Raw genomic sequence first — 53,336 nt, 5'->3', positions numbered from 1 at the left:
CAGCTGCGGCGCACGAAGGCCACCCCGAGGCCGGGTTCGTGGAGATAGGTGCCGGTCCCGCCGAGCGGGCCGCCCTCGGCCAGCAGGCCGGCGGCGAGCGAAGCGGCCGCCTCCCCCGGCACCCGGTCCGTGAGCACCCGGACGGCGCCGACCAGCCCGGAGGCGGCGTTGCCGCGCAGCACCCGCGGCGAGACTCCGAACCGCTCGCGCAGCGCGGTGTCGAGCACCGCGAGGTGGCCGAGCACGGTGTCCGCGAGGGCCCGCGCCGGGGTTTCCCCGGGGAATTCGGCGGGCTCGGGCAGCCACAGCTCCAGCGAGCCGGCGTCGGGCAGCCGCCACCACAGGCGGCCGGGTCCGAGGTCCGGGACCCGGCCGCAGAGCACGGCGCAGCCGAGCCCGAGCGACCAGAGCCGCGAGACGATCCCGAACTGCGCGGTCGAAGCCGCCACCCGCCCGGGTCCGCTCCCGATGCGCCGGCCGACCTCTTCGACGTAGGGCCCGAGCAGTTCCCCGTACAGCTCGCCGAGCGGCCGGAAGCCGGGGCCGGGCGGCTCTTTCCCGTACGCCACGGTGAAGAAGGGGCCGACGGAGCCCAACTGCCGCAGTACGCCGTCCATCCCGGGCTCCGTGTCCATCTGCCGATGATCTCACCGCGCCGGACCGCGCCGGACCGGCGGGGCTCCCGCGACCGGCCTACGCCTGGGTGAAGGCCGCGACCTCGAAGTCGGACATGTCGAGGCCGCCCTGCTTGGTGTCGTCGTTGGCGAAGACGAAGGACTCGATCGGGACGTCCCGCTCGGCGCTGAGCTGGGCCACCAGCTCCTGCAGGACCACCGTCTCCAGGACCACCCGGACCGCGTCCGCGACCTCGGGCAGGCGGACGACCGACAGGCTGTCCGCCGGCTCCACCTCGGCCGTGGTCATCAGCAGCGTGAGGTGGCCGGCACCCGCCAGCGAGCGGGCGAGCTCGATCTCGCGGCCGTCGCCGTAGACGAGGTGCAGGGTGTTGCCCGCCGATTCCATCTCGCCGTGCAGGTAGTTGCGGGTGGCCGAGTGGGCCGCGGTCATCCGCACCACCTCGCGCAGCAGCAGCGCGCCTTCCTCGGCGGAGGCCCTGGAGGCCCCGGCGGCCACGCCGTCGGAGGCGATGCAGCGGGCGCCGCGCTCGCGCAGCCCCGCCACGACGGCGGTGGCCTGCGAGTGGATCGCGGTGGTCTGCTCGGCGATCTCGCCCCAGGGGTCGCCCGCGCGGCCCGCGACGGCCCCGGCGATCAGATCGAGGGCGACGATGGTGCCGGTGTAGCCGATGGTCGAGGCGTACGAGTCGGGCTCGTTGCCGAGGTCCACGGTGAGGTCGGCGAGGTCCCCGAGCGGCGAGGGGACCACGTTGAGCAGCGCGGTCTTCGTGATGCCGGGGGCGGCGCACTCGAAGGCGGCGATGGTCTCGGAGCTGCGGCCGCCCTGGGAGACGGCGATCAGGCAGTCGGTGTCGAAGCCGGCGGTGCCGGTCTCGATCTCGCTGGACAGCACGCGCTGGGTGACGATCCCGGCCTCGCGGAGCTGCTGTACGGGGACGGCGAGGGCGGCGTACGAGGCTCCGATGCCGGTGAACAGGGGGCGCTCGGCGGCGCGCAGCCGGGCGAGCTCCGGGGAGGCGAGCCGGGTACGGACACGGTCGGCGATCCGGGCGAGGGCTGCGCCCTGGTCGGCCTGGCCTTCGAGGAACGTGATGCGGGATCCGGACATGGTGGGGGGTCCTTAGCGAAGTCTGGGGGTGGCCCGCCCCCGCCGGTTCGGGCGGGCGGTGCGGGCGGGCAGGTCGGTGGTACGGGGCGGTCGTGCGGAGCCGGGCCGGTCGGGGGAAGCGCTGGCAGCTCGGGCTCAGGAGGCGTCGGCCTTGGTGAGCGGCTTGCCTTCCTCGTCGCGTTCGCGGCCCGGGGTGGGGAGGTCGAACTTCACGATCGCCCAGCGGAAGAGCACGTAGTAGATGGCGGCGAAGGCCAGGCCGATCGGGATGAGCATCCAGGGCTTGGTGGCGATGCCGTAGTTCACGATGTAGTCGATGGCGCCGGAGGAGAAGCCGAAGCCGTCGCGGATGCCGAGGGCGTAGCAGACGGCCATCGAGACGCCGAAGAGGAAGGCGTGGATCGCGTAGAGGAGGGGAGCCACGAACATGAAGGCGAATTCGATGGGCTCGGTCACGCCGGTGACGAAGGAGGTCAGGGCGACGGAGATCATCATGCCCTTGACCATGGTCCGGTTCTCGGGGCGTGCGGTGTGCGCGATGGCCATGGCGGCGGCCGGGAGCGCGAACATGTAGATCGGGAAGCCGCCGGTCATGAACTGGCCGGCCGTCGGGTCGCCGGCGAGGAAGCGGGCGATGTCCCCGTGCACCTCGGTGCCGGTGGCCGGGTTGACGAAGGAGCCGGCCTCGAACCAGGGGAAGACCGAGAAGAAGTGGTGCATCCCGATCGGGATGAGGGCCCGGACGACGAGACCGAAGAGGCCCGCGCCCCAGGCGCCGGTGCCGACCAGCCACTCGCCGAAGTGGAAGAACCAGCCGCCGACGGTGGGCCAGACCACTCCGAATACCACTCCCATGCCGACGCCCGCGAAGGCGCTCAGGATGGGGACGAGCCGGCGGCCGCCGAAGAAGCCGAGCCACTCGGGCAGCTTGGCGCGGCTGAAGCGCTGGTAGAGGAGGGCCGCGACGAGGCCCATCACGATGCCACCGAGGACCTTGGCGTCGAGCGGCTCGCCGTCCACGCCCTTGGGGAAGGCGGGGCTGGCCAGTACGGCCTTGAAGACCAGGTAGCCGACCACGGCCGCCAGTGCGGTGGAGCCGTCCGACTTCTTGGCGAAGCCGATGGCCACGCCGACCGCGAAGAGCAGCGGGAGGTTGGCGAAGACGGTGTCACCGGCCGCCGCCAGGACCATCGCGAGCTTCTGGATGATCAGCGGGAAGTTCTCGCGGCCCAGCAGGTCGGCTCCACCGAGGCGGGTCAGCAGGGCAGCCGCGGGCAGCGTGGCCACGGGCAGCATCAGGCTGCGGCCGATGCGCTGCAGGACCGGCATGACCCGGCCCGGCTTCTTTCCGGCGGCCGGCGCGCTGGCCGGAACGGTGGCCGTACTCATCTGGTGCTCCTCGTCGAGCGGGGTGGTGGGGACGACTCGAAGGTAGCCAGTGGTTTTGGATTGGTCAACAGTGGTCTCTTGTGGTCTTTAAGGAAATATCAGGATGGGGCCATAGGTCCCGTCTCAGCCGGGACTGAAGCCGAAGTGAAGTGGTAGCAAGTGGTATGGTTCGACCTATGACCGACGACGCTGCCATCGCCGCCGCCTCCTCCCCGATCACGGCGCATGCCCGCGCCGCGGACCCCCTGTGGGCCCAGGCCGCGGACCGCATCCGCGAGGAGATCGCCCGCCGCGGCCTGTCCGAGGGCAGCAAGCTGCCGCCCGAGCGCGAGCTGTGCACCCGGCTGGACGTCTCCCGCGTCACCCTGCGCCGCGCGCTCGCCCGCCTCGTCGAACAGGGCCTGGTCACCGCGTCCCACGGGCGCGGCTGGTTCGTCGCGGTGCCGGTGGCGCCCGCGCCCGCCCGCGAATGGCCCAAGGACCTGGAGTCCTTCACCGCCACCGCGCGGCGCAAGCACATGCGCGCCAGCTCGGTGGTCCTGCGCCACGACACCGTCACCGCGTCCCTGGACGACGCCGACCGCCTCGACGTGCCCGCCGGCACCCCGCTCCTGCGGCTGGAGCGGGTCCGGCTGCTCAACGACGTGCGGATCGCCGTCGACCGGACCCTGGTCGTCGCCGAGCTCGCGCCCGACCTCGCCCGTACCGACTTCCGCGAGACCTCCCTCTTCGAGGAACTGCGCCGCTGGGGCGTCCAGCCCGACCGCGCCGAGGCGACCATCGAGGCGCGCAACGCCGACGGAGAGCTCGCCGGGCACCTGGGCATCGCCGAGGGCGCGCCGGTCCTCGTACTCGACCAGACGGTGTACACCAAGGACCAGCGGCCGCTGCTGCTGTCCACGGTGGAGTACAGCGGGGACCGCTACCGGCTGCGCACCACCCTGCAGACAGACTGACACCGGCCGTTCGGCGGGCGGTAGCCCCGTTCGGCACCCTCCGGACAGCCGAAAGCCCCGGCCCGGGCGGTCGTCCGCCCGTCCGCGGCCCGGCGGGACCGGTCAGATTCCGGCGAGGAACTCCAGCAGCGCCCGGTTGAAGGCCCCGGGCTGTTCCACGCCCGGCAGGTGCCCGGCCCGCTCCACCACGGCGAGCACCGAGTGCGGGACCAGCGCGTGCAGGGACTCGGCCTCGGAGACCGGGGTGTAGACGTCGTCGCGGCCGACCACGATCAGACAGGGCACCTCGGCCGGCAGCGCCGCGAGCACCGGGGCGTAGTCGGGCCGTTCGGCGCGCCCGCGCAGGGCGGCGGCGGCGCCCTCGGGGGCGGTGGCGCACATCATCCCGGCGACCCCGGCCGCCGCCTCCGGCATCCCGGTCACGTTGTACGGCGCGAGCATCTTGTCGATGACCTCGTCGGCATAGAGCTTCATTCCTTCCGCGAGGAGCCGCTCCGCGAGGTTTTGGCGGAAGGTTTTGCCGTCCTCCGTTTCGGGCGCGGAGGAGGTGTCGGAGAGAACGAGGGCCCGCACCCGGCCCGGGTGGCCGAGCCGCATCTCCATGGCGATCTGGCCGCCCATGGACACACCGCCGACGACCGCCTGTTCGACGCCCAGACGGTCGAGCAGAGCGGCCAGATCGTCGGCGAAGTCCGCGAGCAGCGTTTTGCCCGGCAGCACCGGGCTGCGCCCGTATCCCCGCAGGTCAGGGGTGATCACCCGGTAACCGGCCGTGGTCAGTGCCGCCGTCTGGGGGGCCCACATCGAGTGGTTGAACGGATGTCCGTGGATCAGGATTACGGGGGCTCCCTCGCGGGGACCCAAGTCCTCGAAAAAGAGTGTCACGCCATTGCCAATTTGGGGGTTCATGAGAGGACCCTAAGGGGCTACATTGAGCCACTCGCGTTCACCTGACAGCCCGTTGCCTTTCACCCGTGTTTTGCACTGGGGGCGACGTCAGGGACGCAGACTGTGCAACCACCCCACCGCCTAGAAGGACCGAAGGCTCCGTGCCCGTACCCGTACTCCTCGCCGGCCGCTCCGTGCGGCTTGAGCCCCTCGCCCCCCACCACACCGAGGCCTTGGCCCTGGCCGGGGCCGAGGATCGTACGACTTACGCCTTCACTCCCGTACCCCACGGGTTGCAGGCGTCACACGAGTACATCGACCGCGCCCTCGCTGATCAGGCAGCGGGTCGATCGCTCCCGTTCGCGGTGGTCAGAGCCACCGACGGTCGGGTGGTCGGTTCGACCCGGTTCCTGGAACTCGACTACTGGCAGGGGCCCCTGGTGTGGCCCGCCGTGCCGGGGGTCCCGTTCGGCGATCCGGCGACGGCGATCCCCGATGCCGCCGAGATCGGCAATACCTGGCTGTCCCCGGCGGCCCAGGGCACCGGCATCAACACCGAGGCGAAGCTGCTCATGCTCCGCCATGCCTTCGAGACCTGGGGGGTCCGGCGGATCTCGCTGCGCGCGGACGCCCGCAACGGTCGCTCGCGCGCCGCGATGGAGCGGCTCGGGTTCACCAGCGAGGGGGTCCGCCGGGCCCATTCGCGGGGCCTGGACGGCGCCGTGCGCAGTACGGCCTTCTACTCGATCCTCGACGAGGAGTGGCCGACCGTGCGGTCGGTCATCGAGCTGCGGCTGTCGGCCGCGGCGCAGCGCAAGCGGCGCCGCAAGACGCTCATCCCGGCGTAACGGTCCTTCTCCGAAGATCCGTACGCCCGGCTCCCGATCCCTCTCCGGCCTCTCCCCCGCCTCTGCCTCTGCCCTGCCCCTGCCCCGCCTCCGTCTTCCCGGTGTCAGCCGAGGAAGGCGGGGGCGAGGGCCGAGGTCATCAGCCGGGCCGGGGCCCCGCCGCCGTCGGCGGGCAGGGAGTACAGGTCGGCGCCGAAGTCCCCCGGCAGCGAGTAGACGACGGTCCTGTCGTCGGTCCACACCACCTGGTCGTCCACGCTGCGCTCCTCGGCCAGCGGGGCCTCGGCCATCGTGGCGAGGTCCAGGACGTGGAGGCGCCACGGCGCGTCCGGTGACAGGCCCGCCACCCGCTTCTTGAACACCAGCCGGGTCCCGTCGGGCGAGAGGGACGGGCATTCCAGGTTCTCGCGCAGTGTGGTCACCGTGCGTGCCGCCAGGTCGCCGCGGACCAGGTGGGTCCGGCCGCCGGTGGCGAGCGTCGCGTAGAAGGTGCGCTCGTCGGCGGCGAAGGTGACCCCCCAGAAATTGACGTCCGCGTTGCGGTACGTCTTGCCGTCCTTGTGGATGGTGAACTCCTCCAACGAGGCGTCGTACGTCCCGCTGCGCAGGTCCAGCAGCGAGGTCCGGGTCGAGAAATTCGTACCGGCGTACGAGTCGCCGCCCACGAAGACCGTCCAGGCGACGAGGTGGCCGCCGGGCGATACCCGGGCCCGGGTCGGGATGCCGGCCAGCGGGCGGGAGTCGACTTCCTTCAGCCTGGCGTCGAGGACCACCGCCTCGTAGCCGTCCTGCACCCCGCGCTTGTCGGCCTGGAGGCAGACCCCGGTGCCGGCGGCGGCGTGGAAGCGCAGGCAGCTGACCCCGGAGGCGGTACGCGGACCTTCGGGCGCTCCGGCCGCCGCGGTGGCGAGCTCGTCGCGGTGGGGGCCCCAGGCCATGTTCCGGAACACGATCCGCCGGCCGCCGTCACCGGCCGCGAGGGACACCGGGCCGGGGGTGATCGACGGCCCGCCGGCCTGGACCCGGTTCTTCTCCTCGGCGTGCGAGGAGGCCCGCAGGACGGCGAGCGCACCGATGACGGCGAGCAGGACCACGCCGGAGACGAGGATCAGGATCCGGCGCTGGAGGGGCATTCCGGACACGGGCGTTACCTCCGGGCAGGGGACTGGGGCGGCGCGGAGGTACCGTACCGACCGGCCTGTGCGGAGGCCAGGGATAGTCGGCGAACAGACCGGAACTCGGCACACCCTTCTCGCGCCGGGCAACGCGCTCCCCTCCGGAACCCCAAGAGACGTAAAAATCGGGAACCCGTGGGCACGTACGCTCATCTTTCGATCGAAAGCAGTCCCACTCCGCCCCGACGGGGCAGCACCAGCCGGAGAGCAACCGCACATGTCGCACGCACCCGACGGACAGCAGCAGCCGTACCGCTCGGAAGGGCCCTACCAGCAGCAGCCCTACGGCGAGCCGTACGGACAGCCGTACGACCAGCAGTACGGACAACCGTACGGACAGCCGCTTCCGCCGTCCCCCGGGGAGCCGCGCCGGCCGTCCCGGGTCCGGCGGTGGGTGATCGCGGGTGCCTCCGTCCTCGCCCTCGCGGCCGTCGCCTCGCTCGTGATGAACCACTACGAGATACCGCCCTTCACCGACAAGGGCGAGTCCGTCTCCTTCGGACAGCTGCCGCCGTCCGGCTCCGCCGGGGGCGACACCGGTGGAGCGGCGGTCGCCACGCCGCCGCCGAACTCGAAGATGTCGATGCCCACCGGCCCGGCGGCCGACTTCAAGAACTCGATGACCCTGTCCGACGGCACGCACGTCGCCGTCACCACACTGACCGGCAAGAAGTCCGGATTCAAGGGCAAGGTCTGGGTGTGGGCGCCCAAGGAGTACAACGACCCGAAGTTCGCCAAGAGCGGCTTCCCGGTCATGATCGCGCTGCCCGGCGGCGCCGGTTACCCGAACAACTACTGGATGGGCACCGACCTGGGCCTCCAGAGCAGCATCAGCAAGTGGTACTCCCAGGGGAAGAGCAAGCCCTTCATCCTGGCCATGCCGGTGCTGAACCCGGGCCCGGACGACAAGGGCGTCTACTGGGACGGCTCCGACATCCCCGGCCAGCCCAAGATGGGCACCTGGCTGACCGACGACGTCCCGGACCTGATGCGGGCGAACTTCCGCACGATCAAGTCCCGTGACGGCTGGGCCTACATGGGCTCCTCCACGGGCGGCTTCGCCAGCCTGAAGGCCGTGCTGAAGCACCCGGAGAAGTTCAAGGCCGCGATCTGCTCCGGCCCCGACATCGTCCCCGACTCCTCCCTGTGGAAGGGCCACGACAAGGAGAAGGCGGAGAACAACCCCGAGCTGCTCGCCAAGGCGCTGATCGGCAAGAAGGGCAGCCCGGACGTCTACCTGGCCTTCCAGGTCGGCACCAACGAGAGCAACAAGAACACCCTGCCGAACGTGCAGAAGTTCATCGCCGACTACGGCAAGGGGCCGATCCACACCAACCTGAGGATCATCCAGGGCGGCCGGCACAACGCCAAGACCTACGTGCCCAACATGGGCGAGGGACCGATCCAGTTCATCAGCAAGGTCATGGAAGGACCCGTCGAGTAGTCGCCGCGCCGACCCGCACCGGCTCCGCCCCCGCCGGCTCCTCGCGCCCCGGCCCGCCGAACGTCCTCGGCGGGCCGTCGCCGTTCCAGGGCGCCCAGCCCGGGTCCCCGTCGACGGCGAAGCGCACCCAGGCCCCGTGCATCTCCCCGGCCAGTTCCTGCGGAGCGTCCGGCCCGGCAAGCCAGGACGCCTCGGGTACGTCCAGGGTGTCGAAGACGAAGCCCAGTTCCAGGGCGTGGCAGGACCCGAGGCCGGCGACCCCGGACGGCCACGCGAACTCGTACACGAAGCTCGGCGCGCTCCGCCCGGCCGCACCCGCCAGCACGCGCAGCGGATCGCGCAGCAGCCGGTCGGTGAGCAGGTGGCCGAGGAGGTCGGCCGGTCCCGCGCCGGGCCGCTCCGCGCGCAGCGCCCGTACGGCGGCCCGGTCCTTGCCGGACCGGATCCGGCCCAGGGCCACGGACAGCGGCCCCAGGCGGTCGAGCAGCCGCATCGCGCCGGTCGGGGCCAGCCACAGCCGGTACTCCTCGGCGGTCCAGCCCAGCAGCAGCGCTACGTCGCCCCGCGCGGCCGCCGCTTCGAGCGGATCGAGCGGCAGCGTCTCCGGGTCGGCGACCAGGCCGAAGGCGGGGCCGCCCAGCAGCGGTGAGGAGCGGCGCAGTACGGCCGCCTGGGCGGCGAGCAGATCGGGCAGGGCGGCCCGGGTGAAGGCCTCTGCGGTCGCCGGCACCTTGAGCAGTGCGGCCATCCGCCGGACCATGGTGCGCACCTTGTCCCGCGGCAGCGCCTCGGGGGCGCCGCTCTGCAGGACGGCCTGGTGGAAGAGGCCGGCGGCGCGGGGTGCGGCGAGCAGGGCGCCGACGCTGATGGCTCCGGCGGACTCCCCGAAGACGGTGACACGGGCGGGGTCGCCGCCGAAGGCCGCGATGTTCTCCCGTACCCAGGCCAGGGCGGCGATCTGGTCGAGCAGCCCGCGGTTGGCGGGGGCGTCGGGGAAGAGGCCGTAGCCGAGGACGCCCAGGCGGTAGTTGACGGAGACGAGCACCACCCCGTCGCGGGCGAAGGCGGAGCCCTCGTAGACGGGCACGGCCGAGGAGCCCCGGGTGAGGGCGCCTCCGTGGATCCACACCATGACCGGCAGCCGGGCCCCGGACATCTCCTCGCCGAGGGGGGCGGGGGTCCACACGTTGAGGTTCAGGCAGTCCTCCCCGGGGACCTCGGGGTCCGGCAGCAGCGCGGCGAAGGCCTCGGGGTAGGGCACCTTGGGCGCGGTGGGGCCGTACGCACCCGCGTCGCGTACGCCGTCCCAGGCCTCGGGGGGCTCGGGCGCGGCGAACCGGAGGGCTCCGACGGGCGGGGCGGCGTAGGGGATGCCCCGGAAGACGGCGATGCCGCCCGGCCCGGTCCTTCCCTCGACCTCGCCGTGGGTGGTCCGGACCCGGGGACGGGGGCGGTCCGGGGTCTCGCTCGCCGCTGCGGCCATCACGTCCTCCAAGTGTCGGGGCTCCTGGGTGTCGGGGCTCCGCGCCGGTCGCACGGTCGCACAGGCATGCGCGGGGTGACAAGGCGTGACCCCGCCGGGGGCGCGCCGGGTTGGGCGGGCATGCGATCCCTGTCTCTCCCCCACACCATTCGGAGCCTCGTCCGGGCCGGATCGGTCCCCGTCCTGCTGCTGGCGGCCACGGCCACCGCCGGAGCGGCGGCCGGCGGCAGCGCGTACGCCGCCGACGGCCCGTCCGCCGCCCTCGGGACCCCGACGGCCATCGGGCCCGCCTTCCAGTACCTGGGCACGGACGACCGCCCGCACGGCATCGACTCCCCCCGGGGCTGCGTGGAAGCCCTGGGCGGCGGCGGGCGGGCGGTGACGAACAAGACCGGGCGCTCGGTGGCCCTGTACCGGGAGCCGGGCTGCGTGGGCACCCCGGTGGAGGTGCTGGCGCCGGGAGCGGTCAAGCCGGTGTCCCGGTACTTCTCCTCCGCCCGCTTCTCGGCCGGCTCGTAGGCCGGAACCCTCGTGGTTCGAAATCGGCAGGTGGTCGGGGACCACGGAGCGGTCAGAGATCACCGGCGGCTCAGCGACCGTGACCCTTGGGCGCTCTCCGCGTTGTATGCCATGTCAAACGCCGCAACTTCTGTTTCCTGCGGCACCCACGTTCCTCTCTAGGAGATCTTGATGTCGCGTATCGCGAAGGCATTCGTCATCACCGCTGCCGCCGGTAGCGCCCTGGCCGCCGGTGCGGGTCTGGCGGCTGCCGATGCCGGAGCGCACGGTGCGGCGGTCGGCTCCCCCGGTGTCCTCTCGGGCAACCTGCTCCAGGTTCCGGTGCACGTCCCGGTCAACGTCTGCGGCAACACCGTCAACGTGATCGGCCTGCTGAACCCGGCGTTCGGCAACACCTGCATCAACGCCTCGGGCGGCGGCGACCACCACACCGAGGGCAACTACGGCGGCTGAATCGCCTGGTGACCCGAAGGGCCCCCGCCGTACGGCGGGGGCCCTTCCTCGTGTCGTCGGGCCGGCCCCGCCCGCCGGGGCTCACTCGTAGCGGTAGAGGCCCTGGTGTCCGAGCATCTCGCGCGGGGTGACGTCCCACGGCGGCATCGGCTCGTCGAGGGCGATCACCCGGCCGCGCTGGAGGTCGCCGAGCGCGAGCGGGGCGGCGGGCAGGTAGCCGGAGGCCGGGTGCCGTTGCTGCCAGCGGTCCCAGAGCAGGTCCACGAAGGCGTGGTGCAGCCAGAACGCGGGGTCGTTGGGGGCCGTGCCGCCGGTCATGTGGCCGCCGATCCACTGGTGCACCTTGTTGTGGTTGCGCCACTTCTCGCTCTTCGGGGCGGCCCAGCCCTCCAGTTTGTTGCGGAAGCCGCCGCGCCCGGCCGTCGAGTCCCAGGGGGAGCTGTCGTACAGCGGGTCGTCGATCGCCCACTTGAGCTCGGCCGGGGTCGGCAGGCTGATCGGGTTCTGCGGCCGGCCCAGGTTGCGGGTGAGGAAGGCGGCCTCCGTGATGCCGACCGTGACCGTCCAGTTGCCCTTGCCGTAGGCGAACGGGCCGGTCATCACCTGGCGGTCGCGCTCCCGGCCGGTCCCGCCGAGGAAGTCCTCCGCCCACAGGGAGGAGGCCGGGCTGGTATCGGTGGTCCAGTCCCAGTACGGGATGGTGACGCCCGCGTCGACGCTCTGGAGCTGGCGTTCGAACTCCAGCAGGTAGCGCCGGTGCCAGGGGAAGAAGGACGGCGACATGTGCCCGACGCGCAGTTTGCGGTCGCGGTCGGGGACGAAGTACTTGTCGTGGGTGCGGACGAACGCGTCGTAGGTCCCGTTGCGCTTGAGCTCGATCACGGCCGCCGTGAAGCGCTTCTTCTGCGCGCTGGTCAGGTTCTTCTGGTTCTGTCGGGTGTACACGCCCTGCTACTCCTGTCCCCCATGGTGCGCGGCGGCGAACGCCAGCTGGGTGGTGCCCAGTTCGTCGACGGCCGCGCGGGCGAGCTCCAGCGGGGTCGCGTAGGACTGGAAGTGGTTGATCCCGCTCAGGTACGTGCCGTCGGAGCGGCGCATGACGTGCAGGGCACGGCCGTCGATGCGGACACTGGTCCCCGCCGGGTCGACGGCGATGTGCCGGCCGCGGTACGTCTCCTCGCCCGCCGGGATCAGCGGGGCCGGTGTGAGGGTCTGCCGCGGACGGCGGGCGCGCAGTACGGGGGCCAGCGCCGCGGCCGTGCCGGCGAACACGGCCGCGGTGAAGGCGGTACGGAGGACCGCGCGGCGGGTGAGTGGTGCGCCTGGTGCTGCGTACATACGGTCTCCCTCGCTCGGTGGCCGGTGGCTACGGGTCTAACGCGGCGCGGCGGGCGAGGTCACCGGGGACACCTACTCCTGTTCGGTGTGTTTGTAGTAGAGGGTGGTCGCCACCAGGCGGCCGGCCGGGTCGGCGGCGTAGTCGGGGATGGAGCCGGCCTCGGTCCAGCCGGCGGCCCGGTACACCCGCTCGGCCGCGCTGCCGCTCTCGGTGTCGAGGAACAGCAGCACCACCCCGGCGCGGGCCGCGGCGGCCTCTGCCTCGGCGAGGAGTGCGCGGCCGGTGCCGCGGCCGCGGGCTTCGGGGTGGACCATCAGCTTGCGGACCTCGGCGCGGTGACGGCCGTTGGGCTTCGTCTCCCGGCTCCAGCTGACGGTGCCGTCGATCCGGCCGTCCGGCCCCCGGGACACCCACAGGGCGAGGGAGCCCTCCTCGACGGCGGGGCGCAGGGAGTCCCACCAGGCGGCGGCCTCCCGGTGGTCGAGGTCGGCGAGGAAGCCGATGGAGGAGCCCCCGCGCACGACGGCGAGGAGCAGCGCGGCGAGCTCCTCGCGGTGTGCGGCCAGGGCGGCGGCATCGTCGATCCGGGTGAGGGAGGGGTTCATCCGACCGAGGATAGGGATCAGGCGGTGGTGCGCCGGAGCCGGGGCAGGTGCAGATCGCGGAAGATCGCGGTCATGCGCAGGGCGAAGACGAGGCCGGCCGACACGACGATGTCGGCGGTGTCCGGGACACCGGCCCAGTGCAGGCCGAGGTAGGACAGCGCCCCGGCGAGGGCGGCGGTCGCGTACACCTCTTCGCGCAGGAGCAGCGGCGGGAACTCTCCGCAGAGCACGTCGCGGACGACCTCGCCGGTGACGCCCGTCAGGACGGCCAGGATGAGTACGGCGACGGGGGTGACGTGCGCGTCGATCGCGGCGCGGGCGCCGATCACGGTGACGACGGCGAGGCCGACGGCGTCCACGACCATGAGCGCGCGCTGCGGGAGCTCCCAGCGGCGCAGGTAGAGCATGGTGGCGACGGCGACGGACCCGATGAGGACGAGCAGCAGCCAGTCGTGCGTCCAGTAGAGCGGGTGCCGGTCGAGGATGAGGTCACGCAGGGTCCCGCCGGAGATGCTGGCCGCGAAGGCGAGGACGAGCCCGCCGAAGGGGTCCATGTCGGCGCGGTGCGCGGCGAGGACGCCGGAGGCGGCGAAGGCGGCGATGCCGAGGAGGTAGAGGGCGTGCAGCATGGCGCCTCCTTCGAGGGGGCGGAGCGGGGGGACCCGTAGAGGCTGCCGGATCCGCCCGGGCGCCCGCATCGGCCGTTCGGCCAGGACGGCGGTGCGGTCAGGACGGCCTTGTGGCCAGGGCGGCCTTGTGGATGTGGCTCCGGGCCCCGCCCGGGCTCGCGCCCCCGGCCCGGCCCGTCAGGCGCCGTCTCCGAGCCGGTCGCGCTGGATCCGGTGTGCGAGGGTGCGGCGCACGGAGGCCGGGGTGTCCGTGGTGGCGGCCCCCGAGGGGACGTCGAGGCCTCGGCTGATCGCGTCGTAGGCCTCCCGGTAGGCGGCGGGCAGCTCCTCGCGGTGCAGCCTCAGATCCTCCTCGACGAGGCGTCGCAGCTCGTCCACGTCCCGGGGTGTGAACCGCTTCTTCCCCCGGGCGACCGCATCGACGTGGCGGGCGCAGCGCGCGGTGTCCGGGTACGCCTCGGCGATCTCCTCGGCCAGGCCCCACAGGCGCCCTTCGAGCCACGGCGCGTCGCCCTGGTCGAGGGAGAGTCCGACCGGCGGGAGCGGCTCCTGCTGCTTGTACTTCGCCACCTGCTTGGACACGGCCGGCTGGCTCATCGCGGTGAGCCGGGCGATCTTGTCCTGCGTCCAGCCGAAGCCCGTGAACACCTTGATCATCTCGGTGCGCAGCTTGCGCATCTCCTCACCCGCGCGGATGACCTCGTTCATCTCCGCGAGCATCCGCCCGGCCTGCTCCTCCGTCAGCGACTCCGGGATCCGGCGTACACCCTCTTCACCTGTCATAGCTCGGTTATACACCGGAACCGCGCTACGGCGGCAGGTAACCATAACCGGGTTGTACAACCCGGTTATGGATGGCAGGCTGCACCCATGCCCACCTTTTGCGCACCCGATGGCACCCGGCTCGCCTACCGCACGATCGGCGACGGCGGCGGCGAACCGCTCGTCTGCATCCCCGGAGGCCCTGCGGATTCCCGGTACCTCGGCGACCTCGGCGGCCTGTCCCTGCGACGCCGGCTGATCCTCCTCGACCTGCGCGGCACCGGCCGGTCGGCGGTTCCCGAGGACACCGCCTCCTACCGCTGCGACCGGCTCGTCGAGGACGTGGAGGCGCTGCGCGAACACCTCGGGCTCGCCCGGACGGACCTGCTCGGCCACTCCGCCGGGGCGAACATCGCGATGGGGTACGCGGCCCGGTACCCCCGCAGCGTCGGCAAGCTCGCCCTGATCGGCCCCGGCACCCGGGCCGTCGGGATCGAGGTCACCGGCGACACGCGGCTCGCACTCGCACGGCTCCGCGAGGACGAGCCCTGGTTCCCGGCGGCGTTCGCCGCCCTGGAGGCCGTCTGCGCGGGCACGGGCGGCGACTGGGAGGCCCTCGCCCCCTTCTTCTGCGGCCGGTGGGACGACGCGGCACGCGAGCACCACGCCGCCGGCCTGCCGGTCAACCGGGAGGCCGTCGCCCGGTTCGGCGCCGACGGGGCCTTCACCCCGGAGACCACCCGGGCGGCGCTCGCCTCCTTCGCGGCGCCCGTCCTGCTGCTCACCGGGGAGTTCGACCTGAACAGCCCCCCGCGCTCGACGGCCGAGCTCGCGGGACTGTTCCCCCAGGCCACCGTCTCGGTGCAGCCCGGAGCGGGCCATTACCCCTGGGTCGACGATGCCGGACGGTTCGCCGCGGCCGTCGACGCGTTCCTGGGGTAACGACCCGCTCGGCGCCCGGGTCGTCTCCTTCGGATCTTGTCGGTCAGGTCCGCGAGATCCGAAAGAGACGGCCTAAGGTGCCGGAAGCTCCGCGAAGTCCGCGACCAGGCCCCGGTGGTGGCCGGCCGTGCCCAGGGCCAGGGAGTCGGCCTTGGCCCGCTTGAGGTGGAGGTGTGCGGGGTGCTCCCAGGTCATGCCGATGCCTCCGTGGAGCTGCACGCACTCCTCGGCGGCCCTGACCGCCACGCCCGAACAGTAGGCCTGGGCCACCGCCACCGTGAGCGGCGCGTCGGCGGCGCCGGTCGCGAGGGCGTCGGCCGCGGCGCGGGCCGCCGCGCGGGCGGAGGCCACGTCGAGCCACAGCCGGGCGAGGCGGTGCTTGAGGGCCTGGAAGGAGCCGAGGGGGCGGTTGAACTGGTGGCGGGTGCGCAGGTACGCGACCGTCTCCGTCAGGCACCACTCGGCGGTACCGAGCTGCTCCGAGGCCAGCAGTCCGGCTCCCGAGAGCAGTGCTCCGGCGATGGCGGCGCGGACGGTGGCCGGGTCGGCGAGCCGGATTCCGGTGGCTCCGTCGAAGGTGACGCCGGCCAGGGGCCGGGTCAGGTCCAGTGCCACGAGCGGGGTCCGCGAGACCCCCGCCGCGTCGGCCGGGACGGCGTACAGCCCGGTGTCGGCGAGGACCAGCAGCACGTCGGCGCAGACGGCGTCGGCGACCGATGTCACGCTCCCGCTCAGCGACCCCGCGCCGGAGTCCCGGACCGGCGCCGGCAAGGGTGCGCCGGGGGCCAGGGTCAGGGGCAGCGCGGGCACGCAGATGCGGCGGCCCGCGGCGAGCTCCCGTAGGAGGTCCGCGGACTCCGCGCTCTCACAGCCGAGCAGGATCTCCGTCGAGAGGACCGCGCTCGTGAGGTACGGGACCGGCGCCGCGGCCCGCCCGAGCTCCTCCAGGACCACGGCCGCCTCCCGGTGGCCCGCCCCCTGTCCGCCCAGCTTCTCCGGTACCAGGAGCCCCGCCGTGCCGATGTCGGCGGCGAGCACCCGCCACAGACCGGGGTCGTGGGGGCTGCCGCCCTCGATCCGGCCGAGGACGGCCGCGGGGGCGCAGCGGGCGGCGAGCAAGGACCGTACCGCCGTACGGAGTTCCTCCTCCGCCTCGGAGTACAGCAGGTCCAGCGGGGCTGCGGCGGGAGAGCTCATCGGGCCAGGTCCTTCCACGCGAGGTCCTTGTCGTCGCGCGGCTCGGCGGGCAGGCCGAGGACGCGTTCGGCGACGATGTTGAGGAGGATTTCGCTGGTGCCGCCCTCGATGCTGTTGCCCTTGGCGCGCAGGTAGCGGTAGCCGGCGTCGCGGCCGGTGAAATCGACGATCTCGGGGCGGCGCAGGGTCCAGTCCTCGTACAGCAGGCCTTCCTCGCCGAGGAGTTCCACCTCCAGCCCGCTGATCTCCTGGTTGAGGCGGGCGAAGGTCAGCTTCATGCCCGAGCCCTCGGGGCCGGGCTGGCCCTGGGCGAGCTGCTGGCGCAGCCGCTCCCCTGTCAGCCGGGCCACCTCGGCCTCGACCCACAGTTCCAGCAGCCGCCCGTGCAGGTCGTGCGTGCGCAGCTCGGGGCGCTCGCGCCAGGCGGCGGCGACCGGGGCGATCATGCCGCCCTCGCGCGGGATCCGCATGCCGCCGATGGAGACGCGTTCGTTCATCAGGGTGGTGCGGGCCACCGCCCAGCCCTGACCCACCTCGCCGAGGCGGTGGGCGTCGGGGATCCGGACGCCGGTGAGGAAGACCTCGTTGAACTCGGCCTCCCCGGTGATCTGGCGCAGCGGACGCACCTCGACCCCGGGGGCGGTCATATCGCACAGGAAGTAGGTGATGCCCTGGTGCTTGGGCAGCGCCGGGTCGGTGCGGGCGATCAGGATGGCCCAGCGGGCGGTGTGGGCGCTGGAGGTCCACACCTTCTGGCCGTCCACCACCCAGTCTCCGCCGTCCCCGTCCCCGTCCCCGTCCGCGCGAACCGCGCGGGTGCCGAGAGCGGCCAGGTCGGAGCCGGCGCCGGGCTCGCTGAAGAGCTGGCACCACACTTCCTCGCCGAGCCACAGCGGGCGCAGGAAGCGCCGCTTCTGCTCCTCGGTGCCGTACGCGAGGATCGTGGGCGCGGCCATGCCGAGGCCGATGCCGATCCGGCGCGGGTCGTTGTCGGGGGCTCCGGCGGCCTCCAGCTCGGCGTCCACGACGGCCTGCAGGGAACGGGGCGCACCGAGTCCGCCGAGGCCTTCGGGATAGTGCACCCAGGCGAGTCCGGCGTCGAACCGGGCCCGCAGGAACGCTCCGCGTGCGGTGGCGCCCGGCGGGTGTGCGGCGAGCAGTTCCCGTACGCGGGCGAGCAGTTGGTCGGCGGTGAGCGCGGCGGCCGTCATCGGGAGCCCCCTGCGGGGGAGCCGGGCAGCGTGGCGTCCAGGCCCGGTACGACGACCAGCCGGCCAGTGGTGGTCCCGTCGGCGAGGCGCTGCACGGCGTCAGCGGCTCCGGCGAGCGGTACCCGTTCGCTGACCAGCGGTTTGATGGAGCCCCCGGCGGCGAGCCGGGTGAGCTCGGCGTGGCAGGCGGCGATCGCGGCCGGGTCCTTGGCGGCGTACAGGCCCCAGTGGAGGCCGAGGATCGCGTAGTTCTTGACGAGGGCGTGGTTCAGCGCGGGCGCGGGGATGGTGCCGCTCGCGAAGCCGACCACGATGATCCGGGCCTCGAAGGCCACGCACTTGGCCGAGGCGGTGTAGGCCTCGCCGCCGACCGGGTCGTAGACGACGTCGGCCCCGCGTCCACCGGTGAACTCTTTGACGCGGGCCACCAGTTCCTCGCTGGTGCGGTCGATGACGAGATCGCAGCCGAGCTCCTCGGCGACGCGCGCCTTGGCCTTGCCGCCGACGACCCCGATGACGGTGGCTCCGGCGGCCTTGCCGAGCTGGACGGCCGCGCTGCCGACCCCGCCGGCGGCGGCGTGCACGAGGAGGGTCTCGCCGGCCTGGAGCCGGGCCCGGCGGTGCAGGCCGAACCAGCCCGTCTGGTAACCGATGTGCAGGGCGGCCGCCTCGGCGTCGTCGAGGGTGTCCGGGGCGGGGAGCAGGGCGCGCGCGGGGGCGGTGACGTACTCGGCGAAACCGCCGTGCGGCAGGCTCGGGTTGGCGATGACGCGGCGGCCGTCCTCGGTCTCGCCGCAGATCTCGACGCCGGGGGTGAAGGGGAGCGGCGGGCGGATCTGGTACTGGCCGCGCACGAGCAGCGCGTCGGGGAAGTTGACGTTGGCGGCGAGCACCTTGAGCCTCACCTCGCCCTCGCCGGGGACCGGTTCGGGAACCTCTTCGAGGCGCATGGCCTCGCGGGGCTCGCCGGGGGTGTGTACTCGCCATGCCTGCATCCGGGGCCTCCAGCCGCCGACGGGAACCGCGCCTCGCGGGCATACTAAGCGGTCGCTTGCACCCATGGGAACCAGCGGGAGTCCATGGGAACGAGTCGGTCCGCAACGACACGCGCCGACCCGGTCACATCCCGCCCCCTTTCGGGCAACATATGACACGCGCACGTCACGAACAGACATGACTGACGGGCACGGGGACCCCGCCGTCCGGGCGGGGCGTTTCGCACATCCTGGGGGAAGCACCACATGAGCAGAAGCATGTCCGCGGCCGGAGCCGCCGTCGTCCTGGCGGGCCTCATCACGGCTGCCGCTCCGGCCTCGGCCGCGCCGGCCGCGCACTCGACCACCGCCCCGGCGGCCGCCTCCGCCGCCGCCACGTGCGTGCCGGACGTCGTCCGACTGCCGGCCCTGCCCTCCGGCCCCTGGACCTCCGGGGTCGTGAACGGCCTCGGAGCGGACGGCCTCGCCGTCGGCGAGAGCCTCGGCCTCCCGGCGTACTGGACCGCGGACCACGCGGTCCACGCCGTCCCACTGCCGGCCGGCTTCCAGAACGGCAGGGTCACGGCCGTCAACGCCAAGGGCCTGATGGTCGGCACCGTGGAGCGCTCCTCGGACCGCGCCCGCGCCGCCTTCACCTACCGTCCGGGGGACACGGCGGTACGGTTGCTGACCGGCGCCGCGACCGGCACCGACGCGGCGGACGTCAACGACGCGGGCCGGGTCGTCGGCATGGACGCCGGCACCCCGAAGGAATGGGCGAACGGCACCGTGGTCCGCGAACTGCCGGTGCCCGAGGACGCTCACCCCAGCACCCGGATCGTGGCGGTGGACGGCATCAACAAGCGCGGGGACGTGCTCGGAACCGCCCACACGGAGTACGAGGACCTGGAGAACGACCGGATCGTCAGCAAGACCTTCCCGGTGGTCTGGCCGGCCGGTGGCGGCTACCCGCCCTACAGCCTGCCCGTCTGGAACGAGACGGACTGGACGACGGGCACCCAGGCGAGCGGCATCGACGACAAGGGCCGGGTCGTCGGATTCGAGGCGGAGAGCTACCGGGACCTGCGGCGCCGGACCCCGGCCCTCTGGAAGAAGCCGTACGACGCGCCGCCCGCCGCCCCCGGACTGGTCACCGGCTACGAGACCCTGACCTTCGAAGCCATCAGCCCGACCACGAACGTGACGGTCGGCACCGCCGCCACCTTCGTCGAGGGCTACGCCCGCTACGTGCAGGCGGCCTACTGGCCGGGCACGGGCACCCCGCTCGTCCTCCCGAACCCGGCGGGCGCGGGCGCCGACGTCAACACCGAGGCCCATGCCGTCTCGGACGACGACCGGGTGGGCGGCTCCTTCCGCGATCTGACCATCTTGGCGGACAGCCCGATGATCTGGACCTGCGCGAGCAAGCAGGCGTACGCCCCCAAGAAGTAGCGGGAAGCAACTGCCCCCGGCACGGCCATGGTGATCTCGGCGCCCCCACGCTATCGATGGGCGCATGGAGACCCCCACGCGCGGCCTGCCCGCGCCGCCCCCGCTCGGTTCCGCCGCCCTGCCGCCCGGCACGTTCACCGGCCGGGCGGTGCTCGTGACCGGCGGCGGGACCGGGCTGGGCAAGGCCATCGCCACCGAGTTCGTGCGGCTCGGCGCGGATCTGGTGATCGCCGGCCGGCGGATCGAGCAGTTGAAGGCGGCCCAGGAGGAACTGGCGGCCGTGCCCGGAGCGGGCCGGGTGACGGCCGCCGTCTGCGACATCCGCGACCCCGAGCGGATCGCCGAGGTCTTCGACGCGGCCGGGGCGGCCTTCGGCGGGGTCCCGGACGTGCTCGTCAACAACGCGGCCGCCAACTTCCCCTGCCCGGCGGAGGACTTGTCGCCCAACGCCTGGCGGGCGGTGGTCGACATCACCCTGACCGGCACCTGGTTCGTGACCCGGGAGTTCGGCCGCCGCCACCTCGCCGCGGGCAGCGCCGGGTCCATCGTGAACATCGGCGCCTCGTACGCCTGGACCGGCGGGCCGGGATACGCGCACAGCGCCGCCGCCAAGGCGGGGGTGAAGAACCTCGTCGAGACCCTCGCCGTCGAGTGGGGCCCGTACGGCATCCAGATCAACGGCCTGGTCCCGGGGCTCTTCCCGCACGCGGACATGACCGAGGACGTCCGGGGCGGCCTGGAGCGGGCCGCCCCGGACGACAAGGACTCCCGGCAGCCCGCCCTGCGGGTCGGCGCGCCGCGCGAACTGGGCTGGGCCGCCACCTTCCTGGCCTCCCCATACGCCCGCTTCATCACCGGCCACACCCTGGTGGTGGACGGGGCGAACTGGCAGCGGCGCTCGCTCGTCAACCCCGAAGTGGTACCGGTGCGCGACCAGTTGGGGCGCGGACCGTTCACTCCGTGACGCGCCCGCGCCGACCTCCCGGACGCGGATGGCACGATACGCCTTCATGGCAGGGCACGACACAGTGCGACCGTGTGGCACATTGGCCCCGGCTACCCCTGGAGGTGTTGCGGTGAGCACGGCGAGTACGCGCCGCCCGTCGTTGACGGAGCGGCGCAGGGAGACCACGCGGTACGAGATCGCGGAGGCCGCGGCCGCACTGTTCTCGGAGCGGGGGTACGAGGCCACGACGGTCGACGACATCGCGCGGGCGGCCGGCATCTCGCTGCGCACCTTCTACCGGTACTGCCCGACCAAGGAGGACGCGCTGACCCCGGTCCTCACAGCCGGGGTCGCCACCCTGGTCGAGGAGCTCGCCCTGCGCCCCGCGGCGGAGTCCCTCACCGAGGCCGCGCAGGCCGCCTTCACCATCGCGACGGCGGGCGCGCGCTACGAGGAGCCCGGGCAGACGGTCCGTCTCATCCAGGTGATGAGCCGCGTCCCGGAGATCCGCCTGCGCTGGCTGGCGGCCGCCCGCGCGATGCAGGACCGCCTGGTGCCGGTCCTCGCCGTCCGTACGGGCCGACCCGAAGCCGCCCTGGAGACCCGCCTGTTGGCGGCCGTACTCATCGACGCGGTCACCGTCGCCCTCGAGCACTGGGCCGCCGAAGGCGGCCTGGAACCGCTCCCCGCGGTCTCGGCCCGCGCCCTCGCCCTGCTGCGCCTGGAGGAGTAGCGGGGTCCGGTGGCCGGCGGAGGGGCGCGGGTCGGGACTCGTCGGCTGAAGCTGCGGCGGTAGGTGTGCGGGCTGACGCCGGTGGTCTTCTTGAACCGGTCGCGGAAGGCGGTGGGCGAGCCGAAGCCGACTTGGGCGCCGATCCGTTCGACGGAGTGCCGGGTGGTCTCCAGAAGGTGCTGGGCCCGGCGGATGCGGGCCCGGTGGAGCCAGCCACTGGAGCGGGGTGGTGCCGGTCTGGTCCCGGAAGCGGCGCATCAGGGTCCGGGTGCTGGTTCCGGCACGGGCGGCGATCTCGGCGAGGGAGAGATCGGAGCCCAGGTTGCCCTGCAGCCCGACCAACAGCGGCTCCAGGGTCGCCCCTGGGGGGTGGGCGCGTCATCGCGGACGATGAACTGTGCTTGTCCGCCCTCGCGTTCCGGGGGCATGACGGACAGGCGGGCGGCGTCGGCGACGGCGACGGCAACGGCAACGGCAACGGCAACGGCAACGGCGACGGCCGAACCGTAGTCGCGCCGAATCATGTGCAGGCACAGGTCCAAGCCCGCGGCAGCGCCGGCCGAGGTGAGGATCTGGCCGTTGTCGACGTACAGGACGTCCGGGTCGAACTCGATGTCCGGGTGCGTGGCGGCCGGCAGGTCCGCCGCGATCCAGTGGGCGGTGGCCCGCAGACCGTCGAGGAGCCCGGTGGCGGCCAGGGGGAAGGTGCCCGAGCAGACGGAGACGATGCGCGTGCCGTTCGCGGCAGCCGCGCGCAGCGCCTCCCGGACGGCGGGGGCGAGCGGGGCCGCGGGGTCGGCGGTACCTGGAACGATGATCGTGTCCGCGGCTTCGAGTCCTTCCAGTCCCCAGGGCGCGCAGGGTGAAGGCCCCGGCATCGATCTCCGGCAGCTCGGCGCAGACCCGGATCTGGTAACCGGGGCGTCCGTCCGGGAGGCGGGTGCGGGTGAAGACCTCGATCGGGGTGGCCAGATCGAAGGGGATCACCCGGTCCAGCGCGAGGACGGCAAAGGTGTGCATCAGCGGCACCGGGGGCCTGGGGCTGCGCGCCACCGCCGCCCTCGATCCCCGGCGCGGGGGCCTGAGCCTGCTCCCGGGCGCCTCGGGCCGCGTGGGCGAACCCGGCGAGGTCCCCGACCTCGACGCGGGGCCGGGGAACGGCAGCAGGACGAGTTCATCCCCGGGCTGCCCACCCTGTTGAAGGCGGCGATGGTGCCCGCCGGCTTCTGACCACGCCTCCCGCCCCGCCCCTCCCCCGAACCTCACCCTCACCACCGCACACGTACGCAAGGAAGAACAGCAGCGTGTCCGTAGAGGCGTCTGGGACCTGTCCGTCTCCACCCCCATCGGCAGGATCAAAGCCGTGGTCGAACTCGTCCGGGAGGACGGTGTCCTGACCGGGTCCGCCCACGGGGCGGGTGTCAGTGGTCCGGGGCACCATGGACCGCATGTCCCACGCTGATCCGACCCTTGACCGGTGGCGCTCGTTCACCCTGCCGGACGTCCGCCGGTTCGCCCGGGAAGCCGCCGAACTGGTGGGCGGCCGGGTGAGCCTGATGGATGCCGTCCCGCACCTCGGCGCGCCCCTCCACCGCGTGTTCGTCGAGCGGGACGGGCGGGAGTTCGCCCTGATCCCCGGGGGACGGTCCGCCTCGGCTTCGACCTGGACGCCTGGGAGCCGACCCCGGAGCAGACCGCCGACTTCGAGGAGAGCCTGGCCGAGGAGTTCGGGTACGGCCCCGATCTCAAGGCGCACCTGGCCGAGTTGCTGAGCCCGCCCCGGACCGTCACCCTGGCGACGGTGTTCATGGCCGTGGCGAACGAGCCGCTCACCGAACGCCCCGCCGACATGCCCGCCGTACTCGCGGGGCGCGGGCTGCGGTTGCCCGGCGCCGACGAGTGGGAGCACGCCTGCGGGGCCGGGGCGCGCACCCTCTTCCGGTGGGGCGACACCTGCCCGATCGGCGAACCGTCCTACGGCGGCGGCGCGGGCGGGCCGCGGTGCGAGCCCAACGCCTTCGGGCTGCGCATCGCCTACGACTCCTACGCCGCCGAGATCAGCGGCGACCCGGGCGCCGTGCACGGCGGGGACGGCGGCGAGTCCGTGTGCGGTGGGTACGGGGACCTCTGGGCCTGGCTGACGCTGGCCACGGCGAACCGCAACCCGGCGATGGCCGAGTTCGTGTACGGCCCGGAGGGCGAGTCCGCGTGGGAGGCGTTCTCCGTACGGCCCGTGCTCGGCCTCCGGTGACCCGCCCTCAGCCTCCGGTGAAGTGCGGGGGCCGGCGCTGCGCCTTGGCGGTGTAGCCCTCGCGGGAATCCTCCGAGGTGAGGGTGAGGGCCGCCGTCATCGCCACGCGGTCGAGGGCCGCGGGCAGGGCGGCGTCCGCGTAGGAGTCGATCGCGCGCTTGATGCCCTGGACGGCGAGCGGGGCGTTGGCCGCGATCTCCGCCGCGAGCGCGCGGGCGACCTTCTCCAACTCTCCGGTCGGCACGACCTGTTGGACGAGGTTCAGGCGCTCCGCCGTCCGGGCGTCGATGCGGCGGCCGGTCAGCGCCAGGAACTTGGCCCAGCCTGCGCCCGCCTCGCGGGCGATGCGCAGGTCGCCGCCCGCGTCCACCGCCACGCCCAACTGGGCTTCGGGCAGGGCGAAGAGGGCGTCCTCGGCCGCAACCCGGATGTCGGCCATCAGGGCCAGCTCGAAGCCGAAGCCCAGGCAGTAGCCCTGCACCGCGGCCACGACGGGCTGCGGCAGCCGGGCCAGGACCGCGAAGCGTTCGTGCACCCAGCGGATGCCCTCGTAGTAGTTGCGGTTGCGTTCGGCCGCCGAGGCCCCGTTGATCGCCCCGCCCGGGGCCGTCACGTCGATGCCCGCGCAGAAGGCCCGGCCCTCGGCCCGCAGCAGGACCACGCGCACGGCGGGGTCGAAGCGGATCCGGTCCGCCAGCAGGCCGAGCTGGCGCGTGGACTCCCAGCTCCAGCCGTTGAGCTTCTCCGGCCGGCAGAGGGTGAGTTCGGCGATCCCGTCCGCGACGTGCAGACGGATGCGTTCCTCACCCTCCGCGATTTCCGTGCTCAGGGTGTCGATCACGCGGACACCTTAGGGCGGTCCGCTCAGCGCGGGAAGACCTCGAACGGCACCGCCGGACGGCCCCCGAACCGGGCCGCCGCCTGCTGGGCGTAGCCCGTCAGGAAGGAGCGTACGTACGTCTCCGGGTCCTCTTGCGTCAGCGCCGCGATGTACGCCTTGTGTTCCATCAGGGACTTCACCGAACGCTCCATCCCGGGGCCCGCGTCGGCCGCGTGCGTGGGCGTCGTGGTGCCTGACACCGCCACCCAGCGCACCCCGTTCCACGGCTCCAGGCCCTGTTCCGTGAGGAGTTCGGGGAAGATCCAGCGGTTGCCCGCGTCGCCCGCCGCGTCCAGGGTGGCCCGGCCGACCGCCTTGTGGTCGGGAGTGTTCCAGTAGCCGCCGCCCTCGGCCCCGCCCCAGGTGTCGCGGTGGTTCATCGTGATCACCAGCTCGGGGCGGTGGCGCCGGATGGCGGCCGCGATGTCCCGGCGCAGCTCCAGGCCGTACTCGAGGACGCCGTCGCGGTGGTCGAGGAACTCCACCGTGGGCACCCCGACGACGGCCGCGCTCGCGCGCTGCTCCGCCTCGCGCAGCGGGGCGCACGCGGCGGGGTCGATGGTGTCGATGCCGGCCTCGCCGCGCGTGGCGAGCAGGTAGACGACCTCGCGGCCGCCGTCCGTCCAGTCGGCGATGGCCGCGGCACAGCCGTACTCCAGGTCATCCGGGTGCGCCACGACGGCCAGCGCACGCTGCCAGTCGGTGGGCATGGGCTCCAAGGGCGGGGGCCCGTCCAGTCGTTGGTTCATACGTCGCACAATAGGCGCATGGACACTCAGGGGCAGGTGGTGGCCCTGCTCGACGCCAGCGGGTCGTTCTTCGAGCCCGCGGCCACCGCGTTCCCGGGGGCGGGCGCCGCGGCCTGGGAAGGCGCCGCGCTGCTGGATCCGGGCGCGGCCGGGCCCGGAGGTTCCTGGCGGCTGGACTTCCGGTGCTTCGCCGTGTCCCGGCCGGGCGGCCGCTGGGTGCTGATCGACGCGGGGGTCGGCCCGGCCCGGGGCCCGGCGGCCGGCTGGGCCCCGGTCCCGGGCCGGCTGCCCGCCGCGCTCGCGGAGGCCGGGATCGCCCCGGCCGATGTGGAGTCGGTGGTCCTGACGCACCTGCACGAGGACCACACCGGCTGGACTCAGGACGAGGCCGGGCGGCCGTTCTTCCCCGATGCGCGGTACCTCGTACAGAGCGCGGAAGTGGCGGCCCTGGACCGGGCGGATCCCGTGTGGGAATGGACGGTCGGCCCGCTGCGGGCCGCCGGACGGCTGCACGAGGTGACCGGGGAGTACCGGCCGGCTCCCGGCATCACCCTGCTGCCGACACCCGGGCACACGCCCGGCCACCAGTCGGTGCTGGTGGAGGGAACGGCCGGGCCCGGCGGCGGGGGCCGGGGCCGGGACGTGCTGGTCACCGGGGACGTACTGGTCCACGCCGTGCAGCTGGCCGATCCGGCGGTCCCGTACTCTCACGAACGCGACCGGGCCGCCGCCCGCGCCTCGCGGGAGGAGCTCCTGTCCCTGGCCGTCCGGCGCGGCGCGCTGCTGGCCACCGCCCACCTGACCCGGGCCTTCGTGGAGCCGCCCGGCCCGGGTCGTTGAGCACCCTCACCACCGCCCGCGGCCGAGGTGCGACCGCTCGGGGGGCGCCCTAGCATGAAAGATGGCGTTCCCGAGGAGGAAGCCATGCTCCCGCTGTCAGACAAGCACCTCGCGCGTGGCCCGAAGCGGCGGCTCGTCCGCTTCGTTCGGCTCCTGCCCGCGGCCGTACTGGCCTCCGGCGTCCTGCTGCTGGCGAACGGCGCCCTGCCCGCGGCGGCCCAGGTCCGCGCCCCCGCGGAGGTCACTGCCCCGGCTGTGACGGCCCTTCCGGGGCAGGCCGATGACGAGCGGCTCGCACTCGACGCCCTCGACGAGGTGGTGCGGGGCGACTTCGCCGCCGTCTCGGCCCGCTTCGACGAGACGCTCCGCCACCAAGCGTCTCCCGAGGCGCTCGCACAGTCCTGGAAGGACTACCAGGAGCAGTACGGGCCCTACCGGTCGCACGGGGACCCCCGGCAGGTCACGTCCGTCCACGGGTCCGTGGTGAACGTGCCCCTGCACATGGAGAACGGGACCGGAGAGTTCCGCGTCACCGTCAACGAAGGCGGGCGCCTCATCGGCCTGTTCTTCCTCCGCACGGGCATCCCGGTCCCGTAACTCCCCTGGTTTCAGGGGGGAGCTCAGGCCTCGTCGCGTACGAGCGCCAGCAGCCGGTCCAGGACGCGCGGGCCCGAGGCACGTACCCCGTCGTGCTCGAACTCGTCCGTCACCCAGGTCTTCAGGCCGCGGATCGCCCGGGCGGTGGCCAGGGAGTGCGCGGTGTCCACGTACATGTCGTCGTGGTAGACGGCCGCGGCCACCGGCACCTCGTTGACGGCGAGTCGCGCCGGGTCGTACAGCGGGGTCCAGCCGGTGCGGGCCAGCAACAGCTCGGCGGTCTCGCGCAGCGGGGCGAGCGCCGGGTCGCAGTCGAAGTGCCAGGGGTGGATGGTCTCGCCGGTGAAGTACAGCGGCTCCACGCCCGCGAGGGTCTTCGCGGCGTCGAACCGCGGGTGGCCGGAGCGGACCCGCTCGGCGGCCCAGCCGATGGGAGCGCCCGGGTCCTGGGCGTAGATCGCCTCGTGGATCAGAGCGTAGAGGGGGTGCCCGGCGAAGGAGAGCTGGCCGTGCACGGCCTCCACGAAGGCGTCGGAGAGGGCGGGCCCGTCCGGAGTGGGGACGAAGGCGTCCTCCAGCAGGTAGTGCAGTTGGTGGCTGCCGTCGGAGACGCCGAGGAGCAGACCGAGGGACTGGAAGGCCTCGGCCGTCAGCAGGTACCCGCCGGGGAGTTCGGCCGGACGCTCGACGAGGTGGGCGGCGATGCGGCGGGCCCGCTCCACGTCCATGGGGTAGCGGTCGTAGTGCGCCCGGTTCTTGCGCTCGACACGGGGGTACGCGGCTTCGTACACCTCGGCGGCGGTGGCGTCCAGGGAGGGCAGCCCGCCGGTGATGAGGGCGGCGGACAGCCCCTCGGGGGCGGCGCCCAGGTAGTGGGTGACGCAGAAGCCGCCGAAGCTCTGGCCGAGGACCGTCCAGGGCGCGCCGCCGGTGAGGAGCGGGCGGATGGTCTCGGCGTCGCGCACGATGGAGTCGGCCCGGAAGTGGGCCAGGTACTCGGCCTGCTGCGCGGGGCCGCCGCGCAGCGGCAGGGTCTGCCGGTTGACGGGGGTGGAGCGGCCGGTTCCGCGCTGGTCGAGCAGGAGCACCCGGAACTCGGTGAGGGCCCGCTCGAGCCAGGCCTGTCGGCCGATGAACCGGCGGGCGCCGAAGCCGGGTCCGCCCTCCAGGTAGAGCAGCCAGGGCAGCGACTGCGGATCCTTGCCGGTGGCGACCAGTTCGCGCGCGTACAGGTCGATCCGCTCGCCGTCGGGGCGGGCGTGGTCGAGGGGGACGCTGAAGTGGTGGTCGGTGAGGACGACACCGGGCTGGCGGTAGCCGGCGGCGGCCGCGATCTCGGAGGGAACGGGGTTCACGGGGGTCACGGGAGGTCCCAGGGGTCGGCGCGGTGCGGTGGTGTGCGCGGCAGCCGTCCCGGGGCCGGTGGGTGATGACGAACCGGGACGACGGGCCCGCCCGAGCTTACGCGAGGGCCCCGGCCTGGGGCGGGGCCCCGAGGCCCCGCCCGTACCGGACTCCGGGCCCCCCGCGGCCCACCGCCCGCACGCCGTGACGGCCGGCTTCAGCGGGCGTGGCGCCACCAGTGGCGCCCGACGATGAGCTCCTCCAGCGAGCGGAGCCTGTCCGCGGCCATGCGCGCGTGGACATCGGGGCGTTCCAGTGCCACGCGGAGATCGGCTGCGAGGTGGGTCGCTTCGCGGACCTCGCAGCCTGCCCGGAGGGTGTCGGGAGAGGTCCCCGTCGCACGGGCGACGACGTCGAGGACGGCCTCCATGTGCGGGCCGCTGAACCGGATCAGGAAGAACCAGTCGTCGACCGGATCCCCGAAGCGGGCCCATTCGAAGTCCAGCAGGGCCGTCACGCTCCGGCCGTGCGCGAGCCAGTTGTCCCAGTGGCAGTCCGCGTGGACCGGGACGACCGCACGGGCGTGCGGCGGCGCGTCCCGCGCGATCGCCCGCAGTCCGTCGAGCAGGCGGGACGGTACGGTTCCGTGCCGGTCGCGATCGGCGAGGCCCTCGATCTCGGCGAAGAACGCGGCCCGACCGGTGAACCCTCCGTGGTCGAGGGTTTCCCTCAGCGTCCGGTCGGCCCGGCCCTCGGGCGCCCAGGCGTGGAGCCGGCCGAGCCGCTCGACCGCCTCCTCGGCCAACACGCACGCGGTCGCCCCGTCCACGCCGGGCATGCCCATGCCGGGAGCCCTCCCCGGCACGCGGGTGTAGCAGGCATAGCGGACGTCGCCCGTCTCCAGCCGGTGGATCCCGCTGTCGAGCAGCGGGGCCGTGAGGCCGGCGGGCAGGTGGGGTGCGAGCGCGATCTCCCTGTTCAGCCGCGTGTGGGAGGACGCATCGATGAGCTTCACGACCACGTCCGGGCCCACGTACACGTGGTGGGAACCGCTCGCGGCGGTGGCCATGGGGCCGGGATCGCGTCCCAGGGCCGCCGCCGCGATGGCGCGAGCGGCGGCGTGGGCCTGCCCCGGGTCGGCCATCGGTTCGCGGGCGGTCAGAGGCCCGTCGGTGGTCATGGGTGCTTCGGTGGTCAGAGATCCGTCGATGGCCATAGGTCCTTCGGCAGTCAGAGATCCGTCGGCGGTCAAAGGTCTGTCGGCGGTCAAAGGTCCGCCGTCGGTCAGAACTCGACCACCGAGCGGAGGACCTCGCCACGCTCCATGCGCGCGAAGGCCGCCTCCACCTCGTCCAGGGCGATGCGCTCGGAGACGAACGCGTCGAGGTCGAGCCGGCCTTGCAGGTAGAGGTCGATGAGGAGCGGGAAGTCCCGCTCCGGCAGGCAGTCCCCGTACCAGGAGGACTTCAGGGCACCGCCGCGCCCGAAGACGTCCAGCAGCGGGAGTTCGAGCCGCATCTCCGGCGTCGGGACCCCGACCAGTACGACCGTGCCGGCCAGGTCGCGTGCGTAGAAGGCCTGCTTGTACGTCTCGGGGCGGCCGACGGCCTCGATGACCACGTCCGCGCCGTTGCCGCCGGTCAGCTCCTGGATCGCCTTGACCACGTCCTCGGAGCCGCCGTTGACGGTGTGCGTGGCGCCGAGTCCCCGCGCCCACTCCAGCTTCCGGTCGTCCAGGTCCACGGCGATGATGCGAGAGGCTCCGGCCAGCTTGGCCCCGGCGACGGCGGCGTTGCCCACTCCCCCGCAGCCGATGACGGCCACGGAGTCACCGCGCCCGACGTTGCCCGTGTTCAGGGCGGCGCCCAGGCCGGCCATCACCCCGCAGCCGAGCAGCCCGGCGGCGGCCGGCGAGGCGGCCGGGTCCACCTTGGTGCACTGGCCGGCGGCGACCAGCGTCTTCTCGGCGAAGGCTCCGATGCCGAGCGCCGGGGAGAGCGGGGTGCCGTCCTCCAGCGTCATGGGCTGGGTCGCGTTGTGCGTGGCGAAGCAGTACCAGGGGCGGCCGCGCTTGCAGGCCCGGCAGCTCCCGCACACCGCGCGCCAGTTGAGGACGACGAAGTCGCCGGGCGCCACGGAGGTGACGTCCGGGCCGACCGATTCGACGACCCCGGCCGCCTCGTGGCCGAGCAGGAAGGGGTACTCGTCGTTGATCCCGCCCTCCCGGTAGTGCAGGTCGGTGTGGCAGACCCCGCAGGCCTGGACCCGTACGAGCGCCTCGCCGGGGCCCGGGTCGGGCACGAGGATCGTCGTGGTCTCCACCGGTGCGCCCTTGCTCCGGGCGATGACCCCTCGTACGCGATGCGTCACGTGCTACCCCGATCTCGATCACTGTTCCGTCGACTGCACCGGAGGCGCCGCGAGGGCTCCGCCGGTCCCGCCAACGTACACGCGCTGCCCGGCGTGCGGGAGTTGCCCCGCGCCCCGGTGCGGTGACGCCCCCTAGAGCTGCTGTCGGGAGAGTTCGGGCGGCAGCGCCGCCCGCAGGACCGCGCCGAAGGCGGCCACGGCGGGGTGGGCGGCGGCGCCGCTGCGGAAGGCCACGTTGGTACGGCGCTCCATGGCGAGGCGGGTGAGCGCGACGGCCGGATCCGCGTGTCCGGTGATCCCGAGCTGCGGCACCACGGCCACCCCCTGGCCGGCCGCGACCAGGGCGAGCACGGTGGCGAACTCGTCCACCTGATGGCGGATCCTCGGCATGAACCCGGCGTCCTCGCAGGCCCGCACGGTCATGGCGTGGCAGAGCGTGCCGGGCGTGGCGATGATCCAGGGCGCGTCGGCATGCGTACGGAGCAACGCGCGCTGCCCGGCTCCGCCCGGGCCGGGTACACCGGACCCACCCGCCGCGTCCCCCGGATCCCCGGGTGCCGGCGCCGTCGGGGCCCACTCCGGCGGCGTCGCCAGGTACATCGCCTCGCGGTAGAGCGGATCCGTGGCGAGCCCCGGCTCCTGCGGCGCGGGGACGAAGTCGTACGCGTGGATCAGGGCCACGTCCAGGTCCCCGGCCCGCAGTGCGTGGGCGACCACCGCCGGGTCGGTTTCGGACACCATCGGCTCCAGTCCCGGGTGGCGGCGGGCCAGTTCGGCCAGGGCCGCGGGGACGATGGCCCGGGTCGCGGTGGGGAAGGAGCCGATCCGCAGGGCGCCGGCCAGCCCGCCGCGCGCCTCCGCGAGCTCGGCGTCGGCCCGTTCCAGCAGTTCCAGTACGGCGTCGGCGTGCCGGACCAGGTTCTGGCCGGCGGGCGTGAGCCTGACCCGGCGCCCGGTGCGCTCCAGCAGGGGCAGACCGGCCTCGCGTTCGAGGACCGAGAGCTGTTGGGACACCGCCGAAGGGCTGAAGGAGAGTGCCTCGGCCACCGCGGCGATGGTCCCCCGGCGGGCGAGTTCGCGCAGGAGGCGCAGGCGTCGTACGTCAAGCATCGGATCAGCTTACGGTTCAGGTAAGAAACGCGAACTGGATTCGATGCTCGGAGCGGGCCAGGCTCGTCCCATGACCCAGACAGCGAGCGCAGCCGCGCCCTCCCCCGCCGCACACCGCCCGTACGCCCCGCACGGCATCCACGTACCGCTGATCACGCCCTTCACCGCCGCCGGCGAGGTCGCCGCCGAGGCCCTGGAGGCGCTCGCGCACGAGGTGCTCGACGCGGGAGCCACCGGAATCGTGGCGCTGGGCACCACCGGCGAGCCGGCCGCCCTCGACGAGGCCGAGCGCGACCTCGTCACCGACGTCTGCGCCCGGGTCTGCCGGGAGCGCGGGGCGGCGCTGACCGTGGGCGCCGGGGCGAGCGGCACCCGGGCCGCCGCGGAGTCGCTCGCCCGGCTGAAGCGGTGGCCCGAGGCGCGGGCCGCGCTGGTGACCGTGCCCGCGTTCGTACGGCCCTCCGCCGCCGGGGTGCTGGCGCACTTCGAGCGGCTGGCGCGGGTGAGCCCCGTACCGCTGATCGTCTATCACGTCCCGTACCGCACCGGAAAGCCGCTGGACGCCGCCCTGCTGCGGGAGGTCGGGGCGCTTCCCGGGGTGGCCGCGGTGAAGTACGCGGTCGGCTCGCTCGACGGGGAGGCGGTGGCACTGCTCGGTGATCTGCCGGACGGTTTCGCGGTGTTGGCGGGCGACGACACCTTCCTGTCGCCCCTCCTCGCGCTCGGTGCGGCGGGCGGGGTCCTCGCCTCGGCCCATCTCGCGACGGCCCGGTTCACCGAACTCGCGGCCGCCTGGCAGGCGGGCGAAACGGACCGGGCGCGCACCCTGGGCCACGCGCTGGCCCGGCTCTCCGCGACCCTCTTCGCCGAGCCCAACCCGTCGGTGATCAAGGGTGTGCTGTACGCGCAGGGCCGTATCCCCACCCCCGACGTACGCCTCCCCCTGCTGCCCGCGAGCCCGGAAGCGGTCACGGCGGCGCTGCGGGAACTGGCGCAACTGCCCAGCCCCGCCTCCCGGCTGAGCAGCTGAGCAGCTGAGGATCCGGTCGGCTACCACAACCCCGTTCGCTCGGTGCCGAGTTGCCGATGGTCGGGCGAACCATCCGGGGCTGCGCCCAGAATGCTCACCATGAGCAGCGAGGTTCCCCCCGGGCGCGAGCACCTCTACATGAACGTCGAGCACGCGGAGCATCCGGTGGCCGCCGCGCAGGAGGCCGACGCCTCCGACGCCGCACAGCGGTACGGGCACTACATCATCCGGGGACCGCTCTTCGGGATCGCCTCCCAGCAGGTGGGGGGCGGGCACCGGTGGGAGGTGTCGACCCCGGTCGCGTGCGGTTTCCCGCAGGACGCCCGGGACCGGCTGAACTCCACCCTGTGGTTCCGGGCCAAGGACGACACGGACGAGCGGGCGGTCCGCCGGGAGCTCCTGGCCGCCGTGGCCCGGCTGGAGACGGCGGCGGTCGACGAGGTCACCGCGGCCGGCACCCGCTACCGCGTGGTGCGGTGCGAGGAGATCGTCTACACGAACGGGGACGGGCCGGAGCCGCCCCGGCCCACCGATCCGGAGCCGGCCGTGCGCGACTGGGAGCTGGGGTCCCGGGAGCCGGAGGTCGACACGGGCTTCGTGATCGACCACATCGCGGCGGCGAGCGTCATGGAGGCCTCCGAGCGGCTCGCGCTGATGGGCCTGCACTACCGCAGCCCGCGCTACCCGGCCGAGGTACGGGCCGACTCGCGGCGCGCGCTCCGGACACACGCCGGGACCGTGCTGCTGCCGACCGCCTACCGGGTACTGGAGCGCACCGCGGCGGGCTGGGAGCCCGCGTCCGCGGTACTGCCGAGCCCGCACGCGGCCCGCAGGGCGCTGGTGCACATCCTGACCTGGCTCTGGCCCGCCACCCACGAGATGCGGGGGGCCGAGCTGCCGGAGGCCCGGCGGGCGGGGTACGAGCGGGCGGCGGCGGAGTTCCGGGCCGCCGGGAACGCGAACGCGGTGCGCCTCGACGACGGCCGGGAGCTGCTGGTCGTCCGGATGCGCCGGCTGGTGCGGATCGGACCGGACGGGCCGGAGGGCCCGCGGCCGTCCGACGAGGAGGAGAACGGGGAGGGGCCGACCAGGATCCACCCCGCGTTGGACGAGGACGGCACGATCACGCACGAGGGCTGAATATCCCCGGATGGGCGATTCGCCGCCAACGGGCGGGTCGCCCGAATCGGCCCCGCCGACGGGCGACTTGCCCGGATTGGGCTGCCGCCCGCCGATCCGTGATGTGAGTCACGCCGACGGCGTCAACATCATTTCCCCGCGCGGGGCCATTCCCTTTTCCCGGTTGGATATTCAGGAATTCCCCGACCTCTTTTCAAGGTCATCCACGGGGCCGAATGCGGGAAGTTGATCTCCCGGTCGAATTCGTGTCTTGTTCCGGCCCGCAGCACTCGCCTACGGTCACCTCACTCCCGGTGGTCAGCTGCCGAATCCGGCCTCCGCCAGGGCTCTTCCGTACCCCCCACGTGAGGAATTCCGCCATGCCCGCACAGGGAAAGCACCGCCGGCCGAAGCAGCACCACGCACTCACCCGCAAGCTGGCCCTCGCCGGTACGGGCAGTGCGGCGCTGGCCCTCCCGCTGATCAGCGCGACCACGGCCGGAGCGGCCGAGGCGACCATCGCCCCCACGACGTACTCCGTGGTCAGCGGCGACACCCTGAGCAAGATCGCGGCCGAGCACTCCATCGGCGGCGGCTGGCAGAAGCTCTACGAGGCCAACAAGGGCATCGTCGGCGCCGACCCCTCGGCCATCCGCCCGGGCCTGAAGCTGAACCTCACCACGGTCGGCGCGCCGGCCGCCGCGCCGGCCGCGGCCCAGGCCGTCAAGGCCACCACCGGCTACGCGAACAACCTCGACGGCTGGATCCGGGAGTCGCTCGACGTCCTGGCCCGGCACGGAATTCCCGGAAGCTACGAAGGAATTCACCGCAACGTCATGCGCGAATCCTCGGGGAATCCGATGGCCATCAACAACTGGGACTCCAACGCGGCGGCCGGCATCCCCTCCAAGGGGCTCCTCCAGGTCATCGACCCGACCTTCAAGGCCTATCACGTACCCGGCACTTCGCTGGACTCCTACGACCCGGTCGCCAACATCACGGCCGCCTGCAATTACGCGGCGGCCCGCTACGGTTCGATCGACAACGTCAACGGCCCGTACTGAGCCCGTCCGCGGCAAGCCGCTCACTCCAGTCCGTACCGCCGCGCCGACTCCTCCTCCTGCGCCAGCCGGTGCAGGGCCTTCAGTACCGGCTGGACGAGGACGACCGCGGCCACCGCCGTCTCGACCTTCTCCTCCTCGGAGGGGTACGACTCCATGAAGTCGAGGTCGTGCACGGCCGCCTGGTACATCAATTCGGCGTACGGGGCCATCAGTTCGGCATCCCACGGATAGCCGAGCCCGATGAGGGTGGAGACCGCCGATACGAGCGAGCGGTGGACGGGAGACAGTTCCCCCACTTCCCGGGCCGTCGACCAGCCCAGCATCTCCAGCAGCCGGTCCACCTCGCGCCGAGCGGCGACCACCGCCGGATCCCCGCCTTCCGGCTCGGGCCCCTGCGGCAGCGCCCAGAGCGCCGCGCCGATCCGGATCGTGCGGCCCAGGGACTCGTCGTCCACGTGCGCGAGCACTTCCCGGGCCTTGGCCACCGGAATCCCGCCGACCTGGATCAGCGCGCGGACCAGCCGCAGCCGCCGCACGTGCCCGTCGTCGTAGTCGGCGGTCGTCGCGCTGACCCGCTCCCCCGGCGCCAACAGTCCTTCGCGCAGGTAGTACTTGATGGTCGCCGTGGAGACGCCACTGCGCTCGCTCAACTCCGCCAGCCGCATCCCGTGGACCTTTCTTTGGAGAGCACAGCTATCCAATTGTGCACGGGCGGCCCGGACGGCACGGGCTGAACGGGCTGACGGTGCTCGCCCGCTCCTCCGGCCGTCAGCTCCGGTAGACCTTCTTGATCTTGAAGTCGGTGCCGGCGAGGACGTAGCCGCCCTGCTGGTACTCGTCGCTCATGTAGGGGCGGATCGCGGGGGCGTTCATCCAGGGCGAGACGTTGAGGTAGCGGAAGCTCGGGTTGTCGACGCCGAGCTCCTTCGTCGATTCGGCCATCAGGGCAGGCAGGGCGTCCCAGTCGAGCGCCGCCATGTCCATGAGCGGCTCGCCGGGCTTCACCGTGCCGGACGGACCGGTGCGTTTGGCGACGCCGCCGCGGTACTGCCAGGAGTCGACCGTCCTGGCTCCGGGCGCGGTGGGGATGGCGGCGAGCACGTACTCGTCGTAGACCTTCATGTCGACGAAGGTGGTGGTGCCCGCCTGCTGCTTGAACGCCTCGACGGCGGTACGGATGTTGGCCGGGTCGATCAGGCTGCCCTTGGGCGGGGTGACCGGCTTCGGCGTGCTCGCCTTCGGAGTGGGGCTGGGGGGCAGGGCCACGGCGGTGCCCCGGGCGGTGGAGGCGGGTCCGGAAGCGGACGGGGTGCCCGAGGACTTGGTGTCGCCGCTCTTGCCCGCGTCGCCGCCCGTGTTCCCGTCGGGCAGCCAGTTGACGAGGCCTACGACCCCGGCGGCCAGGACCACCGCGAGGAGTCCGGCGAGCAGGGCGGGCCGGCGGCGCCTGCGCGGCGCGGGCGGCGGCGGGAAGGCCACGGGGACGGTGAACGCGTACGGGTTGCCCGCACCCGGAACGAACGGCGCCGGCGGCTGGGTGTGCGCCGCCGCAGGGGTCGGCCCGGGGCCCATGGCGAGACCGGCGGCCGGGGTCGCCGGCCCGAAGCTCCCGAGGGCGGCGGGCGGTACCACCGGGGCGGCGCCGCCGAGAGCACTGCTCGCACCGCGGAGCAGCGCTTCCAGTTCCTCTGCGTCGGGCCGCACGGCCAGGTCCCGTACCAGCAGCCGTTCCAGTACGGGGCCCAGCGGGCCGGAGCGGACCGGCGCGGGGATCGGCTCGTCGAGCACCGCGACCACGGTGGCCAGGCTGGTGGCCCGGCGCAGCGGGTGCACCCCCTCCGCGGCCACGTACAGCAGCATCCCCAGCGACCACAGGTCGGAGGCGGCCAGCCCCTCCGCGCCGCGCGCCCGCTCGGGCGCTATGTACTCCGGCGAACCGATCAGCGCTCCGGTCGAGGTCAGCCCGGTCGCGCCGTGCAGGGCGGCGATCCCGAAGTCGGTGAGCACCGCGGAGCCGCTCGGCCGCAGGAGCACGTTGGCCGGTTTCACGTCACGGTGCAGCACCCCCTCCGCGTGCGCGGCCCGCAGCGCGGAGAGCAGGTCGATCCCGAGGCGCAGCACGTCCGCCACCGGCATCGGCCCGCCCTCCAGCCGGTCGGCGAGGGAGCCGCCCCGGACCAGCTCCATCACGATCCACGGATGGCCGTCGGAGCCGGGCTCGGGCTCCACGATGTGGTGGATGGTGACCACGTTCGGGTGGGCGAGCCGGGCGAGGGCCCGGGCCTCGCGGACGGCGCGTTCGCGCAGTTGGACGACGAGCCCGGGCTGCGCGGCGGCGGTCGCCGGGTCCGGCGGCCGCACCTCCTTGAGGGCGACCTCCCGGTCCAGTGCGATGTCGCGGGCGCGCCACACCGTCCCCATTCCGCCACTGCCGAGGGGCCGCGCGAGTTCGAAGCGCCCGTCGATCAACCGTCTGCCGGCCTCACTGCTGTCCATGGCCGGTCATCGTAGGCGCCGCCACCGACGCCGGTGTACCCGTACCGGGGCGTGGACATCACGGGTGCGTGCGGGAGACCGACGTGGCCCGGCGTACCGGCACGTCGGCCCGCATGGAGGTCTGACCCGGCCCGCCGGCCCGCCGGTCAGTTGCGGGAGTTGCCGAAGATGAGGCGGTAGGCGACGAGGAGGACCAGGGAGCCCGCGATGGCGGAGCCCCAGGTCGCGAGGTCGAAGAAGTCGTTCTGGATCGACCGGTCCAGGAACTTCGCCGAGAGCCAGCCGCCGGTGAAGGCACCGGCGATGCCGATGAGGGTGGTGCCGATCAGGCCGCCCGGGTCACGGCCGGGCAGCAGGACCTTGGCGATCCCGCCCGCCAGCAGTCCGAGGATGATCCAGCCGATGATGCCCATGCCCGTTCACTCCGCTTCGATGTGCGCGCCCCGTAGTGCGCGCGACGTCCGTTCAGGTCTCACAGGGAGAGACGCGTGAACAGGTGAAACGGTTCTCAGGCGCGCCGCCGGGACCCGGGGGCGGGTCCGAGGACGGCCACCGCCACCAAGCCCAGCACCGCGGCTCCCGCGACTCCGACCCCTCCCGCCGCCAGGAATCCACCGCGGGAGCGCCAGGACAGCACCGACAGCGCCGACTGGGCGGAGGCGAACGAGCCCGCGCTCAGCACGGATCCCACCGAGGCGGCCGACAGGGCCGAGCCGATCGAACCGACCGACAGCACGCTCCCGACCGATCCGATGGAGAGGATCGACCCCACCGAACCGATGGAGAGGATCGAGCCCTTGGAGCGGAGCGAGAGGAACGAACCGTCATCGGCAGCCATGCGGATCATGCTGCCACACCGGCCATCGGCGCTGACTGAGGCGCGGACTGAGGCGCGGACTGAGGCGCGGACTGAGGCGCGGACGGGGGCGCAGCCTGAGCCGGAACGGCCGCCGACTGCTGCGGGGCGCGTGTGAGCAACAGCACGCCCCGGGCCGCCGCGAGCGCTCCCGCCACGGCCAACAGGACGCCGACCGCTCCTCCTTGGATGCGTTCGCCGAGCAGGATCATCCCGATCGCGGCCGCGGCCAGCGGGTTGGTCAGGTTGACCACCGCGAGCGGGGCGCCGAGGCCGCCCCGGTAGGCCCGCTGGGACAGGAGCATCCCGCCGACCGCGAAGACCACCACGAGCAGCGCCACCGAGACGACCCGGAAGCTGAGCAGGGACCCGCCGCGGCCGCCCGCCACGGCGACGGTCTGGGTCAGGGCGGAGGCGGCCGCGGAGGCCAGCCCGGACGCCGTCGCGTGGCGCAGCCCCGAGCGGGTGTCGCTCCGCGCGGTCAGCAGCATGATCACCGCGGCCGTGGCCCCTGAGACGGCGAGCGCCTCGGCCAGGGTCAGGGTCTCGTCGGGGGACGGGCCGGAGGCGGGCAGCAGGAGCAGCCCGAGGCCGACGACGGTGGCCAGGGTGCCGCGCCACTCGCTGGCCACGACCCGCCGACCGGCGCCGCGCGCGCCCAGCGGTACGGCGGCGACGAGGGTGAGCGCGCCGAGCGGCTGGACCAGGGTGAGCGGCCCGTACCGCAGGGCGGCGGCGTGCAGGAGCGCGGCCGCGGCGTTCAGGCCCGCCGACCACCACCAGGCGCCGCTGCCGAGCAGCGCCGCGGTGCTGCGGGCGACCGCTCGGCGGGCGAGGCGTTCCTGGGCGACGGCGGCGGCCGCGTAGGTGACGGCCGCGGCGAGGCAGAGCAGGACGGCGAGGAGCGTGGAGTTCACCGGACCGCTCCTACGGGCTCCATTGGCTCCACGGCCGCCGCGCCCGCCGGCACCGGCACCGGCACCGGCACCGGCACCGCACGCTGGCCCGGCACGCTCCGCCGGGCGATCAGCGAACGCCCGACCGGGCGCGGGACCAGCAGCAGGGCGGCCCCGAGGAGCAGCGCGGCGACGAGGGAGTCGAGCCAGTAGTGGTTGGCCGTGCCGACGATCACGAGCAGGGTCACCAGCGGGTGCAGCAGCCACAGGGCGCGCCATCGCGAGGAGGTCGCGGCGATCATGCCCAGGGCCAGCATCAGCGCCCAGCCGAAGTGCAGGGAGGGCATCGCGGCGAATTGATTGGCCACGGTGTCGGCGGCGGGCGCGGCCCCGTAGACGGTCGGTCCGTAGACCTGGCCGGTGTCGATCAGGTCGGCCGCGCCCAGCAGCCGCGGGGGTGCGAGGGGGAAGGCCAGGTGGAGGACGAGGGCCGCGCCGGTCAGGACGGCCAGGACCCGGCGGGTCCAGAGGTAGTGCGCGGGGCGGCGTAGGTAGAGCCAGACGAGAAAGAGCACCGTGGCGGGAAAGTGCACGGCCGCGTAGTAGGTGTTCGCGGTGTGCACGAGGGCGTCGCTGTGCAGGAGCGCGCGCTGGACCAGACCTTCGCCGGGCAGGTGCAGGGCGCGCTCGGCGTCCCAGACCCGGGCGGCGTTGCGGAAGGCCTCGTCCGTGCGACCGGTGGCCAGCGTACGGCCGCACTTGTACACGGCGAAGAGACCCACGACGAGCAGGAGCTCGCGTATGAGGCGGCGGCGGGCGCCCGGCCCGGTACCGGCTCCGACGGGTGTGGTGTGGGCGGTCATCCCCCGGTCTCGCTTCCTGTACACAGCTACACGGCTCACAATCGACACACCAGTGTATCGATACATTCTCGTATCGATACGAGTGTGTACCGAAACGCTCGCGTTCCCGTAGACTTTCACTAGAGGCCGCCGCCGCGCGAACGAAATATCGCCGGTGCGTCAGGTCCCAGTGCCACGCAGAAGCGAGGAGAGCCGCCCCATGACGTCGCCGACGCCGGAAGCCGCCCCGGCCCCCGCGCGCCGCTCCAAAATCACACCGGAGCGGGAGCAGCAGCTCTACGACGCCGTCCTGGACCAGCTGCGCGAGGACGGCTACGAGGCACTGACCATGGAGAAGATCGCCGCCCGGGCCACCTGTGGGAAGTCCACGCTCTACCGGCAGTGGAAGACCAAACCGCAGCTCGTCGCCGCCGCCCTGCGTGCGGACCGGCGCGGAACCCTGGCGGCGGTGGACACCGGAAACCTGGCGGGCGACCTGCGCGAGGCGGCTCGGCTCGCCGCCTGCACCTCGGGGCGCGACACCCGGCTGATGCAGGCCCTCGGGCACGCGGTGCTGAGCGACGAGGAGCTGAAGGCGGCCCTGCGCGAGGCTCTGGTGGAGCCGGAGCTGGCGGCGTTCGACTCGATCGTGGCGCGGGCCGTGGCGCGGGGCGAGCTCGCCCCCGGGCACCCGGCCGTGGAGTTCCTGCCCGCGCAGCTGATGGGCGTGCTGCGCATCCGGCCCGTGCTGGAGGGGCGCTACGCCGACGCCGAGTACCTCGTACGGTTCGTCGACGCCTGCCTGCTGCCGGTGCTGGGCACGGCCCCGCCGGAAGCGGTACGGGCCCCCCGCAGCCAGGCCCCCTGAACCAGCGGGCCGCCGTCCCCGATGACCGGGCGGCGACCCGCTCGCGCTGCCTCGTGGGGACGGTGGCAGCGCAGCCCCCGGACCGGACGGCGGGCACTCCCTCGCGGAGTGGCCGCCGACCGGTCCGTGCGGCGATCAGCCTGAGCGCCCGGGCGGACCGCCCGGCCGGACGGGCTCCGGCCCGTGCGGCCGGCTCAGCTCCGGGCCGCGCCCATCGCCCGCGCGAACTCCTCGGGGTCGGCGTCGAAGCCCCGCAGGGCCGGATCCACCGACCAGACCCCCGCGGCGTCCCGGGTGAACTCGGCCACCGTGACCGCGCTCGCCGCGCCGAAGCCCGAGAGGTCGTCCACGGCGAGATCGGTGTAGCCCTCCCGGATGCGCAGTCCCTTTCCCGCGACGTCGGTGAAGGTCAGCGCCGGGCCGCCGCCCGGCCGCTGGATGACCACCCCCACCACGACCCGGATCAACTCCTCCGCGATCCGGTTCAGTTCGAGGGTCATCACCTCGTCGAAGCCCAGCCCCAGCCCGGTCCTGCTGTCCCGGTTCAGCGTGATGGTGCCGTCCGGTGAACGGCTGCCGAAGTGCACCAGGTGGACGGGCTCCCCGTACGGGTCCGCGGTGGCGTACACCGCGGCCAGCAGGTCGAGGTCATGGACGGGCGCTCCCGCCGGGCTGGGATCCCACCGCAGCGCGATCTCCACCTTGGCCAGGCCCTTGCGTACTCCGCTCACCGAACTCCCCCTCCGACCACCGTGTGTTGCCCTCCCATGCTGTCACGGGTCCCGCCCCGGGGCTCGAACGACCGTACGTTCCCGGCCAGTCCCGGGGCGGAGCGAGATCGGCGGAGGTTCAGGCGGGGCCCAGGTGGGTCCCAGGCGGCTACCAGTCGCCGTCCTGTACCGGCTTGCCCGGCCGGGGCCCGTTCCCCAGGGGTGCCACCTGGCCGGGGGCGGGCTGCGCCCACGCAGCCTCGTCGGCGCCGAGCCATTCGCCCACCGGTTGTACCTGGCCGAGGGTGTCGGAGGGGGCGAGGTCGGCGGCGTCCTCATCGTAGTAGTCGAACCACGGCAGCCCGGCCTTCGTGTAGGCGGCCCGGTCCACCGGCGAGGTCGGCGGCTCCTCCCCGGTGATCCTGCGCCACGCGGGCGGGGTCACCAGGTGGACGAAGACCCGCGCGGCCGGCTCGGCCGCCCAGTCCTTCGCCTTGCGGTCGTCGCGGTACACCTCCTGGCGCATGGAGCCGCCGACGCCGAGCCCCATCGCCGGCGCCGCCTGCGGGGCCGGCCCGCCGCCCGACCGCCGCAGCGGACCCCCGGCCGCGGCCGGGGCCGCCGGCGCCCCGGGAGGCCCGCCCGGTGCCGGGGCCGCCATCGGCGCCGGCATCGCCATCGGCATCCCCGGGGGCGCTCCGTAGCCGCCGCCCGCGAGGCCGCCCGGCGGCAGGCTCCCGTACGGAACGCCGCGGGTCCGGCCGGTCCCGGCCGTGCGCGCCCGCTCCTCCTCCCGCCAGCGCTCCAGCGCCTTCGCGCCGAGCGGGAAGGCCTGGAGCTGCACGCCGCCCGCGGTCTCCTCGCCGGTGACCTGGCCCTCCACGGTGGCGCCGAGTCCCAGCGGGACGGCGACGAACTGGCGGACCGTACCCGTGCCCGAGTTGATCCCGTCCAGCCACGGCTGGCGCGGCAGCACGAGGTAGTTCTGCGGGCGGCGCCCGAGCGCGCCCGTCCACCGCTCGCCGGAGACGGCGCACACCTTGCCGACCCCGACCTGGAGGGCGGTGGGCTCCCGGGTACCGCCGAAGCTGAGCCACATCGCCTCGCGCAGGTACACGGGGAGCATCACCCCGCCCTTGGCGAGCCAGTCCGCCGGAACCGTGTCCGGATAGTCCTCCACCCGCCGCAGCGGAAACTCCCCCAGCCCCGGGGGCAGATTGTGCGTCCCGGTCTCCGGCAGCCGCAGCGTCCGCATGAACCGGACCTGCGCCCCCTCGCCCAGCAGCAGTGCGTTCCCCTCGACCCGTACCCCGCCCTTGGCCACCTCGACCGGCTCCTCTCCTGTTCAAAGCCGGATTCGCCGCAGGATCTGCCGCCGTTCCGGATCGTTACCCTCAAGCTTTGCTCAGATGTCGTGACACTGCGCCCGACGAGTTCCTAGCTTCCTCATATACGCGTCCACCAGCCTCCGCGGTTCCCCGCGCCCCGGCCCGGTCCCGGTGCGCTCCGCGCGCTCCCGCGCGGCTCCGCCCGCCCGTGACCCGCGTATCCGCGTACCCCAGGAAAGAGTGCAGCATGAAGGTTCCCAAGGCCGGCGCCATCGCCGCAGTGATCGGTCTCGCCCTGACCGCATCGGCGTGTGGCGGTGACGATGACCAGGGGACCTTCTCCGTCGGCATCAAGTTCGACCAGCCGGGCGTCGGGATGCGGGAGCCCGACGGCAGCTTCAGCGGCTTCGACGTGGACGTGGCGACGTACATCGCGAAGGAGCTCGGCTACCCGAAGGACCGGATCGCCTTCAAGCAGGTCCTCAGCAACGACCGCGAGCTCCTGATCGAGTACAACGAGGTCGAGATCGTGGCGGCCAGCTACTCGATCAACGAGAAGCGCAAGCAGAAGGTCGACTTCGCCGGGCCGTACTTCCTCGCGCACCAGGATCTGATGGTCCGCGCCGACGACCCGACCATCACCAAGGCCGAGGACCTCAACAACGCCAACAAGCGTCTGTGTTCGGTGACCGGCTCGACCTCGGCGGAGAACGTCAGGAAGAACCTGGCCCCCAAGGCGAGCCTCCTGGAGCTCGGTGGCTACTCCGAATGCGTCGTCGCCCTCAAGGAGGGCCTGGTCGATGCCATGACCACGGACAACTCCATCCTGGCCGGTTACACCGCCCGCAAGGGGAACGAGGGCAAGTTCCGGCTGATCGGGCTGAGCCTGAGCAGCGAGAACTACGGAATCGGCATGAAGAAGGGCAACACCGAGCTCCAGGTGAAGATCAACAACGCGATCCGCAAGATGGTCGAGGACGGCACCTGGGAAGCGGCCGTGAAGAAGAACTTCGGCCCGGACTACAAGTACGAGGCCGCGCCGGCCATCACAACGGGCAGCTGACGACCGTCGAGGCGGTGGCCGGGTCCGACCAGTCGGCGTCGAAGCGGGCGTTGACCACGTAGAGCCGGCCGCCGTACACCGCGGCCGTCGTCGGCTCGTCGAAGCGCGGGTCGGTGATCCGCTTGGCGAAGCGGGCCCGGCGGCCGTCCCCGCTCAGGGTGAACACGTCCACGGCATAAGCCCAGTTGCGTACGACGTACAGGGTCCGCCCGTGCACCACGAGTCCGTCGCCGTTGCCCACGGAGCCGCCGTCGAGCACGGTCCGGGTGGCGGCGCCGGTGCGCGGGTCCACCCGGAACAGCGCCTCGGCGGTGTCCTGCACCACGAGCAGGGCCCGGCCGTCGGGGGTCCGCTCGATCCCGTTGGCCCCCCAGTACGCGCCGCCGGGCGGGACCGGGTCCCACTCGCCGCCGAGCCGCAGGGCCCGGGGCGCCGCGCCGGGGCCGGTCAGGTCCCGGCCCAGCGGCAGGAAGTACAGGACGTCCGCGAAGGAATCGGTGAACCAGGCACCGCCGCAGCCGACGACGGCGTCGTTGACGAAGGCCGTGCCGGTCGCGGCCTGGTGGGTGGCCAGAACTCGACCGTCCCGGGCGTCGACCACCCGGATCTGCCCGCTGGCACCGCCCGCGACCAGCAGCCTGCCGTAGGGGTCGAGCTTGAGCCCCACCGACATGGGACCCTCGCCCCGGGTGATGATCCGCCCGGCGCCGGTGGCGAGGTCGAAGCGGTAGACCGAGCCGTCGAGCAGCGAGCCCGTGTAGGCCGTGCCGTGCGCGGAGACGGCGATCCCCTCGGGCTGGAAGCCCGCCGGGATCGCCACCGTGTCGGGCCGCTGCGGCCGGACCGCTTGCCGCGCCGGGACTTCCCGTGCCTGGGCGAGCGGTGCCCCCGTACCGACGAGCGCGGCGCCTCCCAGCGCCGCGGCCGCACCGAGGAACCCGCGCCGTCCTATTCTCCCCGTCATGACTGATCCTCTCAACTACCGTGTGCAACAGGTGGGTTGACTCGCACACACCCCACCACACCGATTGCTCCCCGGCAGCCCCCTGGCAGGATCATTCACAAGGGGACGACGAAGCTCACCCTTCGGAAACCGGGGCCTTGACGCGCAGGACGGTCAGGAACTCCCGCATCCAGGCGGAGTGGTCGGGCCAGGCCCGGGCCGAGACCAGCGTGCCGTCGACCACGGCTTCGGAGTCCTCGAACTCGGCGCCGGCCGCCTTCATGTCCAGTTCCAGGGCCGGATAGGCCGTGACCCGGCGGCCGTCGAGCGCGCCGGCCGCGGCGGTGATCAGGGGGCCGTGGCAGATCTGCGCGATCGGCTTGTCGGAACCGGCGAAGGCCGCCAGGATCCGCCGCACCTCGGGGTCGTTGCGCAGGTACTCCGGGGCGCGTCCGCCGGGTACGACCAGCGCCGCGTACTCCCCCGGGTCCACGTCGGCGAAGGCGATGTCCGCGGGCCAGGTGTAGCCGGGCTTCTCGGTGTAGGTGTCGAAGCCGTCCTCGAAGTCGTGTACGACGAACCGCAGCTTCTTCACCGCCGGCGCCGCGATGTGGACCTCGTACCCCTCCTCGAGCAGGCGCTGGTAGGGGTAGAGGACTTCCAGAGATTCCGCCGCGTCGCCGGTCACGATGAGGATCTTCGGTGCCATGGGCTGCTCCTGGTAGGGCTGTTCACGGTGTGGCCTCCGTCACCGTGCCCGCGCCGACCGTCCCTGCATAGGGATTCTTGCGCCAATCACCCGGATGACGCGCGTAGAAAATCCTGCCTCCCGACACGTGCTTTTTACCTGTAGGGCACATGACAATGTGAATCTCGCTCTGCCACCTGATGCCCCGCCAATTCCCCGGGCGGGAGCGGTGCGTGTGGAGAGGTACCCCCACGTGATGAGAATCTCGCGCCTTACTCCCTGGGCAGCCGGCCTCGCGGCCGTGTCCCTCATACTGCTCCCGGCCTCCGCCTCGGCGGGCCAGCAGAACGAGGCCGCCCCCACGGCGGCTTCGGCCTCCGCCGTCGACACCTACTACGCCGCCGCCGAGGGCAAGACCGGCGCCGCGCTCAAGACGGCGCTGCACAACATCATCAAGACCCAGTCCAAGGTGACGTACGACGGCGTGTGGAACGCCCTGAAGGTCACCGACCAGGACCCCGCGAACTCGAACAACGTCATCCTGGTCTACTCGGGCCGCTCACAGTCCAAGTCCACCAACGGCGGTGGCGTCAACGACTGGAACCGCGAGCACGTCTGGGCCAAGAGCCACGGCGACTTCGGCACCGCCACCGGCCCCGGGACCGACCTGCACCACCTCAGGCCCGAGGACGTCACCGTCAACAGCACCCGCGGGAACAAGGACTTCGACCTGGGCGGCGGCCCGGTCTCCGAGGCCCCGGGCAGCCTCACCGACGCCGACTCCTTCGAGCCGCGCAACGCGGTCAAGGGCGATGTCGCCCGCATGCTGCTCTACATGGCCGTGCGCTACGACGGCGGTGACGGTTTCGCCGACCTGGAGATGAACGACAAGGTCAACAACGGCAGCGCGCCCCTCTTCGGCAAGATCAGCGTCCTGAAGCAGTGGAACCTGCAGGACCCGCCGGACGCCTTCGAGCAGCGCCGCAACCAGGTCATCTACGACACCTACCAGCACAACCGGAACCCGTTCATCGACCACCCGGAGTGGGTCAACTCCATCTGGTAGGCGTACACCTGGGCCCCTCGGCGCCCTACTGCTCGCCGAGGGCCATCCACTTCTCCGGGGCCGCGAGCGGCTCGAACCCGACCGTCCCGTACACCTCGTGGGCGTCCGCGGTCGCCAGCAGGATCCTGCGCAGCCCGTACGGGGCGAGGTGGTCCCGTACCGCCCCCGCCAGGGCGGTGCCGAGCCCCTTGCCCCGTACGCCCCGGTCCACGTACACGTCGCAGAGCCAGGCGAAGGTGGCACGGTCGGTGATGACGCGCGCGTAGGCCACCTGGACGCCGGACACGGAGTCGTAGACCCCGTAGTTGAGCGAGCCCTCGATGGCGGCTTCCTGCTTCTCCCGGCTCCGCCCGAGGGCCCAGTAGGCGTCCCCGGACAGCCACCGGTGGATCAGCTCCCGGTCGAGGCGGTCGGGGTCGGTGGAAATCTCATGCCCCTCGGGCGAGGGCAGCGCGGTGTCGGTGTCGGTGTCGTCGTCGTTCATGCCCGCATCCAAGCAAAGCGGCCGGGACCCGGCCAGCGGGTTTCGGCAGCCGAGACGCCGGGACGCCGGGACGCTACAGCCGGTCTGCCAGGGCCTTGAAGGCCGGCCAGTCCAGGGCCGGGGTGCGGGAGTCCCAGACCTTCTGGGACAGCGCGGCGAGCGGGAGCCGGATGCCGGCCGCGACCTGGGCCTGGGTCTGCGCTCCGGCCAGATCGCACCAGACGGCGAGCCGCGCGCCCAGGATCTGCCCGGCGTACCGCGCGGGCACGGCCGCGGTGCCGCGCAGCACGAGCGGGGTCCACTGCTCGTATATGCGCCGGCCGTCGGGGTACGTGAACTGGTTCGGCTGCCCCAGCACGTAGTAGAGGTATTCGTCGTTGAGGTTGACGACCTTGCGGCCCTCCCGCAGGTATTCCAGCGGCGGCCGGGCGCCGTTCTCCTTGCCCGTCCAGTACTCGACCTGGATGTCCCGGGCGGGCTGGGCGAGCCCGCCCGTGAAGAAGCCGTCGTTCCAGGCCGCCGGTGCCCGGTCCGCCGAACGGACCACGTCCGCCCGGTCGTTCAGCCAGCCCGTCGCCAGGTCCTGGACCCGGGCGGTGGGCCCGTAGCGCTGCCGGGCGGCGGTCGTGAGCTGCGGGAAGGAGGTCTGCGGATCGCGGTAGACCAGCGCCTGGTATTCGTCGGCGCCCAGGTTCCACAGGGCGCCGGGGAACAACGGCAGGTATTCCCGCAGGAGTTCGTCCACGAGTTTCGCCGAGGCCGGGTTCGCGATGTCGACCGCTCCCTTGACGGCCCTGCCCTGCACGTCACGCAGTTGCAGCCCGGGGTAGGCGCGCAGGACCGCGCCGAGGTGGCCCGGCGAGTCGATCTCGGGGACGACCGTGATGTGCAGCCGGGCGGCGAGCGCGGTGATCCCGCGGACCTGCGCCTTGGTGAGGTGCGGGGTGGAGACGATCTCGGGGTGGGTGTCGGACTCGATGCGGAAGGCCTGGTCGTCGGAGAAGTGCAGGCCGAGCTGGTTGAGCTTCAGGTCGGCCATCTCGCGCAGCCGGTCCTCGATCCAGTCCGGGGTGAAGTGCTTGCGGGCGATGTCGAGGTTGAGCCCGCGCTGTGGTTTGGCCGGGGCGTCGCGCACGGTGCCTTCGGGGGCCGAACGGCCGCCGCTCACCTCCTGTTTGAGGGTGCGGGTGCCGTAGAACACCCCGGCCTGGTCGGGTCCGGTGATCCGGACCTGCCCGTCGCGCACGGTGAGGGTGTACGACTCGGGCGCGCCGGAGCCCTTCGACCCGAGGGACAGTTCCACGTCGCCCTTGCGCGGGGTGGCCGACTCGGCGAATCCGATGCGCAGCTCCCCGGCCAGCAGCTTGCCCTCGTCCGCCAGGGCCGCGCTGTCGGCCGGCGGTACGACGACCCGCGCCTCGGGTCCGGGCCGCCACCCGGGGCCGCGGGCCGGCACGTGTTCCCGTACGGCCGGGACGGTGCGCGGGGCGGTGGACAGCGGGAAGGCCGACGTCGGCGAGGGCGCCGGGGCCTGCGGGGTGGAGGGCGTGGCGGCTGGAGTGGCGTCGGGGGCCGTCGCGCCCGCCGGGGTGCTCGCGGCGGCCGGGGCGCGTGCCTCCCCCGGGCCGGACGTGCCGGACGCACAGCCGGGGACGGCGGCAAGGGTGACCAGCGCGGCGACTGTCGCCGTCGCGATGACGTGGCTCCGCGCGTACTGCTTCGTCTGCGGCATCATTCACCTTTCCCCCGTACCAACGTGGCACGGGGGACTGCGGTGCGCGACCCGGGCGGAGGATCAGGCGAGCGTGCCGAGGGCCGACTCGGCGAACCCGTGGTCCTGGGCCGGGGCTCCGCCGCCGACGCCGATGGCTCCGACGAGCCGGCCGTCGCGGTGGACCGGCAGCCCGCCCGCGATGAACAGCAGCGGCCGGTCCAGGGCGGTGGGCAGGGTGTGGAAGGGGCCGCCGGGCTGGACGGCGTCGACGAGATCGGCGGTCGGGGCGTCCAGCTGCAGAGCCGTGAAGGCCTTGCGGGTACTGGTCTCGCCCGAGATCAGGACGGCCCGGTCGTCGCGCCGGAAGGCGAGGGGGTGGCCGCCCGCGTCGAGCACGGTGACGCTGACGGCGACCCCGGCCGCTTCGGCGGCGGCCGTGGCGGCGGCGACCAGCGTCTCGGCGTCCGCGGTGGTCAGAGGGGCGACGGCGGTGCGGGTGGGGGTGGGGGTGGACATGCGGGTCTCCTGTGATCTGGGGATGTGTGGATGTGGGGGGTGCAGGCCGGGACGAGGTGGGTGGGGTGGTGGATCAGTGGTGGGCCGGGACGGCGGCGGTCGCCGCCGGGGGGCCGGCCGCGACGACCCGGCTGCCGTCTTCGCCGCCCGCGCGGTTCCCCGTACGCCGTTCCAGCGCGCCGGAGGCCAGGGCGAGGGCCAGGGCGGAGGCGGCCAGGGCCGCGCCGACCCAGTTCGGGGCGGTCCAGCCGAGTCCGGCGGCGATGACGAGCCCGCCGAGCCAGGCGGCGAGGGCGTTGCCGAGGTTGAAGGCGCCGATGTTCACGGCGGAGGCCAGGGTGGGGGCGCCGGCGGCCTGGTCGAGGACGCGCTTTTGCAGCGGCGGCACGGTGGCGAAGCCGAGGGCCCCGATGAGGAAGAGGGTGACGGCGGCGCCGGTCCGGGTGTGGGCGGTGAGGGTGAAGGCGGCCAGGACCACGGCGAGCGCGCCGAGGGAGGTGTAGAGCATCGGCATCAGCGCGCGGTCGGCGAAGCGGCCGCCGACGAGGTTGCCCGCGACCATGCCGAGGCCGAGGAGGACGAGGAGCCAGGTGACGGAGGTGTCGGCGAATCCGGCGACGTTGGTCATCATCGGGGTGATGTAGGTGATGGCGGCGAAGACCCCGCCGAAACCGAGGACGGTCATCCCCATCGCCAGGAGCACCTGGACGTTGCGGAACGCGGCCAGCTCGTGGCGGATCCGTACGCCCTCGGGGCGCGGCAGGTCGGGAACGAGCCGGGCGATGCCGAGCAGGCCGAGGAGGCCCAGCGAGGCGACGACCAGGAAGGTGACGCGCCAGCCGAGGTGCTGGCCGACGAGGGTGCCGAGCGGGACGCCGACGACGTTGGCCACGGTGAGGCCGGTGAACATCATGGCGATGGCTCCGGCCTTCTTCTCGGGGGCGACGAGCTCGGCCGCGACGACCGCCCCGATGCCGAAGAAGGCGCCGTGGGCGAGGGAGGCCACGACCCGCCCGGCGAGCATGACGCCGAAGGCGGGGGCCAGCGCGGAGATCACGTTGCCGACGATGAAGAGGCCCATGAGCAGCATCAGCATGCGCTTGCGCGGGATGCGGGTGCCGAGCACGGTCATCAGCGGGGCGCCGAGGACCACGCCGAGGGCGTAGCCGGTGACGAGGAAGCCTGCGGTGGGGATCGAGACGCCGTAGGTGCCGGCGACCTCGGGAAGCAGACCCATGATCACGAATTCGGTGGTGCCGATCCCGAAGGCGCCGATGGCGAGTGCGAGGAGTGCGAGAGGCATGAGGGGGGTGCCCTTCAAGGGGAGGGTGCGTGTGCTGCGCGGCCGGTGTCCGCGGGGTCCGGGCCGACAGGGCCCTGGCTGGGCGGGGCTGGGCGGGGCGGGCGGCCTGGTATTGACCACGGCGGGTTGCCTGCGTCCACATTAATTGCAGACGCGGGATATTTGCAAGCGTGGGCAATTGCAGACGTGCCCTATCCTGGACTCACACGCCTTCGAGGAGGAGCCCATGACGGCCACGGACAGCGCACTCACCGCCCTCTCCCAGGGCTGGTGCGCCCTCTCCCTCCTGCACGGGCGGATCGAGACGCACATCGAGCGCGCGCTCCAGGCGGGACACGACCTGAGCGTGCGCGAGTACTCCCTGCTCGACGTGCTCAGCCGCCAGCACAGCGGCCCGGGCGGGCACCTGCGCATGCACCAGGTCGCGGACTCGGTGGTGCTCAGCCAGAGCGCGACGACGCGGCTGGTCAGCCGGCTGGAGGACCGCGGGCTGCTCAGCCGCTACCTGTGCGACACCGACCGCCGGGGCATCTACACCGAAGTCAGCGCCGCCGGTCTGGAGCTCCTGGCCGCGGCCCGGCCCACCAACGACACCGCCCTGCGCGAGGCCTTGGACGAGGCGGCACGCAATCCGGAGCTCGCCCTGCTGGTGGCCGCCGTACGGAACACCCCGGCGTCCTGAACCCGCTCTCGGCGAGCGTCTCCGGCTGGTTCACCCCGGAGAAGGGCGAGGAGAAGCGGGTGCCCTTCCGGCTCCGGCACCGGCACCGGCTCCGGCACCGGCACCGGCTCCGGTAGGAAGCTAGACCCGCTGGGCCAGTACCTGGCCCGGCCAAGTGCCGGAGAGGAAGCGGTCGGTGCGGGTGAAGCCGTTGCGTTCGTAGTACGCGACCAGTTCGCCCGTACCGCCCGCCCAGCAGTCGACCCGCAGCAGCTCCACGCCGGCCCGCCTGGTCTCCTCCACGGCACGGGCCAGCAGCGCGGCGCCGATGCCCAGGCCCGCGTGGCGCCGGTCGGAGACCAGCAGCCGGACGTACCGCTCGGGTTCCCCGGCCGGCTCGATCATCGGCATCTTCGGGCTGGGCCCGGAGTCCAGCACCAGGGCCCCGACGGGCACCCCGTCCAGCTCCGCGAGGTACGGGGAGTTCTCGGTCGTGTACCGCTGGACCCGCTCCACCCCGCCGGGAATGCGCGAGTACGGGACCGTCCCCCACTGCTCGGTGTTCCCGCGGGCGTTCATCCAGGCCACCGCGGAGTCGAGCATGTCCAGAACGGCCGGTACGTCCGCCGGGCCGCCGGGCCGGATCCGTATGCCGTGGGTGCTGTCGTTCATGGGACGAGCCTAAGCGCTGTCTCGGTGTGGGCCCCCGGCGCTCAGCGCGCGGTACTCCGAGGGCGTGAGCCCGTACGCCTCGCGGAAGGAGCGGCTGAAGACCACGGGTCCGCCGAAGCCCCAGCGGGCGGCGATGGACTGCACCCGGTGGGCGGCGAGTTCGGGCCGGCCCAGGTCGGCGCGGCACTGTTAGAGGCGGCGCCGACGGATCCGGGCCCGGACGCTCGGCGTGACGCCCGTGCGCAGCAGGGCCAGTTGGTACTGCTCCGGATCACCGCGCCGGATCAGCGCGGGGGTCCGTCGCGAACGCAGGGGCGACAGAGCGAACTTGGACGCGCGCAGGGGCCCCAGGTCCGCCACGGCCGCCTCGCCCTGGAATTCGGCCGGCCGCTCGCCGCTGAGGGCGGCCGGCATCACCTCGCGCGAGATGATGTCGGCGTACCAGTCGAACCTCTCCCCCGCCGGCACCCCGCCCGACGACACCACGTGCCACATCCCGCGCCCCCTGTCCGAAGTCTTCGAGAGGATCCAAGGGTGCGGCCAACGCGGCTCCGACAGCGCACGGTTGGGGCCGCGTGGCGCCCCGTTCCGGCCCCCGCCCCCGTCAGCGGCGGCCCGGTGAAGCCGTGGGCGGCGGGGACGAGGCCGAGGGCGAGGCCCGCGACGGGGACGGGGACAGGGACGACGGAGCGGAGGCGGAAGAACTGGGCCGTGGCGCACCCGTACCGGCCTCCGGCGCCCGCGACGGGCGCACGGTGGACGTGTACGAGCTCGTGGGCGCGGCCGAAGGCGAAAGCGGCGACGGGGAAACGGACGGGGACGGATCGGACGGGACCGGTCCCGGAACAGCGCCGGTCGGCGTGGGCGACGGCGGCGCGGCCGGCGGCACCGGTACCGGCCCCGGGCGGACCGGAGCGTCCGGCGCCAGTACGGCGTACCCCACCACCACCGCGGCGGCCGCGGCCAGCCCCGCCAACGGCAGCGTGAAACCGCGCGGCCGGGCCCACGGCAGGCGTCGCACCCCGGGCCCCGGCGGCTGCGCCGGGCGCAGTTCGCGCACGGTGATCCCGGCCGCGCGGGCGTCCAGGGCCTGCCGCAGCCGGTACTCCACCGGCCGCTCGGCCGGCTCCCTGCCCGGCCCCGCGGGCGGCTCCTGCCCACGCGTCATATCCGCCCCTCCAGAAT

General features: G+C 73.3%; 57 protein-coding genes and 2 pseudogenes (2 of these 59 cut by a window edge). 19 read left to right on the top strand and 40 right to left on the bottom strand.

The annotated features are described in order from the left end of the window. The 3 genes from OG247_RS39160 to OG247_RS39150 all read right to left on the bottom strand — a co-directional run. Positions 1-635: the 5' portion of a (2Fe-2S)-binding protein gene (locus tag OG247_RS39160; protein ID WP_327256717.1), read on the bottom strand. Its footprint begins 64 nt before the window's first position; 635 of the gene's 699 nt are visible here — the first part of the coding sequence; it begins with the start codon at positions 633-635; its stop codon lies beyond the left edge, outside the window. A gap of 58 nt (positions 636-693) precedes the next feature. Next, positions 694-1,746: an SIS domain-containing protein gene (locus OG247_RS39155; protein ID WP_327256716.1), complete on the bottom strand. Its 1,053-nt coding sequence runs from the start codon at positions 1,744-1,746 to the stop codon at positions 694-696. A 135-nt stretch (positions 1,747-1,881) separates the two neighbouring features. Next, complete coding sequence (locus OG247_RS39150) at positions 1,882-3,135, bottom strand: PTS transporter subunit EIIC (protein ID WP_327256715.1); 1,254 nt, start codon at positions 3,133-3,135, stop codon at positions 1,882-1,884. Between the two features lie 176 nt (positions 3,136-3,311). Between OG247_RS39150 and OG247_RS39145 the strand changes: the two genes are divergently transcribed. Beyond that, on the top strand, positions 3,312-4,091 hold the full coding sequence (locus OG247_RS39145) for a GntR family transcriptional regulator (RefSeq protein ID WP_327256714.1): 780 nt from the start codon (positions 3,312-3,314) through the stop codon (positions 4,089-4,091). Between the two features lie 102 nt (positions 4,092-4,193). Here the strand turns inward: OG247_RS39145 and OG247_RS39140 are convergent, their stop codons facing one another. Beyond that, entirely contained in the window at positions 4,194-5,000 is an 807-nt protein-coding gene (locus OG247_RS39140; RefSeq protein WP_327256713.1) for an alpha/beta fold hydrolase, read from the bottom strand. Between the two features lie 140 nt (positions 5,001-5,140). Here OG247_RS39140 and OG247_RS39135 point away from each other — a divergent pair, with 140 nt between their 5' ends. Further along, positions 5,141-5,827, top strand: coding sequence for a GNAT family N-acetyltransferase (locus tag OG247_RS39135; RefSeq protein WP_250738094.1), 687 nt, complete (start codon positions 5,141-5,143; stop codon positions 5,825-5,827). A gap of 104 nt (positions 5,828-5,931) precedes the next feature. Here OG247_RS39135 and OG247_RS39130 read toward each other — a convergent pair whose 3' ends face one another. Then, a complete protein-coding gene (locus OG247_RS39130) occupies positions 5,932-6,960 on the bottom strand; it encodes a TolB-like translocation protein (protein WP_327257788.1) in 1,029 nt (342 codons plus the stop codon). A gap of 259 nt (positions 6,961-7,219) precedes the next feature. Between OG247_RS39130 and OG247_RS39125 the strand changes: the two genes are divergently transcribed. Next, positions 7,220-8,446, top strand: a complete 1,227-nt coding sequence (locus tag OG247_RS39125) for an alpha/beta hydrolase (protein ID WP_327256712.1) — start codon at positions 7,220-7,222, stop codon at positions 8,444-8,446. Here OG247_RS39125 and OG247_RS39120 read toward each other — a convergent pair. After that, complete coding sequence (locus OG247_RS39120) at positions 8,424-9,929, bottom strand: carboxylesterase/lipase family protein (protein WP_327257787.1); 1,506 nt, start codon at positions 9,927-9,929, stop codon at positions 8,424-8,426. The genes OG247_RS39125 and OG247_RS39120 overlap by 23 nt on opposite strands. 120 nt (positions 9,930-10,049) lie before the next feature. Here OG247_RS39120 and OG247_RS39115 point away from each other — a divergent pair, with 120 nt between their 5' ends. Further along, positions 10,050-10,448, top strand: coding sequence for a hypothetical protein (locus OG247_RS39115; protein WP_327256711.1), 399 nt, complete (start codon positions 10,050-10,052; stop codon positions 10,446-10,448). A 171-nt stretch (positions 10,449-10,619) separates the two neighbouring features. Then, positions 10,620-10,901 carry a chaplin gene (locus tag OG247_RS39110; RefSeq protein ID WP_327256710.1) on the top strand — a complete coding sequence of 94 codons (282 nt, stop codon included), beginning with the start codon at positions 10,620-10,622 and terminating at the stop codon, positions 10,899-10,901. Between the two features lie 81 nt (positions 10,902-10,982). Here the strand turns inward: OG247_RS39110 and OG247_RS39105 are convergent, their stop codons facing one another. The 5 genes from OG247_RS39105 to OG247_RS39085 form a co-directional block, all read right to left on the bottom strand. Next, positions 10,983-11,846 carry a tyrosinase family protein gene (locus OG247_RS39105; protein WP_327256709.1) on the bottom strand — a complete coding sequence of 288 codons (864 nt, stop codon included), beginning with the start codon at positions 11,844-11,846 and terminating at the stop codon, positions 10,983-10,985. A gap of 6 nt (positions 11,847-11,852) precedes the next feature. After that, on the bottom strand, positions 11,853-12,239 hold the full coding sequence (locus tag OG247_RS39100) for a tyrosinase family oxidase copper chaperone (RefSeq protein WP_327256708.1): 387 nt from the start codon (positions 12,237-12,239) through the stop codon (positions 11,853-11,855). A 72-nt stretch (positions 12,240-12,311) separates the two neighbouring features. Then, on the bottom strand, positions 12,312-12,845 hold the full coding sequence (locus OG247_RS39095) for a GNAT family N-acetyltransferase (protein ID WP_327256707.1): 534 nt from the start codon (positions 12,843-12,845) through the stop codon (positions 12,312-12,314). 17 nt (positions 12,846-12,862) lie between these two features. Further along, positions 12,863-13,474, bottom strand: coding sequence for a trimeric intracellular cation channel family protein (locus OG247_RS39090; RefSeq protein WP_327256706.1), 612 nt, complete (start codon positions 13,472-13,474; stop codon positions 12,863-12,865). A gap of 177 nt (positions 13,475-13,651) precedes the next feature. Then, complete coding sequence (locus tag OG247_RS39085) at positions 13,652-14,257, bottom strand: sigma-70 family RNA polymerase sigma factor (protein ID WP_327256705.1); 606 nt, start codon at positions 14,255-14,257, stop codon at positions 13,652-13,654. Between the two features lie 87 nt (positions 14,258-14,344). On the opposite strand from OG247_RS39085, the gene OG247_RS39080 reads away from it, so the two are divergent. Next, a complete protein-coding gene (locus OG247_RS39080) occupies positions 14,345-15,178 on the top strand; it encodes an alpha/beta fold hydrolase (RefSeq protein ID WP_327256704.1) in 834 nt (277 codons plus the stop codon). Positions 15,179-15,250: 72 nt separating this feature from the next. On the opposite strand, the gene OG247_RS39075 is transcribed toward OG247_RS39080, so the two are convergent. From OG247_RS39075 to OG247_RS39065, 3 genes are read right to left on the bottom strand one after another with little or no spacing between them, the layout of a single operon-like run. After that, positions 15,251-16,375 (bottom strand): acyl-CoA dehydrogenase family protein, encoded by a 1,125-nt coding sequence (locus OG247_RS39075; RefSeq protein WP_327256703.1) that lies wholly within the window; start codon positions 16,373-16,375, stop codon positions 15,251-15,253. Next, positions 16,372-17,586, bottom strand: a complete 1,215-nt coding sequence (locus OG247_RS39070; protein ID WP_327256702.1) for an acyl-CoA dehydrogenase family protein — start codon at positions 17,584-17,586, stop codon at positions 16,372-16,374. Before OG247_RS39070 ends, OG247_RS39075 begins: the two co-directional genes overlap by 4 nt. After that, entirely contained in the window at positions 17,583-18,581 is a 999-nt protein-coding gene (locus OG247_RS39065; protein ID WP_327256701.1) for an NADPH:quinone oxidoreductase family protein, read from the bottom strand. Before OG247_RS39065 ends, OG247_RS39070 begins: the two co-directional genes overlap by 4 nt. A gap of 246 nt (positions 18,582-18,827) precedes the next feature. Here OG247_RS39065 and OG247_RS39060 point away from each other — a divergent pair, with 246 nt between their 5' ends. The 3 genes from OG247_RS39060 to OG247_RS39050 all read left to right on the top strand — a co-directional run bounded on the left by OG247_RS39060 (position 18,828) and on the right by OG247_RS39050 (position 21,691). Beyond that, positions 18,828-20,012, top strand: a complete 1,185-nt coding sequence (locus OG247_RS39060; protein ID WP_327256700.1) for a hypothetical protein — start codon at positions 18,828-18,830, stop codon at positions 20,010-20,012. 64 nt (positions 20,013-20,076) lie between these two features. Continuing rightward, positions 20,077-20,976, top strand: coding sequence for an SDR family oxidoreductase (locus OG247_RS39055; protein WP_327256699.1), 900 nt, complete (start codon positions 20,077-20,079; stop codon positions 20,974-20,976). A 112-nt stretch (positions 20,977-21,088) separates the two neighbouring features. Beyond that, a complete protein-coding gene (locus OG247_RS39050) occupies positions 21,089-21,691 on the top strand; it encodes a TetR/AcrR family transcriptional regulator (RefSeq protein ID WP_327256698.1) in 603 nt (200 codons plus the stop codon). 44 nt (positions 21,692-21,735) lie between these two features. On the opposite strand, the pseudogene OG247_RS39045 reads toward OG247_RS39050, so the two are convergent. After that, a pseudogene (locus OG247_RS39045) lies at positions 21,736-22,711 on the bottom strand (GlxA family transcriptional regulator); the annotation flags it as partial. A 428-nt stretch (positions 22,712-23,139) separates the two neighbouring features. Between OG247_RS39045 and OG247_RS39040 the strand changes: the two are divergent. Next, positions 23,140-23,942, top strand: a pseudogene (locus OG247_RS39040) (hypothetical protein). 7 nt (positions 23,943-23,949) lie between these two features. On the opposite strand, the gene OG247_RS39035 reads toward OG247_RS39040, so the two are convergent. Both OG247_RS39035 and OG247_RS39030 read right to left on the bottom strand, forming a co-directional pair. Continuing rightward, on the bottom strand, positions 23,950-24,783 hold the full coding sequence (locus OG247_RS39035) for an enoyl-CoA hydratase/isomerase family protein (RefSeq protein ID WP_327256697.1): 834 nt from the start codon (positions 24,781-24,783) through the stop codon (positions 23,950-23,952). Between the two features lie 23 nt (positions 24,784-24,806). Beyond that, positions 24,807-25,571: a PIG-L deacetylase family protein gene (locus tag OG247_RS39030; protein ID WP_327256696.1), complete on the bottom strand. Its 765-nt coding sequence runs from the start codon at positions 25,569-25,571 to the stop codon at positions 24,807-24,809. Between the two features lie 18 nt (positions 25,572-25,589). Between OG247_RS39030 and OG247_RS39025 the strand changes: the two genes are divergently transcribed. Next, complete coding sequence (locus tag OG247_RS39025) at positions 25,590-26,411, top strand: MBL fold metallo-hydrolase (RefSeq protein ID WP_327256695.1); 822 nt, start codon at positions 25,590-25,592, stop codon at positions 26,409-26,411. An 84-nt stretch (positions 26,412-26,495) separates the two neighbouring features. Beyond that, positions 26,496-27,008 carry a DUF3887 domain-containing protein gene (locus tag OG247_RS39020; protein WP_327256694.1) on the top strand — a complete coding sequence of 171 codons (513 nt, stop codon included), beginning with the start codon at positions 26,496-26,498 and terminating at the stop codon, positions 27,006-27,008. A gap of 23 nt (positions 27,009-27,031) precedes the next feature. Here the strand turns inward: OG247_RS39020 and OG247_RS39015 are convergent, their stop codons facing one another. The 4 genes from OG247_RS39015 to OG247_RS39000 form a co-directional block, all read right to left on the bottom strand. Beyond that, positions 27,032-28,363, bottom strand: a complete 1,332-nt coding sequence (locus OG247_RS39015; RefSeq protein WP_327256693.1) for an alpha/beta fold hydrolase — start codon at positions 28,361-28,363, stop codon at positions 27,032-27,034. Positions 28,364-28,569: 206 nt separating this feature from the next. Further along, positions 28,570-29,568 (bottom strand): phosphotransferase family protein, encoded by a 999-nt coding sequence (locus OG247_RS39010; RefSeq protein ID WP_327256692.1) that lies wholly within the window; start codon positions 29,566-29,568, stop codon positions 28,570-28,572. 68 nt (positions 29,569-29,636) lie between these two features. Continuing rightward, a complete protein-coding gene (locus tag OG247_RS39005; RefSeq protein ID WP_327256691.1) occupies positions 29,637-30,722 on the bottom strand; it encodes an S-(hydroxymethyl)mycothiol dehydrogenase in 1,086 nt (361 codons plus the stop codon). A 132-nt stretch (positions 30,723-30,854) separates the two neighbouring features. Further along, complete coding sequence (locus OG247_RS39000) at positions 30,855-31,832, bottom strand: LysR substrate-binding domain-containing protein (RefSeq protein WP_327256690.1); 978 nt, start codon at positions 31,830-31,832, stop codon at positions 30,855-30,857. A 70-nt stretch (positions 31,833-31,902) separates the two neighbouring features. Here OG247_RS39000 and OG247_RS38995 point away from each other — a divergent pair, with 70 nt between their 5' ends. The 3 genes from OG247_RS38995 (at position 31,903) to OG247_RS38985 (ending at position 35,045) form a co-directional block, all read left to right on the top strand. Then, the gene (locus tag OG247_RS38995; RefSeq protein WP_327256689.1) at positions 31,903-32,862 is read left to right on the top strand and encodes a dihydrodipicolinate synthase family protein; all 960 of its coding nucleotides are present in this window, start codon (positions 31,903-31,905) and stop codon (positions 32,860-32,862) included. Positions 32,863-32,961: 99 nt separating this feature from the next. Then, positions 32,962-34,002 (top strand): DUF5954 family protein, encoded by a 1,041-nt coding sequence (locus OG247_RS38990; protein ID WP_327256688.1) that lies wholly within the window; start codon positions 32,962-32,964, stop codon positions 34,000-34,002. Between the two features lie 359 nt (positions 34,003-34,361). After that, positions 34,362-35,045 (top strand): LysM peptidoglycan-binding domain-containing protein, encoded by a 684-nt coding sequence (locus OG247_RS38985; RefSeq protein WP_327256687.1) that lies wholly within the window; start codon positions 34,362-34,364, stop codon positions 35,043-35,045. A gap of 20 nt (positions 35,046-35,065) precedes the next feature. On the opposite strand, the gene OG247_RS38980 is transcribed toward OG247_RS38985, so the two are convergent. The 6 genes from OG247_RS38980 to OG247_RS38955 form a co-directional block, all read right to left on the bottom strand. After that, a complete protein-coding gene (locus tag OG247_RS38980; protein WP_327256686.1) occupies positions 35,066-35,710 on the bottom strand; it encodes a MerR family transcriptional regulator in 645 nt (214 codons plus the stop codon). Positions 35,711-35,813: 103 nt separating this feature from the next. Then, complete coding sequence (locus OG247_RS38975) at positions 35,814-37,541, bottom strand: serine/threonine-protein kinase (RefSeq protein WP_327256685.1); 1,728 nt, start codon at positions 37,539-37,541, stop codon at positions 35,814-35,816. Positions 37,542-37,687: 146 nt separating this feature from the next. After that, positions 37,688-37,954 (bottom strand): GlsB/YeaQ/YmgE family stress response membrane protein, encoded by a 267-nt coding sequence (locus OG247_RS38970; protein ID WP_327256684.1) that lies wholly within the window; start codon positions 37,952-37,954, stop codon positions 37,688-37,690. Positions 37,955-38,049: 95 nt separating this feature from the next. Next, positions 38,050-38,379, bottom strand: coding sequence for a hypothetical protein (locus OG247_RS38965; RefSeq protein ID WP_442813527.1), 330 nt, complete (start codon positions 38,377-38,379; stop codon positions 38,050-38,052). A gap of 5 nt (positions 38,380-38,384) precedes the next feature. After that, positions 38,385-39,314, bottom strand: a complete 930-nt coding sequence (locus OG247_RS38960; protein ID WP_327256682.1) for a hypothetical protein — start codon at positions 39,312-39,314, stop codon at positions 38,385-38,387. Then, positions 39,311-40,156 carry a phosphatase PAP2 family protein gene (locus OG247_RS38955; RefSeq protein WP_327256681.1) on the bottom strand — a complete coding sequence of 282 codons (846 nt, stop codon included), beginning with the start codon at positions 40,154-40,156 and terminating at the stop codon, positions 39,311-39,313. The genes OG247_RS38960 and OG247_RS38955 overlap by 4 nt, the downstream gene beginning before the upstream one ends. A gap of 199 nt (positions 40,157-40,355) precedes the next feature. Between OG247_RS38955 and OG247_RS38950 the strand changes: the two genes are divergently transcribed. Continuing rightward, positions 40,356-41,003, top strand: coding sequence for a TetR/AcrR family transcriptional regulator (locus tag OG247_RS38950; protein ID WP_327256680.1), 648 nt, complete (start codon positions 40,356-40,358; stop codon positions 41,001-41,003). Positions 41,004-41,197: 194 nt separating this feature from the next. Here OG247_RS38950 and OG247_RS38945 read toward each other — a convergent pair whose 3' ends face one another. Together OG247_RS38945 and OG247_RS38940 are read right to left on the bottom strand one after the other, a co-directional pair. Next, entirely contained in the window at positions 41,198-41,734 is a 537-nt protein-coding gene (locus OG247_RS38945; protein ID WP_327256679.1) for a TerD family protein, read from the bottom strand. A gap of 148 nt (positions 41,735-41,882) precedes the next feature. Next, positions 41,883-43,037, bottom strand: coding sequence for a hypothetical protein (locus OG247_RS38940; protein WP_327256678.1), 1,155 nt, complete (start codon positions 43,035-43,037; stop codon positions 41,883-41,885). 251 nt (positions 43,038-43,288) lie between these two features. Here OG247_RS38940 and OG247_RS38935 point away from each other — a divergent pair, with 251 nt between their 5' ends. Then, on the top strand, positions 43,289-44,104 hold the full coding sequence (locus OG247_RS38935) for a glutamate ABC transporter substrate-binding protein (protein WP_327256677.1): 816 nt from the start codon (positions 43,289-43,291) through the stop codon (positions 44,102-44,104). Here OG247_RS38935 and OG247_RS38930 read toward each other — a convergent pair. Beyond that, on the bottom strand, positions 44,088-45,068 hold the full coding sequence (locus tag OG247_RS38930) for an SMP-30/gluconolactonase/LRE family protein (protein WP_327256676.1): 981 nt from the start codon (positions 45,066-45,068) through the stop codon (positions 44,088-44,090). The genes OG247_RS38935 and OG247_RS38930 overlap by 17 nt on opposite strands. A gap of 115 nt (positions 45,069-45,183) precedes the next feature. After that, a complete protein-coding gene (locus OG247_RS38925; RefSeq protein ID WP_327256675.1) occupies positions 45,184-45,756 on the bottom strand; it encodes a DJ-1/PfpI family protein in 573 nt (190 codons plus the stop codon). Positions 45,757-45,991: 235 nt separating this feature from the next. Between OG247_RS38925 and OG247_RS38920 the strand changes: the two genes are divergently transcribed. Further along, the gene (locus tag OG247_RS38920; RefSeq protein WP_327256674.1) at positions 45,992-46,801 is read left to right on the top strand and encodes an endonuclease I family protein; all 810 of its coding nucleotides are present in this window, start codon (positions 45,992-45,994) and stop codon (positions 46,799-46,801) included. A 25-nt stretch (positions 46,802-46,826) separates the two neighbouring features. Here the strand turns inward: OG247_RS38920 and OG247_RS38915 are convergent, their stop codons facing one another. The 4 genes from OG247_RS38915 to OG247_RS38900 all read right to left on the bottom strand — a co-directional run bounded on the left by OG247_RS38915 (position 46,827) and on the right by OG247_RS38900 (position 50,818). After that, positions 46,827-47,285, bottom strand: coding sequence for a GNAT family N-acetyltransferase (locus tag OG247_RS38915; protein ID WP_327256673.1), 459 nt, complete (start codon positions 47,283-47,285; stop codon positions 46,827-46,829). Between the two features lie 73 nt (positions 47,286-47,358). Continuing rightward, on the bottom strand, positions 47,359-49,020 hold the full coding sequence (locus OG247_RS38910; protein WP_442813526.1) for a family 20 glycosylhydrolase: 1,662 nt from the start codon (positions 49,018-49,020) through the stop codon (positions 47,359-47,361). A 60-nt stretch (positions 49,021-49,080) separates the two neighbouring features. After that, a complete protein-coding gene (locus OG247_RS38905; RefSeq protein WP_327256672.1) occupies positions 49,081-49,515 on the bottom strand; it encodes a GlcG/HbpS family heme-binding protein in 435 nt (144 codons plus the stop codon). Between the two features lie 73 nt (positions 49,516-49,588). After that, positions 49,589-50,818, bottom strand: coding sequence for an MFS transporter (locus OG247_RS38900; protein ID WP_327256671.1), 1,230 nt, complete (start codon positions 50,816-50,818; stop codon positions 49,589-49,591). A gap of 226 nt (positions 50,819-51,044) precedes the next feature. Between OG247_RS38900 and OG247_RS38895 the strand changes: the two genes are divergently transcribed. Continuing rightward, entirely contained in the window at positions 51,045-51,500 is a 456-nt protein-coding gene (locus OG247_RS38895) for a MarR family winged helix-turn-helix transcriptional regulator (protein ID WP_327256670.1), read from the top strand. Positions 51,501-51,620: 120 nt separating this feature from the next. Here the strand turns inward: OG247_RS38895 and OG247_RS38890 are convergent, their stop codons facing one another. The 5 genes from OG247_RS38890 to OG247_RS38870 all read right to left on the bottom strand — a co-directional run. Continuing rightward, the gene (locus tag OG247_RS38890) at positions 51,621-52,151 is read right to left on the bottom strand and encodes a GNAT family N-acetyltransferase (RefSeq protein ID WP_327256669.1); all 531 of its coding nucleotides are present in this window, start codon (positions 52,149-52,151) and stop codon (positions 51,621-51,623) included. Between the two features lie 9 nt (positions 52,152-52,160). Beyond that, a complete protein-coding gene (locus OG247_RS38885; protein WP_327257785.1) occupies positions 52,161-52,325 on the bottom strand; it encodes a helix-turn-helix domain-containing protein in 165 nt (54 codons plus the stop codon). A gap of 15 nt (positions 52,326-52,340) precedes the next feature. Then, positions 52,341-52,646: a hypothetical protein gene (locus OG247_RS38880; protein ID WP_327256668.1), complete on the bottom strand. Its 306-nt coding sequence runs from the start codon at positions 52,644-52,646 to the stop codon at positions 52,341-52,343. A 109-nt stretch (positions 52,647-52,755) separates the two neighbouring features. Further along, complete coding sequence (locus OG247_RS38875; protein WP_327256667.1) at positions 52,756-53,319, bottom strand: hypothetical protein; 564 nt, start codon at positions 53,317-53,319, stop codon at positions 52,756-52,758. Further along, on the bottom strand, positions 53,316-53,336 hold the final stretch of the coding sequence (locus OG247_RS38870) for a SigE family RNA polymerase sigma factor (RefSeq protein WP_442813691.1). It continues 621 nt past the right edge of the window; 21 of the gene's 642 nt are visible here — the last part of the coding sequence; its start codon lies off the right edge, out of view; the stop codon is at positions 53,316-53,318. The genes OG247_RS38875 and OG247_RS38870 overlap by 4 nt, the downstream gene beginning before the upstream one ends.

Source organism: Streptomyces sp. NBC_01244 (genome assembly GCF_035987325.1).
Taxonomy (GTDB): domain Bacteria; phylum Actinomycetota; class Actinomycetes; order Streptomycetales; family Streptomycetaceae; genus Streptomyces.
The sequence above is the reverse complement of the archived record's forward strand: the minus strand, read 5'-3'. Positions and strand labels throughout refer to the sequence as shown.

Coding starts and splice junctions, on each gene's coding strand:
- OG247_RS39155 (WP_327256716.1), bottom strand. CDS start 1,746: ATGTCCGGATCCCGCATCACGTTCCTCGAAGGCCAGGCCGACCAGGGC.
- OG247_RS39150 (WP_327256715.1), bottom strand. CDS start 3,135: ATGAGTACGGCCACCGTTCCGGCCAGCGCGCCGGCCGCCGGAAAGAAG.
- OG247_RS39145 (WP_327256714.1), top strand. CDS start 3,312: ATGACCGACGACGCTGCCATCGCCGCCGCCTCCTCCCCGATCACGGCG.
- OG247_RS39140 (WP_327256713.1), bottom strand. CDS start 5,000: ATGAACCCCCAAATTGGCAATGGCGTGACACTCTTTTTCGAGGACTTG.
- OG247_RS39130 (WP_327257788.1), bottom strand. CDS start 6,960: ATGCCCCTCCAGCGCCGGATCCTGATCCTCGTCTCCGGCGTGGTCCTG.
- OG247_RS39125 (WP_327256712.1), top strand. CDS start 7,220: ATGTCGCACGCACCCGACGGACAGCAGCAGCCGTACCGCTCGGAAGGG.
- OG247_RS39120 (WP_327257787.1), bottom strand. CDS start 9,929: ATGGCCGCAGCGGCGAGCGAGACCCCGGACCGCCCCCGTCCCCGGGTC.
- OG247_RS39115 (WP_327256711.1), top strand. CDS start 10,050: ATGCGATCCCTGTCTCTCCCCCACACCATTCGGAGCCTCGTCCGGGCC.
- OG247_RS39110 (WP_327256710.1), top strand. CDS start 10,620: ATGTCGCGTATCGCGAAGGCATTCGTCATCACCGCTGCCGCCGGTAGC.
- OG247_RS39100 (WP_327256708.1), bottom strand. CDS start 12,239: ATGTACGCAGCACCAGGCGCACCACTCACCCGCCGCGCGGTCCTCCGT.
- OG247_RS39095 (WP_327256707.1), bottom strand. CDS start 12,845: ATGAACCCCTCCCTCACCCGGATCGACGATGCCGCCGCCCTGGCCGCA.
- OG247_RS39090 (WP_327256706.1), bottom strand. CDS start 13,474: ATGCTGCACGCCCTCTACCTCCTCGGCATCGCCGCCTTCGCCGCCTCC.
- OG247_RS39085 (WP_327256705.1), bottom strand. CDS start 14,257: ATGACAGGTGAAGAGGGTGTACGCCGGATCCCGGAGTCGCTGACGGAG.
- OG247_RS39080 (WP_327256704.1), top strand. CDS start 14,345: ATGCCCACCTTTTGCGCACCCGATGGCACCCGGCTCGCCTACCGCACG.
- OG247_RS39075 (WP_327256703.1), bottom strand. CDS start 16,375: ATGAGCTCTCCCGCCGCAGCCCCGCTGGACCTGCTGTACTCCGAGGCG.
- OG247_RS39070 (WP_327256702.1), bottom strand. CDS start 17,586: ATGACGGCCGCCGCGCTCACCGCCGACCAACTGCTCGCCCGCGTACGG.
- OG247_RS39065 (WP_327256701.1), bottom strand. CDS start 18,581: ATGCAGGCATGGCGAGTACACACCCCCGGCGAGCCCCGCGAGGCCATG.
- OG247_RS39060 (WP_327256700.1), top strand. CDS start 18,828: ATGAGCAGAAGCATGTCCGCGGCCGGAGCCGCCGTCGTCCTGGCGGGC.
- OG247_RS39055 (WP_327256699.1), top strand. CDS start 20,077: ATGGAGACCCCCACGCGCGGCCTGCCCGCGCCGCCCCCGCTCGGTTCC.
- OG247_RS39030 (WP_327256696.1), bottom strand. CDS start 25,571: ATGAACCAACGACTGGACGGGCCCCCGCCCTTGGAGCCCATGCCCACC.
- OG247_RS39025 (WP_327256695.1), top strand. CDS start 25,590: ATGGACACTCAGGGGCAGGTGGTGGCCCTGCTCGACGCCAGCGGGTCG.
- OG247_RS39020 (WP_327256694.1), top strand. CDS start 26,496: ATGCTCCCGCTGTCAGACAAGCACCTCGCGCGTGGCCCGAAGCGGCGG.
- OG247_RS39010 (WP_327256692.1), bottom strand. CDS start 29,568: ATGGCCATCGACGGATCTCTGACCACCGAAGCACCCATGACCACCGAC.
- OG247_RS39000 (WP_327256690.1), bottom strand. CDS start 31,832: ATGCTTGACGTACGACGCCTGCGCCTCCTGCGCGAACTCGCCCGCCGG.
- OG247_RS38995 (WP_327256689.1), top strand. CDS start 31,903: ATGACCCAGACAGCGAGCGCAGCCGCGCCCTCCCCCGCCGCACACCGC.
- OG247_RS38990 (WP_327256688.1), top strand. CDS start 32,962: ATGAGCAGCGAGGTTCCCCCCGGGCGCGAGCACCTCTACATGAACGTC.
- OG247_RS38985 (WP_327256687.1), top strand. CDS start 34,362: ATGCCCGCACAGGGAAAGCACCGCCGGCCGAAGCAGCACCACGCACTC.
- OG247_RS38980 (WP_327256686.1), bottom strand. CDS start 35,710: ATGCGGCTGGCGGAGTTGAGCGAGCGCAGTGGCGTCTCCACGGCGACC.
- OG247_RS38975 (WP_327256685.1), bottom strand. CDS start 37,541: ATGGACAGCAGTGAGGCCGGCAGACGGTTGATCGACGGGCGCTTCGAA.
- OG247_RS38970 (WP_327256684.1), bottom strand. CDS start 37,954: ATGGGCATCATCGGCTGGATCATCCTCGGACTGCTGGCGGGCGGGATC.
- OG247_RS38965 (WP_442813527.1), bottom strand. CDS start 38,379: ATGGCTGCCGATGACGGTTCGTTCCTCTCGCTCCGCTCCAAGGGCTCG.
- OG247_RS38955 (WP_327256681.1), bottom strand. CDS start 40,156: ATGACCGCCCACACCACACCCGTCGGAGCCGGTACCGGGCCGGGCGCC.
- OG247_RS38950 (WP_327256680.1), top strand. CDS start 40,356: ATGACGTCGCCGACGCCGGAAGCCGCCCCGGCCCCCGCGCGCCGCTCC.
- OG247_RS38935 (WP_327256677.1), top strand. CDS start 43,289: ATGAAGGTTCCCAAGGCCGGCGCCATCGCCGCAGTGATCGGTCTCGCC.
- OG247_RS38930 (WP_327256676.1), bottom strand. CDS start 45,068: ATGACGGGGAGAATAGGACGGCGCGGGTTCCTCGGTGCGGCCGCGGCG.
- OG247_RS38925 (WP_327256675.1), bottom strand. CDS start 45,756: ATGGCACCGAAGATCCTCATCGTGACCGGCGACGCGGCGGAATCTCTG.
- OG247_RS38920 (WP_327256674.1), top strand. CDS start 45,992: ATGAGAATCTCGCGCCTTACTCCCTGGGCAGCCGGCCTCGCGGCCGTG.
- OG247_RS38915 (WP_327256673.1), bottom strand. CDS start 47,285: ATGAACGACGACGACACCGACACCGACACCGCGCTGCCCTCGCCCGAG.
- OG247_RS38910 (WP_442813526.1), bottom strand. CDS start 49,020: ATGATGCCGCAGACGAAGCAGTACGCGCGGAGCCACGTCATCGCGACG.
- OG247_RS38905 (WP_327256672.1), bottom strand. CDS start 49,515: ATGTCCACCCCCACCCCCACCCGCACCGCCGTCGCCCCTCTGACCACC.
- OG247_RS38900 (WP_327256671.1), bottom strand. CDS start 50,818: ATGCCTCTCGCACTCCTCGCACTCGCCATCGGCGCCTTCGGGATCGGC.
- OG247_RS38895 (WP_327256670.1), top strand. CDS start 51,045: ATGACGGCCACGGACAGCGCACTCACCGCCCTCTCCCAGGGCTGGTGC.
- OG247_RS38890 (WP_327256669.1), bottom strand. CDS start 52,151: ATGAACGACAGCACCCACGGCATACGGATCCGGCCCGGCGGCCCGGCG.
- OG247_RS38880 (WP_327256668.1), bottom strand. CDS start 52,646: ATGTGGCACGTGGTGTCGTCGGGCGGGGTGCCGGCGGGGGAGAGGTTC.
- OG247_RS38875 (WP_327256667.1), bottom strand. CDS start 53,319: ATGACGCGTGGGCAGGAGCCGCCCGCGGGGCCGGGCAGGGAGCCGGCC.